Here is a 44,114-nt window from a genome sequence, read left to right on the forward strand (position 1 = left end):
ACTCGACCGCTCAGTACGCTACCAACGTCTCACCAACCAGAAACCGTTCACGAAGTCCTGAAACACATCTGTTCACGAAGTCCTGAAACAGGACATCGCGCGGTAAAGCGAGCTGCCACTCACGATCCGGTTCAGCTCACCGCCTGCTTCACCAGGGCCGCGACGCGCTCCTCCACTTCGGCGGTGACCTCGGTCAGGGCGAAGGCTGTCGCCCACATCTCGCCGTCGTCCAACCGGGCCTCTTCGTTGAAGCCGAGCGTCGCGTAACGCGTCTTGAACTTGGACGCTCCCTGGAAGAAACAGACGATCTTGCCGTCCAGCGCGTAAGCGGGCTGGCCGTACCAGAGCTTCGGCGCGAGCATCGGGGCGTTGGCCTTCACGATGGCGTGGACCCGCTCGGCCAGCACGCGGTCTTCGTCGGGCATCTCGGCGATCTTCGCGACCACGTCCTGCTCCGCCGCCGCCGCTTTGTCGGCGCTCGAACCGCGACGCGCGGCCTTCTTCATGTCCTGGGCGTGTTCCTTCATCGCGGCCTTTTCTTCGGCCGTGAATCCTTCGTACGTGGTGCTCATGGTGTTTTCTCCCTGGTAGGCGGCGAGCGGGGGCATCCGGTAGTGGCACATCAGGACTGGGCGGCGAGCGTGGAGGTCTCCCAGGCGAACCCGTCCAGGTCGGTGAACGGGGCGGCGCCGCAGATCGCGATACGGTGCGAGCCGGTGCCCTCGGGCGGCACGCCCGCGTCCTTGGCCAGGGCCTTGCGCCGGTACAGCGCCAGCTTGACCGGGCTCGACCCGGATTCGAACTCGACGTACACGCGGCCGAAGCTCTTCCCGACGGTGAAGCCGTTCTCGGCGTAGAACTTCTTGCTCGCGGCCACGTCGCCGACGCCCAGCAGCAGCACGATGCTGTCGATCTCACGGGTGGCCGGACCGGTGTTCTTCTTCGCGGAGGTGGCGATCTTCCAGATCGCGCCGTCCGGGGCCTGGACGACGCCTCCGTAGCCCCACATCGACTTCTTGGCGGGCTTGAGGACGGTCGCCCCGGCCGCGACGGCGGCGTCGATGAGAGCGTCGGCGTTGGCGGGCTGGGAAACCACGAGGGAAAGGGTGTAGCCGCGGAAGCCGGTGGTCGGCTCTTGCGCGGCCCGCAGGCGCAGCTGGGTTTCGAGCCCGAAAGCGGCGGTGTAGAAGCGTTCGGCGGCCTCGGTGTCGGCCACTTCGAGGGTCACGGCGTCGATGAAGTTCATGCCGGTAACGCTATTTCTCAGTGGGCGTCCGGTGCTTCTCGATTCCTGATCGGTCGTATCGACGCAGGTCAGAGCTTCCGCGAACAGCAAAACACCGGCCGGTGGGCAACGGGCCCACTCGGCCGGTGAGCAGCTCAAGTCTTGGGTGATTCAGGTGCTGGGTGATTCAGTCGAGGGCGGCGTCGTCCAGGAATGCCGCTTCGGCGCCGAACTCGCGGAGTTCGTCACGGATCACGGTGTAGGCCAGCCCCTGGGGATAGCCCTTGCGGGCGAGGAAGCCCAGCAGGCGGCGGATCGCCGTCTGCTCGTCGACGTTGCCCAAGGAGCGCATGCGCTTCCGTACCAGCTCTCGGGCGCGCTGCTCCTCTGCCTCTCGGTCCACCTCGTCGGCGGCCTGGACGGCGATATCCCCATCGATTCCTTTGCGTTTGAGTTCGGTCACGAGGGCGTTCCGCGAAAGGCCCATGTTGGCATGCCGGGAACGAACCCACATTTCGGCGAACTCGGCGTCGTTGATGAGCCCTGCCTGGTCCAGCTTACCGAGCAGGGTCTCCGTCGTCTCCTCGTCGAAGCCCTTGCGCTTCAACGCCTGACGAAGTTCGTCCGTGGAACGCGGGCGCGCGGCCAGGAGATCGAAGCAGATCTCCTTGGCCTTCTTCCTCCGCTCGTCCGGCGGCAGCTCCGCCGGATCCACCTTGGGCGCACGCATTCAGCTCTCACTCCAGTCGCAAGTCATCCGCCCGGCACGACCACGGCCGGGGGTCCGGGGGCTCCTAGAAGTCGACCGGCGCGGGAGCGGCTTCGGCGTCGACGACGGCGCCGATACCGAGCTTCTCCTTGATGCGCTTCTCGACCTCGTTGGCGATGTCCGGGTTCTCGAGCAGGAACTTGCGCGCGTTTTCCTTGCCCTGTCCCAGCTGGTCGCCCTCGTAGGTGTACCAGGCGCCGGACTTGCGCAGGATGCCCTGGTCGACACCCATGTCGATCAGCGAGCCCTCACGCGAAATGCCCTTGCCGTACAGGATGTCGAACTCGGCCTGCTTGAAGGGCGGCGCGACCTTGTTCTTCACGACCTTGACGCGGGTGCGGTTACCGACGGGCTCGCCGCCGTCCTTCAGCGTCTCGATGCGGCGGACGTCCAGCCGGACCGACGCGTAGAACTTCAGCGCCTTACCACCGGTGGTGGTCTCCGGGGAGCCGAACATGACGCCGATCTTCTCGCGCAGCTGGTTGATGAAGATCGCGGTGGTGCCGGAGTTGCTCATCGCACCGGTCATCTTCCGCAGCGCCTGGCTCATCAGCCGGGCCTGGAGACCGACGTGGCTGTCACCCATCTCGCCCTCGATCTCGGCGCGCGGCACGAGCGCGGCGACCGAGTCGATGACCAGGATGTCGAGCGCGCCGGAGCGGATCAGCATGTCCGCGATCTCGAGCGCCTGCTCACCGGTGTCCGGCTGGGAGACCAGCAACGCGTCGGTGTCGACGCCGAGCTTCTGGGCGTAATCCGGGTCCAGCGCGTGCTCCGCGTCGATGAACGCGGCGATGCCGCCGTTCCGCTGCGCGTTGGCGACCGCGTGCAGCGCGACGGTGGTCTTACCGGAGGACTCAGGACCATAGATCTCGATGACCCGGCCACGGGGCAGGCCGCCGATCCCGAGCGCGACGTCGAGGGCGATGGCACCGGTGGGGATGACCTCGATCGGCACACGGCCCTCTTCGCCGAGGCGCATGACCGAGCCCTTGCCGTACTGCTTGTCGATCTGGGCGAGGGCCAGTTCGAGCGCCTTGTCCTTGTCGGGTGCTGCTGGTGCCATGGAGTCCACCTCGTTGGTTGAGCCGGTAAGGCTTGTTTCAGTTCTGAGCTGTCGGGTCCGACGCTACGGGCGACCACCGACAATTCCAGGCCTCGCGCCCAAGCTGTGGATCGCTGACCCCGTTGTGGACAACACCCTAGACGAACGTGTGTTCGACCCCGTGGCCGACACGCCGTCGCGCTAGAGTTCTTGCCCTTTCACCGAGGTCAGCGCCGTTCCTGCGGGACCTCGAAGGCGTCGCAGACCGCCCGCCAGACGTCCTTGGCCGAGGTTCCCGCGGCGAGGGCCTGTTCGACGGTCCGGCCCCCGAGTTCACCGAAGACGTGATCCCTGGAAAGGGTTTCCGCACGTCCGGGACCGAATTCGTCGGCCATCAGCCGCCGGAAGACCGTGATACGCATCGGGCGAAGTCTAGCCCGGGCTCCGGCGCGAAACGCGTGAAGGCCTCCTTGAGGGACCCTGGGTCCCTCAAGGAGCCCTTCACGGACTTCCGCCCGAAACGCCGGCTACCTCTACTCGCCCGGCTGGACGCTCTTCTCGAAGTAATCGGCCAGTTCGCCCGGCGTCGGGGTCTGCCCTTCGGCCGGGACCTGGTAGATGAAGCCGACCAGCGGCCGGTCGGTCACGGTGAACACCAGGACGGCCGCGTTCCGCCCGGCGGCCGAGGAGTACTGGCCTTCGAGGGCGTTGCCCGCCCACTTGGCCTCGGTGCGGTCGCCGCCCGCCGACTTGAGCAGTCCGTCGGTGTAGGCCTTGAGCTTCTCCGCGGAGTCGCTCTGCAGGTAGGTCACCTGGGTCCCGGCGCGGCCCGGCGCGGAACAGGTCGAGGTCATGCCGAGGTTCTCCGCCGGTTTCGCCGGTCCGTTGCCCATCCCGGGCTTGCAGTCGCCGGTGTCGGCGATCTTCCCGGCGAGCTGGCGCAGGCAGCCGGTGAGGCCCTTGTCGTCGGCCGTGCCGGCCGTCTTGCACTCGTCGGCGGTGTAGGTCGTCGCCGACGAGGCCGTCAGGAAGTACACGAGCCCGGCGGCGATCAGCACGACGACCGCCGCGATGGCGCCGATGACGAGCGGTTTCTTCTTGCTCGCGGGCGCCTTGTCGGCGGGGGTCTGCCCGGCAAGGGAGTACGTCGGGAAGTTGGTCGGCGCGGGCTGCTGCACCTGCTGCGGGCCGCTGTTCGGGTAGCCCGACTGCGGGAAACCGCCGGACTGGCCGGGTCCGTTCTGGTAGCCGGGGATCGACGCGACCTGCTGCGGCGGCGCGTACGGGCCCGAAACGCCGGGGCCGACCTGGTGCGCGCCGGTTCCCGCCGCGACCTGCCCTTCGACGCCCTGCGTACGCGTGCTGATCCCGTCGGAAGCGACGTGCTGCGCGCCGAGCGCGACAGCGGTCTCGGGCTGGTCGAGGCTGCCGGGGACGACGCCGAGCTTCTCCGCGATCAGGCTGCCGACCAGCGGAAGCCTGCTCGAACCACCGACGAGGTAGATGCCGGCGAGCCGGTCCGGGGTCATCCCGGCGGAACGGACCACCCGCGCCATCAGTTCGACACTGCGCAGCATCGACGGCCGCACCAGCGCTTCGAGTTCGCCTCGCGTCACGAGGACGTCCTCGAACGGCTCCGGCATCGGGACCTCGGTCTGCGGGTGCCGTGAGAGGGCCTCCTTCGCCGCCTTCACGTCCTCCTGCAACGCGCGTCGCGTACGACGGTCCGGAGTGGACTCGGGCCGCAGGACCCGCTGCCAGCGCTGAGGATCCTTGTGCGAGACCTCGCGGCCGACGTGCACCAAGAGCGCCTGGTCGACGTCGAGGCCGCCGAGGTCGGGAAGACCGTCTTCAGCGACGACGGTGAAGCCGCCGTTGGGGGTCGCGCCGACGATGGCGACGTCGAAGGTGCCGGCGCCGAGGTCGTACACGGCGAGCGCCTGCCCCGGCGCGAGCGTCTTGCCGGGGAACGACGCGAAGTGCGCGGCCGCGGCGACGGGCTCGGGGACGAGCACCAGGTTGCCGCCCATCCCGGCGAGCCGGGCGGCGGACAGGAGCACGTTGCGGCGGGTCTGACCCCACTGCGCGGGGTGGGTGAGCCGGACCTCGTCGGGCAGTTCGCCGCCGAGCTGGCGGGTGGTCTCGTCGAGGACGCGGCGCAGGATCGCGGCCAGCACCTCGGTGACGGGGATGACGTCGGTGCCCAGCAGGAGCGTCTGCTCGTCGATGCGGCGCTTGGGGTTGGGCTCGAAGCGGGTCGGGTCGAGGCGGGCGCGGCGTTCGGCGTCGCGGCCGACCATGATCGTGCCGTCTTCGGTGGCGAACACCGCGGACGGCATGTTGGCCGAGCCGTCGACCTCGACCACCCGCGGCGGCCTCCCGTGCGCCGAAAGCACGGCCACGGTGTTGGACGTCCCGAGGTCCACCGACAGGATCCGCACAGCTCATACCCCTTCAACAGACGAACGGCGGCCGCCCCAGTACCGATCCGGCCGCGCTGGCCGTGATGCTCCCATGAGCGAGGTCACCGTACGTGCGGAACCCGCCGAACTCGTCCCCGTCCGGGTGCCGTGTCACAGCCCTCGGAGCGAAACTGTCGGTGGTCCGGCGCACTATGGAGGGCGTGGCAGACGTACTCGACCTCTTCTCCCCCGCGACCAGGGACTGGTTCACCGGGGCCTTCGCCGCGCCCACCCGCGCGCAGGAGGGGGCGTGGCGGGCCGCGCACGCGAGGGAACACGCGCTGGTCGTGGCCCCGACAGGGTCCGGTAAGACACTGTCCGCGTTCCTCTGGGCGCTGGACAGGCTGTCGGTCGAGCCGCCGCCGTCCGAGCCGCGGAAACGCTGCCGTGTCCTCTACGTCTCGCCGTTGAAGGCGCTGGCGGTCGACGTCCAGCGCAACCTGCGGGCGCCACTGGCCGGTATCTCGCAGGCGTCGCGGCGGCTGGGGCTGCCGGTGCCGGACATCGGCGTCGGCATGCGCACCGGCGACACCACCGCGGCCGAGCGGCGTTCCTTCGGCAAAACTCCGCCGGACGTGTTGGTCACCACGCCGGAGTCGCTGTTCCTCATCCTCACCTCGTCCGCGCGAGACTCGCTGCGCGGCGTGGAGACGGTGATCATCGACGAGGTGCACGCGGTCGCGGGCGGCAAACGCGGCGCGCATCTGGCCTTGTCACTGGAGCGGCTCGACGCGCTCTTGGAGAAGCCCGCGCAGCGGATCGGGCTGTCGGCGACGGTCCGGCCGATCGACGAGGTCGCTTCGTTCCTGGCGGGCGGCAGGCCGGTCACCGTCGTCCAGCCGAAGCTCGCGAAGACGATCGAGGTCCGCGTCGAGGTCCCGGTCGAGGACATGTCCACTCTCGACAGTCCACAGGGGCCGAAGCAGAACGAAGACCTCGATGCCGGTCTCGCTCAGCTCCCCGGCGCGCTGGAGGAGATCGACGGCACCCCGCGGCGGCCGTCGATCTGGCCCGCGGTGGAGGAACGGGTCCTCGAACTGATCCAGGCGCACCGGTCGACGATCGTGTTCGCCAACTCGCGGCGGCTCACCGAGCGGATGACGGCCCGGCTCAACGAGCTCGTCGCGGAACAGACGGAACTGGAGCCCGACCAGCGGTATCCGGCCGAGGCGATCGGCCAGTCCGGGCTCACCACCGGTGCGGCGCCGGTGATCGCGCGGGCGCACCACGGTTCGATGTCGCGGGAGCAGCGCACCCACGTCGAAGAGGAGCTGAAGACGGGCCGCCTCGCCTGTGTCGTGGCGACGTCCTCCTTGGAGCTGGGCATCGACATGGGCGCGGTGGATCTCGTCGTGCAGATCGAGGCGCCGCCGACGGTCGCTTCGGGGCTGCAGCGGGTCGGCCGGGCCGGGCACCAGGTCGGCGCGGTGTCGAGCGGGGTGATGTTCCCGAAGTTCCGGGGTGACCTCGTCTCCTGCGCGGTGGTCGCGGAACGGATGGCGTCCGGCGCGATCGAGGCGGTGCGGTATCCGCGAAACCCGCTGGACGTGCTCGCGCAGCAGATCGTGGCGATGGTGGCGCTCGAATCGTGGACGGTCGACGAGCTGGCCGCCCTCGCCCGCCGCGCGGCGCCCTTCGCCTCCCTGCCGGACGACGCGCTGTCCGCGGTGCTCGACATGCTCGCCGGGCGGTATCCCAGCGAGGAGTTCGGTGAACTGCGGGCGCGGATCACCTGGGACAGGGTCAGCGGTGAACTGCACGGCCGCCCGGGTTCGCAACGGCTGGCGGTGACCTCGGGCGGCACGATCCCCGACCGCGGCCTGTTCACCGTGATGACGCCGGGCGGGGACGGCAAAGCCGGGTCGCGCGTGGGTGAGCTCGACGAGGAGATGGTCTACGAGTCCCGCGTCGGGGACACGATCCTGCTGGGCACCTCCTCCTGGCGGGTCACCGACATCACCCACGACCGGGTGATCGTGGTGCCCGCGCCGGGTGAGCCGGCACGGATGCCGTTCTGGAAGGGCGACGCTCCCGGCCGTCCGTTGGAACTGGGGCGCGCGCTCGGCGCGTTCGTCCGCGAACTGTCCACTTCGGAGCCTTCGGTGGCCAGGGAACGCGCCGCCGTCGCCGGGCTGGACGAGTACGCGTGCGACAACCTGCTGGGGTATCTCGAAGAGCAGAAGGCCGCCACACGGCATGTGCCGAACGACAAGACGGTGCTGCTGGAACGCTTCCGCGACGAACTCGGGGACTGGCGGGTCATCCTGCACTCCCCGTTCGGCGCCCAGGTCAACGCGCCGTGGGCGCTCGCGATCGCGGCCAGGCTGAGGGAGAACCGCGGGGTCGACGCGCAGGTGGCGCATTCCGACGACGGCATCGTGCTGCGGCTGCCGGAGGCTTTGGACTCCGAGGGCTCGGAGATCACCATCGGCGTCGAAGACGTGCTGCTCGATCCGGAGGAGGTCGAGCAGCTGATCGTCGCCGAGGTCGGCGGTTCGGCGGTGTTCGCCGCGCGGTTCCGGGAATGCGCGGCGCGGTCGCTGCTGCTCCCCCGCCGGGATCCGCGCCGTCGCACGCCGCTGTGGCAGCAGCGGCAGCGCGCGTCGCAGTTGCTTTCGGTCGCGGCCAAGTACGAGCGGTTCCCCGTGGTGCTGGAAGCGATGCGGGAAGTCCTGCAGGACGTGTACGACGTCGGCGGGCTGCGTGAGCTGATGGCCGACGTCCGGTCGCGGAAGGTCAAGCTGGTCGAGGTCGAGACACCGTCGGCGTCGCCGTTCGCGCGAAGCCTGCTCTTCGGCTACGTCGGGATGTTCCTGTACGAGACCGACGCCCCGCTCGCGGAACGGCGCGCGGCGGCGCTGGCACTGGATTCGACGCTGCTGGCCGAACTGCTCGGCACCGAAGCGATCCGGGAACTGCTGGACGCCGAGGTCGTCGCCGAAGTCGAGCGCTCCCTGCAGCGGCTCGATCCCGACAGGCACGCCCGCAACGCCGAAGAAACCGCGGATCTGTTGCGCTTCCTCGGAGATCTCTCGATCGAGGAGGCCGCCGCACGGGGTATCCAGCGGGAATGGCTGGAGGAACTGGAATCCGCGCGGCGGGTGATCCGGGTCCGCATCGGCGGCGGCGAACGCTTCATCGCCATCGAGGACGCGGGCCGGGTGCGGGACGCGCTGGGCACCGCGTTGCCGGTCGGCGTGCCGGAGGCGTTCACCGAACCGGTCGAAGATCCCGTCGGCGACCTGCTGTCGCGTTACTCCCGTAGCCGTGGCCCGTTCAGCGCCCGGCAAGCCGCCGAGCGGTTCGGGCTGGGGACGGCCGTGGTCACCGGCGTGCTGGACAGGCTGACCGCGCAGGGCAGGCTGGTCCGGGGTGAGCTGAGCCCGGTCGGACATCCGGAGACCCACGGCGTCGGCATGGAATTCTGCGACTCGTCGGTGCTGCGCAGGCTCCGGCGGGCGTCGCTGGCTCGGCTGCGAGCCGAGGTGGAGCCGGTCGAACCGGCGGCGCTGGGCCGGTTCCTGCCGTCGTGGCACGGCATCGGCGCGCGAGTGCGTTCGGCGCCGACGGCGGACGACGTGCTGTCCGTGGTCGAGCAACTGGCAGGCGCCCCGCTCCCGGCGAGCGCGGTCGAGTCGCTGATCCTGCCGAGCAGGCTCCCCGGCTACACCCCCTCGCTGCTCGACGAACTCACCACGGCGGGCGAGGTCACCTGGTGTGGCTGCGGTTCCCTGTCCGGCGGGGACGGCTGGCTCGCGCTCGCGCCGACGGACGTCGCCGATCTGTTGCTGCCCGACCTCGACGACGATCTGCCCTCCAGTCCGCTCCACACGGCGATCCTGTCCACTTTGGAGGGTGGGGCGCAGTTCTTCCGCCAGCTCGTGGACCGGGCGTCGCCGTTGGTCGAAACCCCGCCGAACGACGGCGAAGTCGTCGACGCGCTGTGGGATCTGGTGTGGGCCGGGATGGTCACCGGGGACACGCTGGGCCCGCTGCGGGCGCGCGTCTCCGGTTCCGGCGCGGCCCACAAACCCCGGCGCCAGGCACCACGAGGCCGCTACGCGCGGCTTCGCGCCGGGCGACCGGCGATGCCGTCGCGTTCCGGGCCGCCGATGGTGGCCGGCCGCTGGGCGCTGACCCCGGAACGCGAACCGGATCCGACCAGGCGTGCCCACGCGCGGACCGAGGCCTTCCTGGAACGGCACGGCGTGCTCACCAGGGGCGCGCTCGACACCGAGCGGGTGACGGGCGGTTTTTCCGGGATTTACAAGGTTTTGCGCGGGATGGAGGACTCGGGTCAGGTCGTCCGGGGTTACGTGGTCGAAGGACTCGGCGCCGCGCAGTTCGCGGCGAAGGGCGCCGTCGACAGGCTGCGCGCGCAGTCCGGGAACCAGCGCACCACCCAGGAAGGGGCGGTCGTGCTCGCCGCCGCCGACCCGGCGCAGCCCTACGGCGCCGCGTTGTCGTGGCCCGCCGCGACGGGCGACACGAAGCACCGTCCGGCAAGGAAAGCGGGTGCCTTGGCGGTGCTCGTGGACGGCGTCCCGGTTATGTACGTCGAGCGCGGCGGCCGGTCGCTGCTGAGTTTCACCGAGGATCAGGAGTCCTTGCGTTCGGCCGCGCGGGCCCTGTCCACGGCGGTCCGGGAAGGCTGGCTGGGGCAGCTCGCGGTGCAGAAGGCCGACGGCGAGGTGGCGCTCACCTCCGAGCTTTCGGCCGTCCTTCAGGAGGCGGGATTCCGGGCGACTCCCAAGGGGCTGCGCCTGCGGGCCTAGACTTGCCGCCCAGACCTGCGGAGAAGGACGTTCGAACATGGTGATGCGCGACCTGCGCTACTTCGGGGATCCCGTGCTCAAGACCGTATGCGATCCGGTCACGACATTCGACAAGAAGATCGAGTCGCTGGTGACCGATCTGATGGACGGCGTGAAACCGGCGGGGCGCGCGGGTCTCGCGGCACCTCAGATCGGGGTCGGCCTGCGGGTGTTCAGCTACGACGTCGGCGGGCTGACCGGCTACGTGATCAACCCGGAGATCGCCGAACTCTCCGAGGAGACCCACGAAATCGGCGAAGGCTGCCTTTCCGTGCCGGAACTGTGGTTCCCGGTCGTCCGCGCGAAACGGGCCGTCGTGCGCGGTGTCAACCTGCGCAACGAACCGATCGAGGTCGAAGGCTTCGACGTCCTCGCGCAGTGCCTGCAGCACGAGACCGATCACCTCGACGGCAAGCTCTACCTGGACCGGCTCACCGCCGAGCGCAAGAAGCGTGCGCTGGGCGAGGCCCGCGGCAAAGACTGGTTCTGGAACCGCAAGTAGTCCTCTAGTTGCGGTCGTTCGCGTTCCGAACTACCGCAACTAGAGGACTAAACGCGGGGGTCTAGGGCGCGGGGATCTGGGACGCGCGGGTCGGGGAGGCGGAAGCGCAGGGTGCCGGAGTCCCCGGGGGTGCGTTCGGGGCGCAGGCCGATCCGGGCGGCGGTGCGGTAGAGGGAGTCGTCGCCGGGCAGGCAGACGGCGGCGAGTTCGCGTTCTCCCGTGGCCTTGGCGAGGACGGCGAGCCTGCTCAGCAGGGCCGTGCCGATGCCCTGGCGCTGCCAGGAATCCTCGACCAGGAGCGAGACTTCGGCCGCGCCGCCGTCGGCCGACGGAATCAGCTGGCCGAGACCGATCACGTCACGACCGCAGACCGCGAGCAGGCTGCTTCCGCGCGGCGGCATCAGCAGCCGGTGCAGCCAGCGGCGCGGCACCGCGCGCATCCCGGTGTGATAGCGGTGGAAAAGCGTGGTCATCGAGCATCTCTGGTGCAGCGCGGACACCGCCTCCGCGTCGCCGGGGACGCCCTTCCGCAGGACTATCGCGGCGCCATCGGGCCGGTCGAGCACGATCGGCCCGGTCACGTTGTCGCGGACGGCGGTCATCAGGCCGGTCAGCGCGACGGCCCGGCTCAGCTCCAGTTCGACGAACGGTGACCACCGGCGGCGCGCGACGAACGCGGTGCCGTCCCCCGCCGCGAACACCGCCCGGTGCCCGCCCTCCGTGCGGGCCGGGTTCGCCTCGATCGACGGGACCTTCGTGACGACGTCGGCCGCGAGAACGCCGCGAAGCACCTCCGCGAGGCCACCGGGCTCCTCGACGGCCCTCTTGGCCGCGGTGAGCGTCGCGGTGGCCGGATCGACCAGTTCGGCCAGATCCGCGTCGATGACGGCGGAGCATTCGCACCCTTCGTCACGGATCGCGTCGACGAGAAGTTGCCGGGGCAGGCCGGTGGCCGGCCGCAGCACGATCTCGTCGAGCACGCCGCCGGGCACCGGGAGCACCGACAGCCCGAGGATGTTGCACTCGAGGTCGGCGAGGCGGATCGCGATCCTGGCCAGGGTGCCCGGCCGGTCGTCCACGCGGATCCGGACCCGCCAAGCGGACGCGGCCGTGGTCTCTTCGCCGGGGTGGACCTGGGCCGGCAGGACTCGATAGGTCTCCATGACCTCAACGTTCCCGGCCGGTTGTTGCCTGCCCACGGCGCGGGTGTTTCGCTCAGGTCAGCGTTCGGCCCCGCCACGCAACTCCGACGAAACAACCGGGCTGAACACCTCAGCGCCGCGTGAGCACGCTGAATTCGTTGCCCTCCGGGTCCACCATCGCCTGACCGATCTGCCCTGTCGCGCCGAGCTCCCGCAGGCGCCGGACTTCGGACACGCGGCTGCTGCCTCGCCGTGGCGCGATCTCGAACCGCAGCCGGTTCCGGTGCCGTTTCCGTTCGTCCGTGGCGAGGAACTCGATCCACGGGCCGCGGCCGTCCGGCGGCCGCAGACCCACGATCGACTCTTCGCGGACACCGATCCGCCAGCCCAGCGCGGCCGACCAGAACCGCGCGAGCCGCTCCGGATCGAGGGCGTCGGTGACGACCGACGCGAGCGCGCCGGTGCCCGCGTACTGCTCGCGGGGTTCGAGGACGCAGAACTCGTTGCCCTCGGGATCCGCCAGCACCACCCACGGCACCCGTTTCTCCTCCGGCGGACCCTGGCCGATGTCGATGTGCCGTGCGCCGAGGGACAGCGCGCGGTCCACCACTTCGGCCTGGTGCTCCGGAGAACGGCTCGCCAGATCCAGATGCAGCCGGTTCTTGCCCCGTTTGGGCCCCGCCTCGGAGCGGAAGGCCGGTTGGAACGGGGCGTCCCAGCTGAACAGCCCTTCCCAGAAACCCGCCAGATCTCTGGGAAGGGCCGAGTCGAAGACCAGATTCACCAGCTGTACCGCCACACCGGTGAATCTAGACGGCACCACCGACACTTTCGAGTGCTCCGCTGACTGTCGCTGACCGGTTTGGCTTCCCCACCGACCGGTCATCGGGTCGCGAGCCGCAAAAGGGCCCAGAGTTGTCCCGCCATGTCCTGGTCTCCGCTGACCGTCACCGCCGTCGGACCCGCCCGGCCCCAGAGCCAGCGGTAGATCTTGTCCGGCTGCCCGGTGACCAGATCGTCCGCGCGCTGGGCCTCCTCGGCCGAGCAACGCCAGGCGATCGTTTCCGCGGGCCCGGCCCTGGCGATCCAGTGGTGGCCCGCGGTGCGCACGCCGACCGATCCGGTCTTGGTGCCCGACAGTCCCAGCAACGGCAACCGCTGGCCGAACCAGAGCGTCAGCGCCTCGTCGATCCCGTCGAGTGCCACGTCTTCGGGGATCTCCGACACGTCCCGTCCGGCCGCGCTCTCCGCGTCGATCCGGTGGATCGTCGCCTCGTGCGCCATCCGCCGCCGCCAGAACCCGTAGCTGCGGTCCGCCGGCCACCAGGTCGGCGCCAGTTCGTCCGCGTCGTGCGCGGACAGTTCGGCGACGAGTTCGTCCCGGCCCTCGCGGAAGTACTCCTCCAGGGTCTGTCCCGGCCCCGGTTTCCGCTGCCAGTGCTCGGGACGCCGCCCGTCGGTGATCCAGCGGCGGGTGACCCGGTACACGCTGCCCACGTGCCGGAGCACCTCACCGAGTGTCCATCCGGGGCAGGTCGGGACCGGCGCGTCCGCGGACGCGGTGTGCGCCACCTGAGCCATCAGCTCGGTCTCGGCGCCGATCACCTCCAGGAACCTGCCCTGGTCGATCATGGCCTGCCCGGCCATCGGGCACCCCCTCTCCGCGGTGGCCTAGGCCACATGCGCCGAATCACCCATCGGCAGCCCGTGCACCACCCGTCGTACCAATTCCAGGAACACGGTGGCGGCACGCACCAGCTCGTCCGCCATGTCGACGGTGACCTTCCCGGTGATGCCCGCCTGCGCCGCCGCCCGCGTCGCGGAGTTGGCCGCGAAGAACGCCGCCCACTCCTTCAGCTCGGGCGCGACGGAGTCGAGCAGCACCCAGCCGCTCGCGGGGCGGGCCCGGCCCCGGTGCGGACGGCCGCGTGCCTCCAGCACCGCCGCGGCGCCCCGCAGCGCGGCGAGGTACGCCACGATGAACCGCTCCGCGGGATCGGTCTCCCGCTCTGCTTCGCCAAGGCCACGCCTTGCCTGCGCGTACAAGGAGACCGCCGCGGGTGGTGCCGGCGGGCGCAACGACATCGGCAGGGCGGGCTGCGCGGTGCCCCCCGGCCTCTCGGCTTCGTCGGGGGACACGACCGAAACGGACATGACGACCCTCCTCCTGTACGTGAGCGCCGGCCGGTGCCCGGTGCCGAGGCGCTTCCCCCGCCCCCGCTCCGGGCACCTACCGGTGCGCGCTCACCGAATGTCGAACGTCTGTTCGAACAAGACCAATGTAACCCTGACGTGCCCCTTTCTTCAACCCCGTAGCGGGGTGATCGCCGCATGTGGCGCGGGACACGGGATCGGCCACGTGATCTCATAGGCTCATGAGCACCATCGACCAGTCCGGCCACCCCTCGGTGGCCAAGGTCGCGGCCGCGCTCGCCGAGGCGGGTCAGCAGGCCGCCGCGGACGGGATCCGGATCCTCCCCGCCGAAGTCCGCACGGCCGCGCAAGCGGCCGAAGCGCTCGGTGTCGAGGTCGGCGCGATCGCGAACAGCCTCGTGTTCCGCAGCCGCACCGGTGACGCGGAGACGGCCCTGCTCGCGCTGACGTCGGGCGCGCACCGCGCCGACACCGGAATCCTCGCCGCGTCGACCGGCGCCGACGAGATCGGCAAGGCGGACGCGGATTTCGTCCGTGCGCACACCGGGCAGCCCATCGGCGGCGTCGCCCCGGTCGGTCACCCGAAGGCGTTGACCACTCTCGTCGACACCGCGTTACGCGCTCACGACGTCGTCTGGGCCGCCGCCGGGCATCCGAAGTCGGTGTACCCCACGACGTTCGACGGGCTCGTCGCGCTGACCGGGGGTACTCCCGCGGACGTCGCGGGCGCCGGGCAGGATGGGCGCCCGTGACCGCGATGTCCTCGGAATGCACCCGCTACGTCCAGCTGTCCGCGGACGAGTTCCGCGCCCGGCTCCCCGAGGCGCTGACCATCTACGTCGACGCCATGCGCTATCCCGAAGGCACGGCGGAACAACGCGCGCCGATGTGGCTCACGCACGCGCTGCGCGAAGGATGGCGCTGTATGGCCGCGCTCGACGCGAACGGCGTCCTGCTCGGCCTCGCCTACGGCTACAAGGGCCGCGGCGGCCAGTGGTGGCACGAACAGGTCCGCCACGGCCTGACCCGCCGTGAGGGCCAGGCCGCCGCCGAGCAGTGGATGTCCGACTACTTCGAGCTCACCGAGATCCACGTCAGCCCGGCGAGCCAGGGGAAGCGGATCGGCGAGGACCTCCTGCGACGACTGCTCGACGGCGTGCCCAGCGCCCACGTTCTCCTTTCCACGCCGGAAGGCACCAGCCGGGCCTGGAACCTTTACCGGCGCGTCGGTTTCGTCGACGTGCTGCGGGACTACCACTTCGCCGGGGATCCGCGGGCGTTCGCGATCCTCGGCCGGACGCTGCCGCTCTAAGGCTTCGAGTAGGCGACGGCGAGCGCGGCGATCAGCACCGCCGCGCCGCACCAGCCGACGGCGCCGAGCCGTTCCCCGAGGACGACCATGGACAGCAGCGCGGCCGTGAGCGGTTCGAGCAGGGCGGACAACGCGGCCAGGACGGGGTGCGCGCCCTCGAGGCCGCGGAAGTACGCGGCGTAGGCCAGCGCCGTGGGCACGACGCCGAAGTAGACGACGAGCGCGAGCACGCCGGCCTGCGGCGGCACGGCCATCCCGAACCACAACGCGGCGGGAGTGAGCGCGGCACCGCCGATCAGGCAGCCGAAAGCCGTGGTGGGCAAGGGATCCAGGCCGTCGACGCGGGTCGCGGTCACCAGGGTCAGCGCGGCGAACCCGGCCGCGGCGAGCAAGGCGAACAGCACTCCGGCGACGTCGGCTTCTTGCCCGGGCGTCCACTGCAGCAGCGCGAGCCCGATCAGGGACCCGGCGAGGGACACCGTCGTCCATGCCGAGGGAAGCCTTCGGGACTTGACGGCCGTCGCGACGGCGAGCAGCACGGGCGCGCTGCCGATGGTGGTCATGGTCGCGACGCTCACCGAACTCAGCGAGACCGCGACGAAATAGCTGGTCTGGAAGAGGGCGAACAGGCCACCGACCGCCAGGAGGCGACGGCGGGCCTCCGGTGTGCGGGGAAGGCCGCGGAGGCCGCCGGTGAGCCAGAGGTAGCCGGTGGCGATCACGCCGCCGATGAGCAGCCGGTACGCGGCGACGCTCAGCGGATGGAGTCCCGCGCGGGAGGCGAGCAGGGATCCGGCGAGGCCGCCGGTCCCCCAGAGGACGCCGGCGAGGACGAGCGCGGCCGACGATCGGGCGCGCGTGGGTACGGCAACGGACATGGGGAAACGCTCCTGCGTCTGGTGTCGGTGTCTGAGGACGGCGACGACGCGGGGTGCTTCTTCAGCGCATCAGGAAGAGGCCGGGCGGCTGGAACGCCGCGCGGCCGCACACACCCCGCTCAGGAGGCGGGAGGTGGGGTGACGAGAAAGATCCGGTGCACGGGGGGAACGTAGCAAGGCTGCGGCCGGTGCCGCACGTGAATTGCGCGCGGCCGGTGCCCCTCCGGATGCTATGAAAGGCCCGTTACTGGCAAATTTTGCAAGTAACGGGCCTTTCATAGCGCGCTCTTGGACCACGAAAAGGCGCGAGAGGGCGGCTCAGTCCAGCGCGGCCAGCATCTCCCGCAACGTGTCCAGCCCCATCCCGCCGAGCGCCAGCGCCCGCGTGTGGAACTGCCTGATGTCGAAAGCGTCGCCCTGCCGGGCACGGGCCTCGTCGCGCGCGGCGAGCCAGAGGCGTTCGCCGAGCTTGTACGACGGCGCCTGTCCCGGCCAGCCCAGGTAGCGGTCGATCTCGTCATGCACGTGGGCCGGGTCGGTGACGGTCCGGGTGAGCATGAACTCCAGGCCCAGCTCGGGCGTCCAGCGCTCGCCCTCGTGGAAGCCGGTGCCCGCCGGGATCTCCAGTTCCAGGTGCATGCCGATGTCGACGATCACGCGCGCGGCGCGGAACAGCTGCTCGGACAGCATGCCGAGCAGTTCGCCGTCGTCGGCGAGGAACCCGAGGTCCTCCATCAGCCGCTCGGAGTACAGCGCCCAGCCCTCGGCGTGCCCGGAGGTGAACGCCAGCAACCGCTGGTACTTGTTCAACGACTCCGACTGGTCGACGGCGGTCGCGATCTGCAGGTGGTGACCCGGCGCGCCCTCGTGGTAGACGGTGCTGACCTCACGCCAGGTGATGAACTCCTCCCGGCCCTGCGGCAGCGACCACCACATGCGGCCGGGGCGGGAGAAGTCCTCGCTCGGGCCGGTGTAGTACGCGCCGACGGTGCCGCCGGGCGGGGCGATCTTGCACTCCAGCTCCATGACCTGGTCGGAGATGTCGAAGTGCTTGCCGCGCAACGACTTCAGCGCGTTGTCGGACAGGTTCTGCATCCAGGCCTGGAATTCCGACCGGCCACGCACGACGTACTTCGGATCGGCGTCGAGGACGGCGGCCGCCTCGGCGAGGGTGGCACCCGGTTTGATCCGGTTCGCGACCTCGCGCATCTCCGTTTCGATGCGGGTGAACTCGGCCCAGCCCCAGGCGTAGGCCTCGTCCAGGTCGAGGGTGGCTCCGGTGAACAGCCGGGACCACAGCCGGTAAACCTCGGCGCCGACGGCGTCCTTGACCGGGGCCCGCGGGGCGAGCTCGGCGCGGAGGAATCCGGCGAACTCCGCGTACGCCTCCTGCGCGGCGCGGGCGGCGTGCTCGAGTTCGGTGCGAAGGTCCGCGCTCACGCCCTTCGCGCCGGAGATCAGCGTGGTGAAGAACCCGGTCTCTTCCTTGAGCCCCGCCCAGGTCTCGGCCTGCTCGGCGACCTTGCTGACCTGGCGGAGCGCCGAGACGCGGCCCGCGTCGGCGGCGGCGAGCAGTGACGCGCGGTACTGGTCGAGCGCCTCGGGAACCTTGGCCATGCGGGCGGCGATGTTCGCCCAGTCCCGCTCGGTCTCGGCGGGCATGAGGTCGAAGACCATCCGCAGGTTCTGCGCGGGGCTCTCGATCACGTTCAGCTCGGCGATGTCGAGACCCGCCTCGTGGATCTCCAGGATCAGCCCGGTCCGCTCGGTGAAGACCGCCTTGGCCGCGCGTTCGCCGTCGTCGCGCGGCTCGGCCGCTTCGATGTCGGCCAGTGCCCGGGAGGCGATCGCGGCCCGCGCCGCGTACCCGGCGGGCGAGTAGTCGGTCAGCTGGTCGTCGTATCCGGAGATGCCGTACGTCGTCGCGGTGACCGGGTCGGCCGCCGCGTACTCGTCGACGTACCGGTCACAGATCTGGTGCACACTTTGCGCGGTCGAAGCCATGCCAGGCACGCTACCGGGACGAAGGGCGACTTCGGTACGGAGTTACGCGCGGGCCGGGACCAGCCCGAGCCTGCTGACCACCTCACGCGTGGCCTTGGACCGGTTGAACGTGTAGAAGTGCAGGTCGGGGACGCCTTCGGCGATGAGCCGCTCGCACAGTTCGGTCACCGCGTCGATCCCCGCCGCCCGGAACGACTTCGGGTCGTCGGCCAGCGGTTCGAGCCGGTCGAGCAGCCGCCGCGGCGCGGGCGCGCCGGACAGCTTGATCGACGTGTGCAGCGTCCGCAGCGTGGTCAGCGGCATGATGCCGGGGATGACCAGCGCCTCGCAGCCGGTCGCCGCCACCCGGTCCCGCAGGCGGAGGAAGTCCTCGGGTTCGAAGAACAGCTGCGCGATCGCGAAATCCGCGCCCGCGCGCAGCTTGCGCACCAGGTATTCGGTGTCGGCCTCGAGGTTCGCCGACCTCGGGTGGCCGTACGGGAAGGCCGAGACGCCGACGCAGAAGTCGCCGAGCGAACGCACCAGTTCGACGAGTTCCTCGGCGTAGTTGAGCCCGTCCGGATGCGGCACCCAGTCGCCGTAGACGTCGCCCGGAGGGTCGCCCCGCAGCGCGAGGATGTTCCGCACGCCGACGGCGGCGTACCAGCCGATGACGTTGCGCAGTTCCGCGACCGAGTGGTTCACGGCGGTGAGGTGCGCCATCGGCACCAGCGTGGTCTCGGTGGCGACGCGGGCGATGCTGCGGATGGTGCCGTCGCGGCTGGAGCCGCCGGCGCCGTAGGTGATCGACATGTACGCCGGGTCCAGTGGCTCGAGTTCCCGGATCGATTTCCACAGCACGGCCTCGTCCGCCGTGTCCCTCGGCGGGAAGAACTCGATGGAGAAAACGGGTCCATCACCCTGCAACCGCTCGACCACCGACGTCATACCGTCATGTTAGGGGGGAAAGTCCGCTGGCTGGGAGCCCCCTCTCAGGCATTGGACTTGCGACTTCAGCCACTCGCCAACGGTTGCCGAGCGGCGTCCACCTGGGGAGACTCTGGAGCCATGAGTGCCGAAGACGACACCAGCTGGGACGAAGACGTCCGCGTCGCGGTCTACCGGGCGTTCGCCGAGCACGGGAGGCGGCCGACCGCGCCGGAGCTGGCCGACGCCGCCCACGGGTCGCTGGCGGTGGCGAAACAGGCGTTGCACCGGCTCGCGGAGCAACGCCACGTGGTGCTCGACGCCCGCGAGCACGTCGTGATGGCGCATCCGTTCGCGGCGATCCCGCTGGGATTCTCCGTGATGGGCGAACGGACGCTGTGGTGGGGCGGCTGCGCGTGGGACGCGTTCGCGATCCCGCATCTGGTCAAGGGCGAGCCCGAGGTGCTGGTGTCCACCCGCTGCCGCGGCTGCGGCGAGCCGCAGGCCCTGATGGTGAACGACCGGACCCCGCCGAAGGGTGAACTCGTCGCGCACTTCCTGGTCCCGGCGGCGCGGATGTGGGACGACGTCGTGCACACCTGCGGCAACCAGCGGCTGTTCTGTAGCGAGTCCTGCGTGGACGGATGGCTGACGGAAACGGGTCAGGACAAGGGTTACGTCCTGGACCTGGCGACGTTGTGGCGGCTCGCGGCGGGCTGGTACGAAGGCAGGCTCGACCACGGTTACACCCGCCGCGAGCCGAAGGACGCGGCCGCGTATTTCGCCAAGGCCGGGCTCTCCGGGCCGTTCTGGAGCTAGATCAGGAACCGCAGCGCGGCGGTGACGACGACGCCGCACAGGATCGCGGCGAGCACCGGCACGCGCAGCACGTAGGTGACGGCGATCGCGGCCAGGCCCGCGCAGAGCGTCCAGTCGACGCCGGACCAGGCCGGGCCGGTCACGTCGGTGAGCACCAGCCCGGCCAGCAGGGCGGGCGCGAGCAGCGCGATCACCCCGCCCAGGCGCGGCGGCAGGTCCCGGTCGCCGAGCAGGACCGGGCCCACCGCCTTGAACCCGATGCTGACCAGCGCCACGGCGACGATGGCGATCCAGAGCGTCATCGCCGCACCCCCAGGCCCACCAGCGCGGCGGCCGAGGCCCCGATCAGCGCGAGCCCGACCGGGACGAACAGCACCAGGACCCCGGCGAGGCAGGCGGCGAGGGCCGCGGTCAGGACGCCCTCGCGTGAGCGGCGCAGCTCGTCGATGAGCAGGACCAGGAAGAAGCCGGGGAAGACGACGTCGAGCCCGAAGCGCGCGACGACGTCCGGAGAGGGCGCGGCCACGACACCGAGCACCGTGCCCAGCACCCACGCGGGCAGCTGGACGAGCGTGCAGCCGATGAGTTTCTCGCGGTCGAAGCGCCCGCCGCCGAGGTGGGCGGCCACCCACGAACCGTCGACGACGGCCTGGCCCTCCCATGCCCGGCGCAGGCGCCCGCCACGCAGGTCCTTGGCGACGGCGGCGCCCATCGGCAGGAAACGCGCGTTGATCAGGGCCGCGGCGCCGACCGCGACGGCGAGGTTGCCGCCACCCGCGAGCGCGGTGGCCATCGCGAACTGGGCAGAGCCGGAGAACACGACGATCGACGCGACGATCGGGGCCGCGATCCCCCAGTTCAGAGTCTGGCTGTAGGCGCCGAAGGTGACACCGAGGACGAAGGTCGCGACACCCAGCCCGAGGCCGACGCGGGCGCCGGCCAGATAGTGCTGCCGGAGCGTTGTCATACGACCGACTCTAACAAGCTAAACTGAGTTTGACCATTAGGAGGACGCGTGGACGGCCACTGGGACGGGTACGACAGCATCGGCGGGAGCGTGCCGTTGGACCTGGTCAACACCGTTTCCTGGCGGCATGATCCGGCCAGGCGGGACGATCGGCTTTCGGATCCCGCGCGGCTGTCCGAGTGGGTCGTCCTGGTCGGCGCGGGCACCGAACGGCTGGAGATCTCCGAGGCCGTCTTCGACACGGTGAAGTCGTTCCGCGAGACGCTCTACCGGGTGCTCGTGTCGGACCCTCCGGACGCCACGGCGTTGCGGAAGCCCCTGGTCGCGGCGTACCGGCACGCCGAACTCGCGCCGTCCTTGCCGCTGCGGTGGACGGTGCCGTTGACCGGCGACGTCGCGCTGCCGCACTTCCTCGCACTGTCGGCCGAGGAGCTGCTGCGGTCCGGCGAACTCGCGCGGATCCGGGAGTGCGAGGGGCCGGGGTGCGGCTGGATCTTCACCGACCAGACGCGCAACCGGTCGCGGCGATGGTGCAGTTCGTCGGACTGCGGGAACCGGGCGCGCGCGAAGCGGCATTACGACAAGGGCCGCGGCTGACATCCCCCGCGTTTCGTCCTCTGGTTGCGGTCCATGCGCGTGCAACTACCGCAACCAGACGACCAAACGCGGGGAAGGGTGCGTCTGTTTCGCCACATTCCGCGGCACCCGACTGGGTCACGGCGGTGTCCTTCCCGGAGGATGTGCTCATGGACACGTCCGCCTACGACGCCGATCTGCCCGCCCACGTCGAGCGGGCGCTGGCCGGGTTCCTCGAGCGCGCCGGTGCCGAAATCCGCCGCACCGAACCGACCGTCGGAGCCGGGATCGACGCGCTGGCCGGATTCGTGCTGGGCGGCGGCAAACGCCTGCGCCCGACGTTCGCCTGGTGGGGCTGGCGCGGCGCGGGCGGCGACCCGGCGGGGCCGGACGTCGAAGGCGTGCTGCAGGCTGTCGCGAGCCTGGAGCTGATCCAGGCGTGCGCGCTGATCCACGACGACCTCATCGATTCCTCCGATTCGCGCCGCGGTTCGCCGACGGTGCACATCGCGGGCGCGAAACTGCACGCCGACAGCGGCTGGATGGGTTCGCCGAGCACGTTCGGGCTCGCGACCGCCGTCCTGGTCGGCGACCTCGCGCTGGCCTGGGCCGACGACATGTTCGGCGAGGCCCCGCTTCCGCCCGCCGCACTGGCCGCCGCGCGACCCGCGTGGCGCGCGATGCGCACCGAGGTGCTCGCCGGGCAGTACCTCGACGTCCGCACGCAGGCCACCGGGGACGCCTCCCCCGAGGCGGCGCTGCACATCTGCAAGCTCAAGACGGCCGCGTACACCGTCATGCGCCCGCTTCACCTCGGTGCCGCGCTCGGCGGCGCCGACGACGCCCTGATCGCGACGCTGCGCGAGTTCGGCGACGAGGTCGGCGTGGCGTTCCAGTTGCGCGACGACCTGCTCGGCGTCTTCGGCGACCCGTCGGTCACCGGGAAGCCCGCGGGCGACGACCTGCGCGAGGGCAAGCGGACGCTGCTGGTCGCGCTGGGCCTCCAGCGCGCGGCCGAGCAGGGCAAGGACGCCGCGGCGCGGGTCATCTCCGACGCCATCGGCGACGCGCACCTGTCCGAAGACGCCGTCGAGACCGTGCGCGAGGCGCTGCAGGACGTCGGCGCCGTCGACGCGGTGGAACGCCGTATCGACGAGCTCACCGAGTCCGCGATGGCGGCGCTGGACCGCGCCCATCTGGCCGAGCCCGCTCCCGCCGCGCTGACCGGGCTGGTCGTCAAGGCGACCCAGCGGACGTACTGATGCGCACCGTCACCGGTCCGAGTGACCACGTGGTGGTGATCGGTGGCGGGCTCGCCGGCTTGTCGGCGACGCTGCACCTGCTCGGCGCCGGACGCCGGGTGACCCTGCTGGAGCAGGACAAGAGCCCCGGCGGACGAGCCGGGCAGGCGGATTTCGGCGGGAACACCGTCGACACCGGCGCCAGCGTGCTGACCATGCCGGAGCTGCTCGACGAGGCTTTCTCCGCGGTCGGCGAATCGCTGGCGGGCAACCTGACGCTGACCCGGCTCGACCCGGCCTACCGCGCGCGGTTCGCCGACGGCAGCACCATCGCCGTGCACACCGAAGCGGCGGCGATGGAGGCCGAGATCCGCGCGGCCGCCGGTCCGGCCGAAGCCGAGGGCTACCGTCGTCTGCGGCGCTGGCTGACCGAGTTGTACGCGGTCCAGAAGGACCACTTCATCGGCGCGAACTTCGATTCCCCGCTCGATCTCGTCCGCCCGGAGCTGGCGAAACTGGCCGCGCTGGGCGGTTTCGGACGACTCGGCCCGAAGATCGGCGGCTTCCTGCGCGACGACCGGGTGCGCCGCCTGTTCTCCTTCCAGGCGCTCTACGCGGGACTCGATCCGGCCCGCGCGATCGGCGCGTACGGCGTCATCTCCTTCATGGACACCGTCGGCGGGGTCTACTACCCGTCGGGCGGGATGGGCGAGATCGCGCGGACGATGGCGAACGCGGCCGAACGGGCCGGCGCCGAAGTGCGCTTCGGCACCGAAGCCGCTTGGCTGGAACGGGTTTCCTCGCGGGTGCGCGCGGTGCGGACCCGCTCGGGCGAGCGGATCCCTTGCGACACCGTGGTTCTCGCGACCGAACTCGGCACCGCGTACCGGCTGCTCGGCGCCCGCCCGCGTCGCCCGCTGCCGCTGCGGTACTCGCCGTCGGCCGTCGTCCTGCACGGCCACGCGCCGAAATCGTGGCCGGATTTGGGCCACCACACCATCTACTTCGGTCACGCCTGGGAAAAGACGTTCTCGGAGATCATCCGCGAGGGCAAACTGATGAGCGACCCGTCGCTGCTGGTGACCCGGCCGACCGCCACCGAACCGGGGCTCGCCCCCGGCGGCGACCAGGTGATCTCGGTGCTGGCCCCGGCGCCGAACCTGCGCCGCGGCAAGATCGACTGGGGCCGGGTCGGTCCCGCCTATCGCACGGAACTCCTGCGGACACTGGAAAACCGCGGCCTCACCGGCTTCGCGGACGACTTCGCCGTCGACGAGACGATCACCCCGGCGGGCTGGGCGGAGCGCGGGCTCACCGCGGGCACCCCGTTCTCCCTCGCGCACACTTTCGCCCAGACCGGCCCGTTCCGGCCGGGAAACCTGGTGCGGGCGGCGGAAAACGTCGTACTGGCGGGCTGTGGGACCACCCCGGGCGTCGGCATCCCACCGGTGGTGATCTCCGGCAGGCTCGCGGCGGGAAGGGTCACCGGCCGATGAACGAACTCGACGCCGCGGGCATCACCGGACCGGCGTTGCGGGCGGCGTACACCGAATGCCGCCGCATCAACGCGCACTACGGCCGCACGTTCTTCCTCGCGACCCGGCTGCTGCCGTCGCGGACGCGGCCGTTCGCGCACGCGCTGTACGGCTTCGCGCGGATGGCGGACGAGCTGGTCGACAATCCCGCGCCCGGTACCGATCCCGCGGTCGCGCTGGACGAGGTCGCCGTCTTGGTCGCGCGGGTCTTCGACGGCGCCACGCCCGGCGATCCGGTGCTGGCCGCGCTCGCCGACACCGTGCGGCGCCACGATCTGGACCGCGAACTGTTCGACGCCTTCCTGCGGTCGATGGCGATGGACCTCAAGATCACCGAGTACGCGACCTACGCCGACCTCAAGGAGTACGTCCACGGTTCGGCCGAGGTGATCGGCCTGCAGATGCTGCCGGTCTTCGGCACCGTCGTCCCGGTCGCGGAGGCGGCCGCCGGCGCGGCCGCGCTGGGCGAGGCGTTCCAGCTGACCAATTTCCTGCGTGACGTCGGCGAGGACCTCGACCGGGGGAGGCTGTACCTGCCCACCGAGGAACTGGCCGCGTTCGGCGTCGACCGCGAACTGCTCGCATGGTGCCGCGCCCGCGGGCTGCCGGACCGGCGGGTACGGCGCGCGCTCGCCGTGACGGTGGCGCGCAACCGGGCGGTGTACCGCCGCGCCGAAGCGGGAATCCCGTTGCTGCGCGAGGAATCCCGGGACTGCGTGCGGACGGCGCTCGCACTCTACGAAGGCATCCTCGACGAAATCGTGGCCCTCGGTTACGACGTGCTGAACACCCGCGCCGTCGTTCCCCGCCGTCGTCGCGCGGCCGTCGCCCTGCCGAGGTTACTGGCGAGCGCGTGGAGCAACTCCAGGCTTAAGGTGCGATCATGACCTCTGCTGCGAACAGGAAGATCCGGATCGGCGTGCAGCTGCAGCCGCAGCACGCCGAGTACAAGGCGATCCGCCGGGCGGCTTCGGAAGCCGAAGACCTCGGTGTGGACATCGTGTTCAACTGGGACCACTTCTATCCGCTGTACGGCGAGCCCGAGGGCCTGCACTACGAGTGCTGGACCATGCTGGGCGCCTGGGCGGAGTCCACGTCACGGGTCGAGATCGGCGCGCTGGTGACGTGCAACAGCTACCGCAATCCCGAACTGCTGGCCGACATGGCCCGCACCGTCGACAACATCTCCGACGGGCGGCTGATCCTCGGCATCGGCTCCGGCTGGTTCGAGAAGGACTACGACGAGTACGGCTACGAGTTCGGCACCGCGGGCGGGCGGCTCGACAACCTCGCCGAGGCACTCCCCCGGATCGAGAGCAGGCTCGGGAAGCTGAACCCGCAGCCGGTCCGCAAGATCCCGGTGCTGATCGGTGGCGGCGGCGAGAAGAAGACGCTGCGCCTGGTCGCGAAGCACGCCGACATCTGGCACGGCTTCGGCGACCCGGAGGTCGTCGAGCGCAAGGTGAAGATCCTCGACCAGCACTGCGCCGACGTCGGCCGGGACCCGAAGGAGATCGAGCGTTCGGTCGCCGTCGAGGGCGAGCCCGAGGAACTGGGCCCGAAGCTGCTGGAGCAGGGCGTCTCGCTGTTCACCGTGGCGACCGGCGGACCGGACTACAACCTCGACAAGCTCCGGTCCTGGATCGCTTGGCGCGACAAGCAGGGCTGATCTTCTCCCCCCATGTCATGAAAGGGGCTTTCAGGACATTTTTTGTCCTGAAAGCCCCTTTCATGACATCCGCTGACGGTGGGCCGCGACCCGCTCCCGGGTCGCGCACCGCGTCGAGCAGTACCGGCGCGGACTCCCCCCACCCAAGTGCGCGAAGGGCTTCCCGCAGCCCGAAGCGGCGCACAGCCCGCCCGGCGGCGCCTGACGGTCCGCCAGCAGGACCGCCAGCGCCAGCGCGGACGACGTCACCAGCCACGCACCCCACGGGCCGTCGTCGTCGGCGTCCACATGCAGGTGCCAGCCGAAGCCGTCGGAGTGATCGGTCAGCCGGGGCGGATGCGCGTAGCGGGCCAGCAGGCGGTTGAGCACGTCGGCCGCCTCCACGGCATCTCGCGCCGCGAAGACCTCCCGCAGTTCGAGGGCCGCTTCACGCAGCGAAGCCACATCCGAAGGTCCCAGCGCGACGGAAGCCTCACCGTGCGCCTCCAGGACAGCCTGGACACCCGAAACCGTAGGCACCCCGAGCAAGACCTCCAGCAAATCCACCGCACGCTGCGCCGCCGCCCGCGCGGACCGGCCGGGCAGGAAATCCCGCTGCGTCGAAGCCATACCCCACTGTAACGTCTTTCCTATGAGAGGCCGTTACAGACTCGCCGTCTATCTCATCGGCGCGACGGTCGCCAGGACCGGCGACGAACTCTCCGGGCCGGCGTTGCTCCTGCTGGGCCTCAGTGTCGACGGCTCGGCGGCGACCGGTTCCGCCCTGCTCGCGGGCCTGACGATTTCCGCGGCGGCGGGCGGGCCGCTGCTCGGCGCCCTGCTCGACCGCAGTCCCCGCCCGGGCCGGCTGCTGGCGTGGGCGCTGCTCGCCTACGCGGGCGGGCTCGGCGCGGTGCTCGCGCTCGTCGAAGTCCCGGCGGCGATCGCGGTGGCCGTCGCGGCCGGGCTGCTCAATCCGGCGCTGGCCGGAGGCTGGACGGCCCAGTTGCCGAACGTCGCCGGGGCGACGCCACTCCAGAGGGCGAGCACGCTCGACGCGATGACGTTCACCGCCGCGAGCCTCGCCGGGCCGGGGATCGCCGGGCTCGTCGCCGCTTACGCCGGCGCCCCGGCAGCCGTGGCCGTCGCGATCACGCTGGTCGCGGTGGCCTTCCCCGCGGCCTGGTCGCTTCCCGCCGTCGAGGCGAAGCCCGCGAAACCGATCCGGCGACGGCTCGCCGACGGGTTCGCGGTCCTCTTCCGCAACCGCGCGCTGCTCCGGGCCACCGCGACGTCGACGGTGTCCTTCGCCGGAATCGGGATCGCCGTCGTCTGTTATCCACTGCTCGGCGCCCAGCGGCTGGGAAACCCGGGGTTCGGCGCGCTCCTGCTCACCGTGTTGGCCGCCGCGTCACTGGTCGCGAACGCCGTGCTGGCCCGCAGGCCGCCGCCACCGGACCGCACCGTGCTCGTCACCACCGGTTTGCTGGGCGCGAGCTTCCTGCTCGCGGCGGCGGGCCACGACGTGGTGACCCTGCTGGCCGCGGCCGTCCTCGCCGGACTCGCCGAAGGACCGCAACTTTCGGCTCTTTTCGCCATCCGGCATCGCGAGGCACCCCCGGAGGTGCGAGCTCAGGTTTTCACGACGGCGGCGAGCGTGAAGATCACCGGACTCGCAGTGGGCGCCGCGGCCGCGGGGCCGTTGAGCGCACTCTCCGTAACCGCCGCGCTGGGCTTCGCGGCGGGCTGTCAGCTGCTCGCCGCCGCGACGTATGTCCTGGTCAGAACGCCTAGAACGCCATCGCCTGCGCGCGCCGCTTGACCTCGGTGCCGTGGCTGGTGCGGAGCGCGTTGACCGGGGTGGCGCCCGGCAGGGTCTCGTCTTCGGCGAAGAGCCAGCGCAGCATCTCCGTCCGGCTGAACCCGGAGTCCGCGAGCACGGTGATGGTGCCCGCCAGGCCCTTGACCACGCCGTCCTTCACCAGGAAAGCGCCCGGCACGTACAGGTCGCCCTTGCGCCGGACGGCGATCAGATGACCGTCGCGCAGCATCTGACGGACCTTGTTGGCCGAAACGTTCAGCGCGGTCGCGACCTCCGGAATCGGGAGAACGGCCACATCTGCATCGAGAACGTCTTCGGCGACGGGAATACCACTCACAGGTGACACTGTGCCACATTCCGTCTCCGGCTCCGTTAGTACGCATGGGTGATGGCCTGGACATAACGGAGAGTGCCGGAGTGATCACGCATACCGCCGATTCGACGAAATGACGGAAATCGTGATCCTCGGCGAGCCAGGTCCCGTACACCAGAACATGGGTACTTCCGTACGATCCATAGCCGTGACACGCACGGACCCCACTCTGGTGGGCACTCTGCTCGAGGGCCGCTACCGGGTGGACAAGCTGCTCGCACGCGGTGGGATGTCGTCGGTGTACCGCGGCGTCGACACCCGCTTGGACCGCCAGGTCGCCATCAAGATCATGGACCCGCGGTTCGCCGACGACCGGTCCTTCGTCGAGCGCTTCGAACGGGAAGCCCGTTCGGCGGCCCGGCTGCACCATCCCCACGTGGTCGCGGTGCACGACCAGGGCTTCGACACCCCCGGCGGGGAGGAGTCCGGCCGGGCGTTCCTGGTGATGGAACTCGTCGACGGCGGGACCCTGCGCGAACTGCTGTCCGAACGCGGCCCGCTGGACGTCGCGCTCGCGCTGAGCATCACCGAACCGGTGCTGTCCGCGCTGGCCGCGGCGCACGCCGCCGGGCTGGTGCACCGCGACGTCAAACCGGAGAACGTGCTCATCGGCCGCGGCGGCACGGCGCTTTCGGGCGGCGTGGTCAAGGTGGGCGACTTCGGCCTGGTCCGCGCGATCGCGAGCGCGGGCACCACGAGTTCGAGCGTCATCCTCGGCACCGTCGCCTACGTCTCGCCCGAGCAGGTCGCCACCGGCGAGACCACCTCGAGCGGCGACGTCTACTCGGCCGGGATCCTGCTGTACGAGATGCTCACCGGGCGCGCGCCGTACACCGGCGACACCGCGATCTCAGTGGCGTACCGGCACGTCAACAACGACGTCCCGCGCCCGAGCGAACTGCGCCCGGACATCCCGCCGATGCTGGACGAGCTGATCCTGCGCGCCACCCGGCGCGACCCCGCGCAGCGCCCGGCCGACGCCGCGGCGTTCCTCGCCGAGCTGAACCACCTGCGCACCGCCCTCGGTGTCCCGCCGGTCCCGGTCCCCGTGCCGCTGCCCGCGGACTCCGACCGGGAGACCGACGCCGAGCGCACAACCCCCGGCATCCCCGCCGTCCCCGCGGTGAACCCCGCCATGGCGACGACGGTGCTGACCCCGGTCGCCGAGGCGACCATGCCGGTCACCGGGCCGCGCGGAACGCAGGCGCTGCACCGGGAGCCGCAGTACCCCGCCGTCCAGCCGCCCCGGACGCCTCCCCCGCGGCCCAAGCCGCCCGCGGACGACGACGAACCGCAGTCGCGAAAACGCCTCTACCTGATGATCGCGGCCGCGGTGGTGATCCTCGGCGGCCTGATCGGCGCCTTCGCCTTCATCCTCAACGACTCCGGCCCGACCTCGTCGTCGGTGCCGAAGCTGGCCGGGATGAACCAGGCCGCGGCCGGTGACGCGCTCCGGTCGGCGAAGCTGACCCCGGCCTACACCGAGGAGTACAGCGACACCGCCGCGCAGCACACGGTGATCCGGTCCGACCCGGGAGCGGGCACGTCGCTCGCGCCGGGCGCCACGGTCAACGTCGTGCTGTCCAAGGGCCGCCCGATCGTGCCGGACATCCAGGCCGGGACGAGCCAGCAGGACGCGGAGACGGCGATCAAGGCCGCGCAGCTGACCCCAGTGCTGGGCGAGCAGGAGTACAGCGACGTCGCCAAGAGCAAGGTGATCCGCGTCGACCCGAGCGCCGGTTCCCAGCTGAACATCGGCGGGCAGGTCACGCTCATCCTGTCGAAGGGTCCCGAACCGCTGCCGCCGGTCCCGGACGTCACGGGCCAGGCCAAGGACGCCGCCTTCCAGATCCTGCAGCAGGCCGGCTTCCAGCCGTTCCAGGCCGGCGAGGAGTTCTCCGACCAGCTCGCCGCCGGCCAGGTGACCCGCACCGACCCCAAGGGCGGCGGCAAGGCGAGCAACCGCCGGATCGGCGTGTTCGTTTCGAACGCCGTCGAAGTACCCAACGTGACCTTCAAGCGGATGGAGGAGGCGATCCAGATCCTGCGCCAGGCGGGGCTGGACGCCGACCGTGAGGGTCGAGGAAACGGCAACGGTCACGGCGGCGGAAACGGTGGTTTCGACTTCGTCCTGCAGCAGGATCCGCAGCCGGGCACCAAGGTGCCGAAGGGTACAAAGGTGCGGCTCAGGGGCTTCGGGTGACGCGAAAGGTGCGTTGAAACCGTTCAGTACCGGCATGGTCATCGGATACCGTGAACCACATGGTGGTCATTGACTGCGTGAACGGCGTGTCAGCCAGGTTCGCCCCACCCGGTCCGCGATGAGCTTCTTCGCGGACGGACCGCGCAGCCGCCCCTTGTTCCCGGTGCCGGAGCAGGAACTCTTCGGCTACAACGGCCGCCCCTGGGTGGACTCGCCGCACGAGTACATCGTCCCGGCGATCCTGCCCTGGTCGATGCCGCTGGGCCGTGCCGAACGGACCATCGTGGCGCTGCGAGGCATCGAGGTGTGGCCGGAGGCGGTGACCTTCCAGCTGTCGGTGTACTCGCGGGATCTCCTGCTGGACGAGCCCGGCGAGGGCCTGATCGACCACCGCCGGGTCCCGGACTACAACGCGCTGCTGGTCGGGGTGCTCTTCCCCAACGGACGCCGGGCCAGTTCGGAGACCATCTCCGTGCCGTCCGCCACCAAGCCGGACCAGCCGGTGTTGCGCGCCCAAGGGCTGGGCGGTTCGGCGTTCCACGTCGACCACGAGATCTTCCTGTGGCCGCTGCCGCCCGCCGGGCCGCTGGAGTTCGTCGTCCAGTGGCTCGACCGCGACATCGAGGAGACGCGCACGTCGCTCGACGGCACCGCGATCCACGACGCCGCCAAGGAGGCGAGCGAGATCTGGCCCGGCCTGCCCGCCCGCGAGGCGCACGGGCTGCCGGTCCGCCGGGTCGGGGCGCAGGCGATGATCACCCCCGCCTGGCCCCGCGAATCGCAGGGCCCGCCCCCGCTGCCCCAGCCGAAACGGTCTTCCTCGCCGCCGCAGCAGCAGCCCGCTCAGGCGACAACGGAGCAGCCGCGACGAGGCGCGCCGTTGCCGACGCGCCTCCCCCGCCGGGCGCGCTGAGAGCCCACCGCCCGCGTTTCGTCCTCTAGTTGCGGTAGTTCGTGTCGCCAACTACCGCAACTAGAGGACGAAACGCGCCCTAACGTCAGCGGAACGCTTCGACGTTCGCCACGGCCCACTCCGCATAGGTGACACCGGGCCGTCCGGTGAGCTCTTGGACGACGCCGGTCGGCGTGTCGGGGTTCTCGGTGAAGTACGCGAAGCCGTCGAGCAGCCACTCCGCGATCTCCACCGGGATCCCGGCGGCCGCCCACTGCTTGTTCGCCTCGTCCCGGGTGAGCTCTTGGAAGACCACCTCTTCGCCGAGAGCGGCCGAAATGGCGGCGACCTGTTCGCGCTGGCTGATCGCCGTCGGCCCGCTCAGCGTGTGCTTCTTGCCGTCGTGCCCCTCGGTCAGGATGACGTGCGCCGCGACGGCGGCGATGTCCCCGAGGTCGATCGGCGTCATCCGCGCTTCGGCGTAGGCCTCGCGGACCACCCGCTCGGCCTTGATCGTCCCCGCCCAGCCGAGGGTGTTCATCATGAACGCGCCCGGCCGCAGGAACGTCCAGTCGAACCCTCCCTCCCGGACGGCCTTCTCGACGATCGCGTAGGCCACGCCACTCGAGCCCTCCGACGGGTCGTCGGCGTTGCTACCCGACAGAGCCACCACCCGACGCACCCCGGCCTCCTTCGCCAGCTTCACGAAGTCGTCCACCGTGTCCGCCAGCGGCGCCAGGTACACGGTGTCGATGCCCTTCAAGGCCTCGGGCAGCGTCTCCGGCTTGCCCAGGTAGCCCTTGGCGACCTCCACCTGTTCCGGCAGCGCCGCCTTCACCGGGTTGACGGTCAGCGCCCGTACCGGCGCCCCGGCCTTCACCAGTTCGTCGACCAGCAGCCTGCCGACGCTTCCGGTCGCACCGGTCACCAGGATCGTCACGATTCCCCACTCCTTTTCGTACGTCCTACGGTAATAGTTTAACCGTACCGCATACGAGAATGTAGAATCCAGCTTCACGGCCGAGTGGAGTGTGGATGGACGTCGAGCGCAGCCTCGATCTGTTGTGGCGTGACCGCGGCGACGCCCGGCAGCCGACCAGGGGGCGGAAGCCGAAACTGACCCTCGACCAGGTGATCTCCACCGCCGTCGCGCTCGCCGACGGCGCGGGCGAGGCGACCGTGTCGATGAGCCAGATCGCCAAGGAACTCGACGTCGGCACGATGACGCTCTACACCTACGTCCCCGGCAAGGCCGAACTGCTCGACCTCATGGTGGATTCGGTGTTCGCCGGACGGGACCTCCCCGGTCCCGGCGAGCCCCGGCCGGACGGCTGGCGCGAGCAGGTGCGGCTCTACGCGGAGCGCACCCTGGCCGTGTTCCGGGCGCATCCGTGGCTGCGCTCGACGTCGATGGTGCGGCCGGTGCTCGGACCCGGGTTGATGGCGGGCCAGGAGTACCTGATCGCGGCGGTGTCGGACATCGGGCTGCCGCCGCGCAAGGCCGCGGCCGCGGCGAACAGCATCGAGATCTACGTCCAGGCGAACGCGGCGCTGTCGGCCGAGACCGCGCAGGTCGAGCAGGAGACCGGGCAATCGACCGATGCCTGGTGGGGGCAGCGGTCGGTGTTCTGGGAGAAGTACTTCGACGTCGAGCGGCATCCGGCGATGACGCGGATGTGGGAGAGCGGCGGGTACGACGCGGAGACCTGCGAAGCCGCCGACGAGAGCTTCACGTTCGGCCTGGATCGCATGCTGGACGGCATCGAAGCCCTGGTCACCCCCTGACCCACCCCGCGTTTCGTCCTCTAGTTGCGGTAGTTGGCACAACGAACTACCGCAACTAGAGGACGAAACGCGTCAGGAGACGGTGGGCAGGTCCGGCGCCGAGACGTCGAAGACCTTCCCCTCGCGCGTGAGCAGCGCGGCGAGGACCTTCGCCTTGCGTTCGGTGTCGGCCGGGGTCCCCCACCGCACGGTCTTCCCGTCGGCCAGCGCGAACTCGACGCTGCCGGGAGTCTTCGCCGTCGCGGTGGTGACCTGCTTGAGCAGCTGCAGCGGGATCACGCCGAGGACGCCGGTCACCGCGCGGGTCACCGGGTCGTCGGCCGAAACCGACGGCAGCTTGAGCTCGGGCAGCCCCGCGGGCCGTTCCTTGACGGTCTTGAACACCACTCCCCCGCCGTCGACGAGGTGCACCCCGTCGCCGCCGGGCCCGCTGTCGAAGAACGCGATCGCGGCACGTTCGGTCACGGTGATCTCGAGGGTGCTCGGCCAGGACCGGGAGACGTCGACGGTGGCGATGCCGGGCATCTGCGCCACCCGGTCGCGGATCTCGTCGGTGTCCAGGCGCAGCATCGGCTTCTGGTCCGGCACCGCCGCCGCGCCGCGGATCTGGTCCGCGGGCACGGAACTCGCGCCGACGACGTCCACCTGCTGCACGCCCAGCATCGAGCTGAACCACAGCAGGTAGACGAGCGCGACGACGGTCAGCACCGAAAGCAGCGCGACCCAGCGCCGCCGGATCTCCCTGCGCTTGACCGGCCAGGTGGTGCGGCGGCGGTCCTGGACGGACCGCTTGCCGCGCCGGGCCTTCGCGCGTTGAGCCCGGTCGGCCCCGGCCCGGTCTCTGCTCGGACGCCGACCGGGTTCGGCCGGGCGGCGGCGTTCCCCGGTCTGTGTCATGGCTGCCCGCCGGCCGATGTCATGGCTAGCCCGCCCGCCGGTCCAGCTCGGCCAGGATCTCGGGGCCGAGCTGCGTGACGTCGCCGGCGCCCATGGTCACCAGCAGGTCGCCGGGTTCGACCAGGTCCGCCGCGAGCTTCGCCGCGACGTCGAACGCGGGCTGGTAGTGCACGGGGGTGCCGGAGATCTGGTCGGCGATGAGCGCGCCGCTCACCCCGGGTTCCGGCTTCTCGCGTGCGCCGAAGACGTCCAGCACGACGACCTCGTCGGCCAGCGACAGCGCGGCCGCGAACTCCTTCGAGAACGTCTTCGTGCGCGAGTACAGATGCGGCTGGAAGACCACGATGACCCGGCCCGTGCCCGCGGCCGTCCGCACCGCGCGCAGCTGCGCGTCGACCTCGGTCGGGTGGTGCGCGTAGTCGTCGTACACCCGGACGTCGCCCGAGCGGCCCTTGAACTCGAACCGCCGCCGGACGCCGCCGAACGCGGCGAGCCCTTCGGCCAGTCCTTCGACGGGCGCGCCCAGCTCGATCCCGGCCAGCAGGGCCGCGATCGCGTTCAGCGCCATGTGCTCGCCCGGCACCGCGACCCGGAGGGCGATTTCCTGGCCCTGCAAGGAAATCCGGACGACGCCACCGTCCGGTGCGGGCGCGAAGTCCAGGATCCGAGCGTCGTCCGCGCCGGTGACCGAACGTCCGTAGCGGCGGACGCGGATGCCCTGCGCCGAGGCCCGCGCACCCAGCGCGTCGGCCCCCTCGTCGTCACCGCAGACGATGAGCAGCCCGCCCGGCGCGATCCGGCCGAGGAAGTCGGTGAACACCGAGACGTACGCCTCGGCGGTGCCGTGGTGGTCCAGGTGGTCCGGCTCGACGTTGGTCACCACGGCGACCGACGGCGAGTAGGCCAGGAACGACCCGTCGCTCTCGTCGGCCTCGGCGACGAAGACGCCGCCCTCGCCGTGGTGCGCGTTCGCGCCCGACTCGTTGAGGTCGCCGCCAATGGCGAACGACGGGTCGAGGTGGCAGTGCATCAGCGCGACGGTCAGCATCGACGTCGTCGACGTCTTGCCGTGCGTCCCGGCGATGCACGCGACGCGGTGGCCCTCCATCAGCCCGGCCAGCGCCTGCGCGCGGTGCAGCACGGTGATCCCGCGTTCCCGCGCGGCCACCAGTTCGGGGTTGGTCTCCTTGATCGCGGTCGACACGATCACCGAGGACGGACCTTCGGGGAACGCGTCGAGGTTCTCGGGGGCCTGGCCGACGGCGATCTCGGCGCCCTGGGCCCGCAGCGACAGGAACGCGCGCGACTCCTTGGCGTCGGAACCGGAGACCTGGGCACCGCGGGCCAGCAGGATGCGGGCGATACCGCTCATCCCGGCGCCGCCGATCCCGATCAGGTGGGCACGCGTCAGCGTGTCGGGCAGCTCTTGATCAAACCCAGTGTCAGGCACCGGCGGCCTCCAGCACGATCTTGGCAAGGGTCTCGTCGGCTTCACGGTGGCCGAGGCCGACCGCGGCCGCACTCATTTTCGCGACCCTGTCGGCGTCGGTCACCAGGGGGATCACCAGCTCCGCGACCTTGGCGGGGCTGAGGTCGGCGTCGTCGAGCATCAGCCCGGCACCCGCGTCGACCGCGGGACGGGCGTTGCCCGCCTGTTCGCCGTTGCCGTAGGGCAGCGGGACGAACACCGCGGGCAGGCCGACGGCGGAGACCTCGGCGACGGTCATCGCACCGGAGCGGCACAGCACCGCGTCGGCGGCGGCGTAGGCCAGGTCCATGCGCTCCAGGTACGGCACCGGGACGTAGGCGGGCCTGCCGGGGAACTCCTGGACGACCAGCGTGTTCTTCGGCCCGTGGGCGTGCAGGACGCCGACACCGGCGTCCGCGAACTCCTTGGCCGCGCCGGAGACGGCACCGTTGATCGACACCGCGCCCTGCGAGCCGCCGAAGACCAGCAGCGTGGGGGCGTCGGGGTCGAGCCCGAAGAACTCACGGGCTTCGGCGCGCAGCGCGGCTCGGTCGAGTGAGGTGATGGAGCGGCGCAGCGGGATGCCGATGACCTCGGCCTTCGCCAGCGGCGTCCCCGGGACGGCGACGGCGACGCGGACGGCGAACCGCGCGCCGACCTTGTTCGCCAGGCCCGGCTTCTCGTTGGCCTCGTGCACCACGATCGGCGTGCGCCCGCGCGCGGCGAGATACGCCGGGAGCGCGACGTAACCACCGAAGCCGACGACGACGTCCGCGCCGACCCGCTCCAGGATCTCCCGGGTGCGCTTGACCGAGTCGCGGACCTTCATCGGCATCTTCAGCAGCTCGGGAGTCGGCTTGCGCGGCATCGGCACCGGGGGGATCAGCTCGAGCGGGTAGCCGCGTGCCGGGACCAGCTTGTTCTCCAGCCCGCGCTCGGTCCCCAGCGCGATCACCTTCGCGTCGGGACGCAGGCGCATCACCGCGTCGGCCAGGGCGAGAGCTGGTTCGATGTGTCCTGCGGTGCCGCCGCCGGCGACCACGACCACCGGCGCCTTGCCCGCGGCGGATCTCTCGGCGCCCTTAACGGGGTTGTTCACCTATGACCTCTCCGGTTTGCGGTACCCCGTTTCGCGGTACCGCGGTTCACTGCCGTTCGCGCGGCCGTCCGCCTGCCGGGTTCCCGCACCGAACGGCGCCGCTCCTGGGCGGGCGAAGGCCTAGCCGTCCTCGGCGCGGGCCTCGCCGCCTTGGCGGCGACGCTCCTGGCCGCGCTGCCCTTGCGCTTGGCGGGCGGGCGGTACGGCTCGGGCGCGGGAAGCCTCAGCAGGCGTCCGAATTTACCCGGCCCCTGCGAGCGCAGTGCGGCCACCGCCTCCGGTTCGTGCCGGGCGGCGTTGGCGAGGATCCCCATGATGAGCATGGTGATCACCAGCGACGTCCCGCCGTAGGAGATCAACGGCAGCGTGACCCCGGTGACCGGCAGCAGGCCGACGACGTAGCCGATGTTGATTCCCGCCTGCGCGACCAGGAAGACGGTCAGCGTGCCGGCGACGATGCGGATCCACGGGTCGAGGTTGCGGGTGGCGATCCGCAGGCCCACGACGGCGACCCCGGCGAACAGTCCGAGCACGACCACGCAGCCGACGAAGCCGAGTTCCTCACCGATCAGGGCGAAGATGAAGTCGTTCTGCACGTTCGGCAGGTAGCCCCAGTTGGACTGGCCCTGGCCGAGGCCCTTGCCGAGGAACCCGCCATCCGCGAGCGCGAGTTTCGCCTGGTTGGCCTGGAAGCCGTCCGCGCTGGTGTCCGGGTCGCCGGAGACGAAGGACATGACCCGCGCGAGCCGGTACGGCGCGATGATGGCCAGCACCAGGATCCCGGCGAGACCACCCGCGAGGATGACGCCGAACAGCCGTTTCGGCGCGCCCGCGAACCACAGCAGGGCCAGCAGCACCACCGCGAGGGTGATCGTGCCGCCGAGGTCGGGCTGCATCATGACCAGCGCGAACATCAGCAGCGCGATCGGCACGACCGGGACGAGCAGATGCCGCCACTGGTTGATGATGTTGTACTTGATCACCAGGATGTGCGCGCCCCAGAAGGCGAGCGCGACCTTGGCCGCCTCGACCGGCTGGAAGGCGAATCCACCGAGCCGGAACCAGCCCTGCGAGCCGTTGACCTCGGACCCGAGCGGGGTCAGCACCAGCACGAGCAGGCCGAGACAGACCACGGTCGCCGTCGCCGACAGCCGCCGGACGCGTTCCAGCGGGACCCGCAGCCCGACCCAGAACACCACCGCGCCGATCGCGACGAACATGATGTGCTTGCTGAACTGGGCGTACACGCCGGTGCCGGTCTTCGGGTTGTACGAAGCGACCGAGGACGCGGACAGCACCATCACGGCGCCGATCACGGTCAGCACGCCGGTGAGCGCCAGTACCAGGTGGAACGAGGCGAGCGGCCGCGAAAGCCACGCCGTCAGCGCGGTGCGGAAGGCGACGAACGGGCTTTCCTTGCGCTCGCGCCTCTCACGAGATTTGCGCTGCCGTGGCGCGGGCTCGCGCTTTCTTCTTTCCTCAACCGCCGTCACTGGTCTCCCCCGCACCGTCGCGCAGGACACGGACCGCGCTCGCGAACGCGTCGCCGCGCGCGCCGTAGCTCGAGTACATGTCCAACGACGCCGCGGCGGGGGCCAGCAGCACCACATCTCCAGGGCGCGCCAGGGCGCGGGCCGCCTTCACCGCCGCAGTCATGGTGTCATCGTCACCCGAAGGGAGGCTGTTGACCGGGACATCCGGCGCGTGTCGCGCAACAGCGGCGGCGATCACGGGTGAATCCACGCCGAACAGCACGACCCCGCGGAGCCTGCCGGCGATCGAGCCGACGAGCGCGTCCACGGAAGCGCCCTTGAGCTGGCCACCGGCGATCCAGACGACGTTCAGATGCGCGCGCAGTGATCCACTCGCCGCGTGCGGGTTGGTCGCCTTGGAGTCGTTGATGTACCGGACGCCGTCGATCTCGCCGATCTCCTCGGCGCGGTGCGGGGCGGGCCGGTACTCGCGCAAGCCCTTGGCGACGTCCTCGCCGCTGACGCCGTACGCGCGGGCCAGCGCGGCCGCGGCGAGCGCGTTGGAGACGTTGTGCGGACCGGCGGGACGAACGTCGGCCAGGGTGCCGAGTTCGTCGGCGCTGGTCGCCGGTTCGGCGACGAAAGCACGGTCCACCAGCAGGTCTTCCACGATCCCGAGTTCACCCGGCCGCGGGGTGTCCATGCCGAAGGCGACCCGGCGGGCGTCCGCGGGCGCGTGCTCGTCGGCTAGCCGGATGGACCAGTCTTCGTGGAGGTTGTGCACCACGTTCCGGGAGTGGGTGTGGACCCGCCCCTTCGCGGCCGCGTACTCCTCCATCGAGCCGTGCCAGTCGAGGTGGTCCTCGGCCAGGTTCAGCACCACCGACGCGAGCGGGGCCAACGTGGACGACCAGTGCAGCTGGAAGCTCGACAGCTCCACGGCGAGCACCTCGTGCCCGGCGCGCACCGCGTCGAGGACCGCGAAGCCGACGTTCCCGCAGGCCACGGCGTCGACCCCGGCGGAACGCAGGATCGACTCCAGCATCCCGACCGTGGTGGTCTTGCCGTTGGTGCCGGTGATCGCGAGCCACACCGGCGGCTTGTCGCGCAGTTGCCCGACACGCCACGCCAGCTCGACGTCGCCGATCACCTCGATCCCCGCCGCGGCCGCCGCCACCAGCAACGGCGACGTCGGCTTCCAGCCGGGGCTGGTCACGACCAGCTCGACACCTTCGGGTGGCTCCGACAGACCCGGCACCAGTTCGGCGCCGAGCCCTTCGAGCTCCGCCAGCCGTTCGGCGTTGCCGTCGGTGACGGTGATCCGGACGCCCAGGTCCCGCAGGACGGGGACGATGGACTTGCCGGTGACCCCGGCTCCGGCGACTAGGACGTGACGCCCGGCTAGCTCCACTTCTTAACCCCCGAAGCTGAGCTGTTCGCTGTAGAACAGGCCGAGGCCGAACATGCAGCAGATGGCCGAGAGCAGCCAGAACCGGATGATGACCGTGGTCTCCGCCCAGCCGGCGAGTTCGAAGTGGTGATGGAACGGGGCCATCCGGAACAGCCGTCGCCTGGTCGTGCGGAACACCGCGATCTGCGCGACCACCGAGATCATCTCGACCATGAACAGCCCGCCGATGACGATGGCGAGCAGTTCGGTGCGGGTGGTCATCGACAGACCGGCGACGAGGCCACCGAGGGCCAGCGAGCCGGTGTCACCCATGAAGATCTTCGCCGGGGCCGCGTTCCACCAGAGGAACCCGACGCAGGCACCGGTCGCCGCGGCGGCCACCACGGCCAGGTCCAGCGGGTCGCGGACGTCGTAGCAGGCGGTCTGCGGGGAGACCGCGCAAGAGAGGCGGGTCTGCCAGAAGGCGATGACGACGTAGGTCGCCAGGACCATCGCCGCGGTGCCGCCGGCGAGACCGTCGAGGCCGTCGGTGAAGTTCACCGCGTTCGACCAGCCCGAGATGACGATGTAGCAGAAGATCACGAAGAACACCGACGGGAAGGTGATCAGCGCGAGGTCCCGCACATAGGACAGGCTCTCCGACGCCGGGGTCAGCCCCTTCTCGTTGGCGAACTGCAGCGCCAGGATGGCGAAGGCGATCGTCACCACCAGCTGGCCGACCAGTTTCGCGGTCTTGTTCAGCCCGAGGTTGCGCTGCTTGCGGATCTTGATGAAGTCGTCGAGGAACCCGACGATCCCGAGGCCCACAGCCAGTGCCAGGACCAGCAGGCCCGAAGCGGACGGGCCGCCGGTGCCGTTGCCGCCGCTGAGGGCGCTGATCAGATGTGCCACGAAATACCCGACGACCATCGCGACGATGATCGCGACACCACCCATCGTCGGGGTACCGCGCTTGGATTTGTGTCCCTGCGGTCCTTCCTCCCGGATCTCCTGGCCGAAGCCCTGCCGGGAGAAGACCCGGATCAGATAGGGAGTGAGGAGGATGGAGACCAGCAGGCCCGCCGCGGCCGCGATCAGGATGCTGATCACGCGTCACCACCGTTCGAGCGTTCTTGAGAGGGGGAAGGGGCTACTTCAGGGGTTTCAACGATCGTTGCGGGAGAGGCGAGCACGGCGTCGGCCACCCTCCACAGCGCGGCGGCCTTGGACGCCTTCACCAGCACCACGTCGCCCGCGCGGAGCTGATCATGCAGCAGGGCGATGGCGGCCTCGACGTCGGGTACCAGTACCGACTCCTCGCCCCAGGAACCCTCTTGCTGCGCGCCCTGGTGCGTGGCCGCGGCGGCCTGTCCGATGACCACGAGCTTGTCGATGTTGAGCCGGACGACGAGCCTGCCGATGCCGTCGTGCGCCGCGACCGAGTCCTCGCCGAGGTCGCCCATCACGCCGAGCACCGCCCAGGAACGGCGCTGCTCGCTCATCGACGCGAGTGCCTTGAGGGCGGCCCGCATCGACTCGGGGCTGGCGTTGAACGAGTCGTTGAGCACCGTGACGCCGTCGGCCCGGGTGCTGACCTCCATGCGGCGGTCTGAGCGCCGCTCGAGGCCCGACAGCCGCGCCGCGATCTCCTCGGTCGTCGAGCCCATTTCCAGCGCCACGGCGGCGGCGCTGAGCGCGTTGCCGACGTGGTGCTCGCCGTAGAGCGGGAGCTTCACCGGCGCCTCGCCCTCCGGGGTGACCAGGCGGAACGACGGGCGCGCTTCGCCGTCGAGGGTGATGTCCAAGGCACGGACCTGCGCGGACTCGCTCTCGCCGACGAACACCACCCGCGCGCTCGTGCGGCTCGCCATCGCCGCGACGTACGGGTCATCGAGATTCAGGACGGCGACACCGCCGTCCTTCGCGCTCGGCAGCGCCTCCACGAGCTCGCCCTTGCCCTTGGCGATGCCCTCGCGCGAGCCGAACTCGCCGACGTGCGCGGTGCCGACGTTGAGCACGACCCCGATCCGCGGCGGCGCGATGGCCGCCAGCTCGGCGATGTGGCCGGGCCCGCGGGCGGACAGCTCCAGCACCAGCTGCCGGGTCGAGGCGTCGGCCCGCAGCGCCGTCCAGGGGTGGCCCAGCTCGTTGTTGAACGATCCCGGCGGCGCGACCGTCGGGCCGAGCGGCTCCAGCAGCTGGGCGATGATGTCCTTGGTGGAGGTCTTGCCCGACGAGCCGGTGACACCGACGACGGTCAGGTGGTCGCCGGAGAGCTTCTCGACCACGTGGCGGGCGAGCTTGGCCAGCGCGGCCAGCACCGCGGCGCCCGCCCCGTCCTTGTCGGAGACCAGCGCGAACGCCCGGTCGTGCGCGACACCGGCGTCCAGCGGGGGCACGATCACGGCCGGGGCGTCGACCTCGCGGGCCGCGAGCACCGCGACGGCGCCGGACTCGACGGCCCTCGCGGCGAAGTCATGGCCGTCGACCTTGGCACCGGGCAGCGCGACGAACAGGCCACCGGGCGTGATCTCACGGGTGTCGAATTCGACGCTTCCGGTGACCTCGGCGGTGCCGTCGGTCCGATGCAGCCTGCCGCCGACGATGCCGGCGATCTCGGCGAGGCTGAGCACGATCACACTGTCTCCAGACGTCTGCGGATGGCGGAGGCGAGCTCGTCCCGGTCGGAGAACGGGTGCACGACACCCTGGACCTCCTGGCCGGTCTCGTGGCCCTTGCCCGCGATGAGCACGATGTCCCCGGGGCGGGCGAGCTCGACCGCGTGGACGATGGCTTCCCGGCGGTCGGCGATCTCGAGGATCTCGCCGCCCAGCGCCGGTCCGGCGTTGCGGGCACCGGCCAGCATGGCCGCCCGGATCGCGGCCGGATCCTCCGAACGCGGGTTGTCGTCGGTCACGATCAGCACCTCGCTGCGCCGGACCGCCGCCTCGCCCATCACCGGGCGCTTCGCGGTGTCACGGTCGCCGCCACAGCCGAGGACGGTGATGATCCGGCCCTCGGTGCGGGCGCGCAGCGCGTCGAGCCCCTGCGCGACCGCGGCGGGCTTGTGCGCGTAGTCGACCACCGCGGTGAACGGCTGGCCGAGGTAGACCCGCTCCATCCGGCCCGGCACCTCGACCGAGGCGAGCCCGGCGACGATGGCTTCGAGCGGAACTCCGGCGGTGTTGAGGATCGCGGCCGCGAGGACGGCGTTCGCCACGTTGAACTCACCCGGCAGCGGGATCTTCGCCGAGGCGGCGAGGCCGTCGGGGCCGTGGAGGGTGAAGGTCTGCTCCCCCGCCGGGGTCGGCGTCAGGTCGGTGGCGCGCCACAGCGCGTCCGTTCCCGGCTCGGTGGAGACGGTCACCGTGTGCGGGGTGAGGAGTGCGTGGCCCCAAGCGCTGTCGACGACGACCACCTCGGCGGTGGAGCGGCCGTCGAACAGCAGCGACTTGGCGGCGAAGTACTCCTCCATGTCCTTGTGGAAGTCCAGGTGGTCCTGGGAGAGGTTGGTGAAGGCACCGACCGCGAAGCGCGTGCCGTTGACCCGGCCCAGCGACAGCGCATGGCTGGAGACCTCCATCGGGACGTGCGTGACCCCGCGCTCCACCATCACCGCCAGGAGCGCCTGCAGATCCGGCGCCTCGGGAGTGGTGAACCCGCTGGCCAGCCGCTCGCCCGCGATCCGGGTCTCGACCGTGCCGATCAGCCCGGTGGTGAGCCCGGCCGCCTTGAGCCCGGCGTCGACCAGGTACGAGGTCGTGGTCTTGCCGGACGTCCCGGTGATACCGAGGACCGACAGCTCCAGCGACGGCTCGCCGTAGATCCAGGCGGCGATCTCGCCGAGCGCGGCCCGCGGGTCCGGGTGCACCAGGATCGGCACACCTGCGTCACGGAGTACCGGACGCTCGGCGCCCGCCTCGTCGGTGAGCACCGCGGCCGCGCCGGAGGCGATGGCCTGGTCGCTGAAGTCCGCGCCGTGGGCGCGGGCACCCGGAAGCGCGGCGAAGAGGTCGCCGGGGAGGACGTGCTGCGCGCGAAGCGTGCTTCCCGTGACCGTCAGCTCGGCCGCGGACGGGTAGTCGTCACCGCCCACCACGAGCCGCGCGCCCGCCCTGGCGAGCAGCGTGCCCAGCGGCATCGGCTCGATCCTGGCCGGACGAGGGGGTGCGGCGACGGCCTTGACCGGGCTGTCCGGGACCTGGGCAGCCGTCGCGCCGGACCCGCTTTCGACGGCGGGACCGCTGCGGGGATCTGAAGTAGGCACCGACACAGCAAAGGAGGTTACCGGCGCGGCATTCGGGTGACGGAAGCGGTGCGGGGTGTGAGCGCGGTGATCATGCTCGTGGTAATGGGTTTCATGAGCTCTCCTTGGCACGCAACGGCTTCCGACTGTCGCTTGAGGACTTCGGCGGTGAGTGGCGCCGTCGTTTCGGGCGGTGCTCGGTGCGGGGAACCGTTCACGGACAGCTACGAGCCACGGTGCTGGGCCGATGTTGGGCCGGTGCGCCGCGTGAAGGCGCCGGTGCGTCGCGTGAAGGTCCCCTTCCCTCGGCTCAGCCGGAGAAACGCACCCTTCACGTACTTCAGGCGACCAAGGGTGCCGGAGCGGGGTGGGTTGGGTTGGTCGTGAGTGGCGTTTCGGGTTAGAACCCGAAAAACCCCCCCCACAACAGAGACACCCGCTCCCAGGCGCCCCCAAGACACACCAAAC

General features: G+C 70.8%; 40 protein-coding genes. 14 read left to right on the forward strand and 26 right to left on the reverse strand.

The genetic code is table 11. The features are described from left to right. Positions 1 to 131 precede the first annotated feature (131 nt). From ACZ5IK_RS31345 to ACZ5IK_RS31370, 6 genes are all read right to left on the reverse strand, one after another. A complete protein-coding gene (locus ACZ5IK_RS31345; protein ID WP_101613036.1) occupies positions 132 to 572 on the reverse strand; it encodes an iron chaperone in 441 nt (146 codons plus the stop codon). Positions 573 to 622: 50 nt separating this feature from the next. Next, complete coding sequence (locus ACZ5IK_RS31350; protein WP_465491015.1) at positions 623 to 1,246, reverse strand: glyoxalase; 624 nt, start codon at positions 1,244 to 1,246, stop codon at positions 623 to 625. Between the two features lie 166 nt (positions 1,247 to 1,412). After that, positions 1,413 to 1,940 carry a regulatory protein RecX gene (locus ACZ5IK_RS31355; protein ID WP_465491152.1) on the reverse strand — a complete coding sequence of 176 codons (528 nt, stop codon included), beginning with the start codon at positions 1,938 to 1,940 and terminating at the stop codon, positions 1,413 to 1,415. 79 nt (positions 1,941 to 2,019) lie between these two features. Continuing rightward, positions 2,020 to 3,060, reverse strand: a complete 1,041-nt coding sequence (recA, locus tag ACZ5IK_RS31360; RefSeq protein WP_101606377.1) for a recombinase RecA — start codon at positions 3,058 to 3,060, stop codon at positions 2,020 to 2,022. Positions 3,061 to 3,266: 206 nt separating this feature from the next. Then, positions 3,267 to 3,461: a DUF3046 domain-containing protein gene (locus tag ACZ5IK_RS31365; protein ID WP_410602261.1), complete on the reverse strand. Its 195-nt coding sequence runs from the start codon at positions 3,459 to 3,461 to the stop codon at positions 3,267 to 3,269. Between the two features lie 111 nt (positions 3,462 to 3,572). Then, on the reverse strand, positions 3,573 to 5,480 hold the full coding sequence (locus ACZ5IK_RS31370) for an Hsp70 family protein (RefSeq protein WP_410665411.1): 1,908 nt from the start codon (positions 5,478 to 5,480) through the stop codon (positions 3,573 to 3,575). A gap of 173 nt (positions 5,481 to 5,653) precedes the next feature. On the opposite strand from ACZ5IK_RS31370, the gene ACZ5IK_RS31375 reads away from it, so the two are divergent. Continuing rightward, entirely contained in the window at positions 5,654 to 10,276 is a 4,623-nt protein-coding gene (locus tag ACZ5IK_RS31375; protein ID WP_465491153.1) for an ATP-dependent helicase, read from the forward strand. A gap of 37 nt (positions 10,277 to 10,313) precedes the next feature. Further along, positions 10,314 to 10,817: a peptide deformylase gene (def, locus tag ACZ5IK_RS31380; RefSeq protein WP_101606374.1), complete on the forward strand. Its 504-nt coding sequence runs from the start codon at positions 10,314 to 10,316 to the stop codon at positions 10,815 to 10,817. Between the two features lie 47 nt (positions 10,818 to 10,864). On the opposite strand, the gene ACZ5IK_RS31385 is transcribed toward def, so the two are convergent. The 4 genes from ACZ5IK_RS31385 to ACZ5IK_RS31400 all read right to left on the reverse strand — a co-directional run bounded on the left by ACZ5IK_RS31385 (position 10,865) and on the right by ACZ5IK_RS31400 (position 14,113). Continuing rightward, positions 10,865 to 11,980 carry a GNAT family N-acetyltransferase gene (locus ACZ5IK_RS31385; RefSeq protein ID WP_465491016.1) on the reverse strand — a complete coding sequence of 372 codons (1,116 nt, stop codon included), beginning with the start codon at positions 11,978 to 11,980 and terminating at the stop codon, positions 10,865 to 10,867. A gap of 109 nt (positions 11,981 to 12,089) precedes the next feature. Continuing rightward, on the reverse strand, positions 12,090 to 12,758 hold the full coding sequence (locus ACZ5IK_RS31390) for a VOC family protein (RefSeq protein ID WP_465491017.1): 669 nt from the start codon (positions 12,756 to 12,758) through the stop codon (positions 12,090 to 12,092). Positions 12,759 to 12,841: 83 nt separating this feature from the next. Continuing rightward, on the reverse strand, positions 12,842 to 13,606 hold the full coding sequence (locus ACZ5IK_RS31395) for a maleylpyruvate isomerase family mycothiol-dependent enzyme (RefSeq protein ID WP_465491018.1): 765 nt from the start codon (positions 13,604 to 13,606) through the stop codon (positions 12,842 to 12,844). Positions 13,607 to 13,630: 24 nt separating this feature from the next. Beyond that, the gene (locus ACZ5IK_RS31400) at positions 13,631 to 14,113 is read right to left on the reverse strand and encodes an SAV_6107 family HEPN domain-containing protein (protein WP_410665414.1); all 483 of its coding nucleotides are present in this window, start codon (positions 14,111 to 14,113) and stop codon (positions 13,631 to 13,633) included. A 221-nt stretch (positions 14,114 to 14,334) separates the two neighbouring features. Here ACZ5IK_RS31400 and ACZ5IK_RS31405 point away from each other — a divergent pair, with 221 nt between their 5' ends. Both ACZ5IK_RS31405 and ACZ5IK_RS31410 read left to right on the forward strand, forming a co-directional pair. Next, positions 14,335 to 14,865 carry a YbaK/EbsC family protein gene (locus ACZ5IK_RS31405; RefSeq protein ID WP_465491019.1) on the forward strand — a complete coding sequence of 177 codons (531 nt, stop codon included), beginning with the start codon at positions 14,335 to 14,337 and terminating at the stop codon, positions 14,863 to 14,865. Then, complete coding sequence (locus tag ACZ5IK_RS31410; RefSeq protein WP_101606368.1) at positions 14,862 to 15,425, forward strand: GNAT family N-acetyltransferase; 564 nt, start codon at positions 14,862 to 14,864, stop codon at positions 15,423 to 15,425. The genes ACZ5IK_RS31405 and ACZ5IK_RS31410 overlap by 4 nt, the downstream gene beginning before the upstream one ends. Here the strand turns inward: ACZ5IK_RS31410 and ACZ5IK_RS31415 are convergent. From ACZ5IK_RS31415 to metF, 3 genes are all read right to left on the reverse strand, one after another. Further along, positions 15,422 to 16,303, reverse strand: a complete 882-nt coding sequence (locus tag ACZ5IK_RS31415) for a DMT family transporter (protein WP_465491020.1) — start codon at positions 16,301 to 16,303, stop codon at positions 15,422 to 15,424. The two genes, ACZ5IK_RS31410 and ACZ5IK_RS31415, sit on opposite strands and share 4 nt — an antisense overlap. A 318-nt stretch (positions 16,304 to 16,621) precedes the next feature. After that, positions 16,622 to 18,307, reverse strand: a complete 1,686-nt coding sequence (locus ACZ5IK_RS31420) for a DUF885 domain-containing protein (RefSeq protein WP_465491021.1) — start codon at positions 18,305 to 18,307, stop codon at positions 16,622 to 16,624. A gap of 42 nt (positions 18,308 to 18,349) precedes the next feature. Further along, positions 18,350 to 19,234 carry a methylenetetrahydrofolate reductase [NAD(P)H] gene (gene metF / locus ACZ5IK_RS31425; RefSeq protein WP_410665417.1) on the reverse strand — a complete coding sequence of 295 codons (885 nt, stop codon included), beginning with the start codon at positions 19,232 to 19,234 and terminating at the stop codon, positions 18,350 to 18,352. 120 nt (positions 19,235 to 19,354) lie between these two features. On the opposite strand from metF, the gene merB reads away from it, so the two are divergent. Further along, a complete protein-coding gene (merB, locus tag ACZ5IK_RS31430; RefSeq protein WP_465491022.1) occupies positions 19,355 to 20,032 on the forward strand; it encodes an organomercurial lyase in 678 nt (225 codons plus the stop codon). Here the strand turns inward: merB and ACZ5IK_RS31435 are convergent. Next, positions 20,029 to 20,334: an AzlD domain-containing protein gene (locus ACZ5IK_RS31435; RefSeq protein WP_465491023.1), complete on the reverse strand. Its 306-nt coding sequence runs from the start codon at positions 20,332 to 20,334 to the stop codon at positions 20,029 to 20,031. The genes merB and ACZ5IK_RS31435 overlap by 4 nt on opposite strands. Then, positions 20,331 to 20,999 (reverse strand): AzlC family ABC transporter permease, encoded by a 669-nt coding sequence (locus ACZ5IK_RS31440; protein ID WP_465491024.1) that lies wholly within the window; start codon positions 20,997 to 20,999, stop codon positions 20,331 to 20,333. The genes ACZ5IK_RS31435 and ACZ5IK_RS31440 overlap by 4 nt, the downstream gene beginning before the upstream one ends. 48 nt (positions 21,000 to 21,047) lie before the next feature. Here ACZ5IK_RS31440 and ACZ5IK_RS31445 point away from each other — a divergent pair, with 48 nt between their 5' ends. The 5 genes from ACZ5IK_RS31445 (at position 21,048) to ACZ5IK_RS31465 (ending at position 26,020) form a co-directional block, all read left to right on the forward strand. Beyond that, positions 21,048 to 21,596 (forward strand): CGNR zinc finger domain-containing protein, encoded by a 549-nt coding sequence (locus tag ACZ5IK_RS31445; RefSeq protein WP_465491025.1) that lies wholly within the window; start codon positions 21,048 to 21,050, stop codon positions 21,594 to 21,596. 149 nt (positions 21,597 to 21,745) lie between these two features. Further along, positions 21,746 to 22,837, forward strand: a complete 1,092-nt coding sequence (locus tag ACZ5IK_RS31450; protein ID WP_101606360.1) for a polyprenyl synthetase family protein — start codon at positions 21,746 to 21,748, stop codon at positions 22,835 to 22,837. Then, the gene (gene crtI, locus ACZ5IK_RS31455) at positions 22,837 to 24,312 is read left to right on the forward strand and encodes a phytoene desaturase family protein (RefSeq protein WP_465491026.1); all 1,476 of its coding nucleotides are present in this window, start codon (positions 22,837 to 22,839) and stop codon (positions 24,310 to 24,312) included. The genes ACZ5IK_RS31450 and crtI overlap by 1 nt, the downstream gene beginning before the upstream one ends. Then, positions 24,309 to 25,238 (forward strand): phytoene/squalene synthase family protein, encoded by a 930-nt coding sequence (locus ACZ5IK_RS31460; RefSeq protein WP_465491027.1) that lies wholly within the window; start codon positions 24,309 to 24,311, stop codon positions 25,236 to 25,238. The genes crtI and ACZ5IK_RS31460 overlap by 4 nt, the downstream gene beginning before the upstream one ends. Continuing rightward, positions 25,235 to 26,020 carry an LLM class F420-dependent oxidoreductase gene (locus ACZ5IK_RS31465; RefSeq protein ID WP_465491028.1) on the forward strand — a complete coding sequence of 262 codons (786 nt, stop codon included), beginning with the start codon at positions 25,235 to 25,237 and terminating at the stop codon, positions 26,018 to 26,020. The genes ACZ5IK_RS31460 and ACZ5IK_RS31465 overlap by 4 nt, the downstream gene beginning before the upstream one ends. Before the next feature lie 60 nt (positions 26,021 to 26,080). Here ACZ5IK_RS31465 and ACZ5IK_RS31470 read toward each other — a convergent pair whose 3' ends face one another. Beyond that, on the reverse strand, positions 26,081 to 26,629 hold the full coding sequence (locus ACZ5IK_RS31470; protein ID WP_465491029.1) for a CGNR zinc finger domain-containing protein: 549 nt from the start codon (positions 26,627 to 26,629) through the stop codon (positions 26,081 to 26,083). A gap of 22 nt (positions 26,630 to 26,651) precedes the next feature. On the opposite strand from ACZ5IK_RS31470, the gene ACZ5IK_RS31475 reads away from it, so the two are divergent. Further along, a complete protein-coding gene (locus ACZ5IK_RS31475; RefSeq protein ID WP_465491030.1) occupies positions 26,652 to 27,821 on the forward strand; it encodes an MFS transporter in 1,170 nt (389 codons plus the stop codon). Here ACZ5IK_RS31475 and ACZ5IK_RS31480 read toward each other — a convergent pair. Continuing rightward, positions 27,790 to 28,158, reverse strand: a complete 369-nt coding sequence (locus ACZ5IK_RS31480) for an Rv2175c family DNA-binding protein (protein WP_465491031.1) — start codon at positions 28,156 to 28,158, stop codon at positions 27,790 to 27,792. The genes ACZ5IK_RS31475 and ACZ5IK_RS31480 overlap by 32 nt on opposite strands. 184 nt (positions 28,159 to 28,342) lie before the next feature. Here ACZ5IK_RS31480 and ACZ5IK_RS31485 point away from each other — a divergent pair, with 184 nt between their 5' ends. Beyond that, the gene (locus ACZ5IK_RS31485) at positions 28,343 to 30,397 is read left to right on the forward strand and encodes a PASTA domain-containing protein (protein ID WP_465491032.1); all 2,055 of its coding nucleotides are present in this window, start codon (positions 28,343 to 28,345) and stop codon (positions 30,395 to 30,397) included. 118 nt (positions 30,398 to 30,515) lie between these two features. Next, positions 30,516 to 31,310 (forward strand): hypothetical protein, encoded by a 795-nt coding sequence (locus ACZ5IK_RS31490; RefSeq protein WP_465491033.1) that lies wholly within the window; start codon positions 30,516 to 30,518, stop codon positions 31,308 to 31,310. A gap of 85 nt (positions 31,311 to 31,395) precedes the next feature. Here the strand turns inward: ACZ5IK_RS31490 and ACZ5IK_RS31495 are convergent, their stop codons facing one another. Further along, positions 31,396 to 32,229, reverse strand: coding sequence for an NAD(P)H-binding protein (locus ACZ5IK_RS31495; RefSeq protein ID WP_465491034.1), 834 nt, complete (start codon positions 32,227 to 32,229; stop codon positions 31,396 to 31,398). Positions 32,230 to 32,324: 95 nt separating this feature from the next. Between ACZ5IK_RS31495 and ACZ5IK_RS31500 the strand changes: the two genes are divergently transcribed. Further along, positions 32,325 to 33,074, forward strand: coding sequence for a TetR/AcrR family transcriptional regulator (locus ACZ5IK_RS31500; RefSeq protein ID WP_465491035.1), 750 nt, complete (start codon positions 32,325 to 32,327; stop codon positions 33,072 to 33,074). A 72-nt stretch (positions 33,075 to 33,146) separates the two neighbouring features. Here the strand turns inward: ACZ5IK_RS31500 and ACZ5IK_RS31505 are convergent, their stop codons facing one another. Genes ACZ5IK_RS31505 through ACZ5IK_RS31540 form a run of 8 tightly spaced genes read right to left on the reverse strand, consistent with a single transcriptional unit; the run spans position 33,147 to position 43,541 of the window. Further along, positions 33,147 to 33,971, reverse strand: a complete 825-nt coding sequence (locus ACZ5IK_RS31505; RefSeq protein WP_465491036.1) for a cell division protein FtsQ/DivIB — start codon at positions 33,969 to 33,971, stop codon at positions 33,147 to 33,149. Positions 33,972 to 33,996: 25 nt separating this feature from the next. Next, positions 33,997 to 35,421 (reverse strand): UDP-N-acetylmuramate--L-alanine ligase, encoded by a 1,425-nt coding sequence (murC, locus tag ACZ5IK_RS31510; RefSeq protein WP_465491037.1) that lies wholly within the window; start codon positions 35,419 to 35,421, stop codon positions 33,997 to 33,999. Beyond that, on the reverse strand, positions 35,414 to 36,538 hold the full coding sequence (murG, locus tag ACZ5IK_RS31515; RefSeq protein ID WP_465491038.1) for an undecaprenyldiphospho-muramoylpentapeptide beta-N-acetylglucosaminyltransferase: 1,125 nt from the start codon (positions 36,536 to 36,538) through the stop codon (positions 35,414 to 35,416). Before murG ends, murC begins: the two co-directional genes overlap by 8 nt. After that, positions 36,535 to 38,031 (reverse strand): putative lipid II flippase FtsW, encoded by a 1,497-nt coding sequence (ftsW, locus tag ACZ5IK_RS31520; protein ID WP_465491039.1) that lies wholly within the window; start codon positions 38,029 to 38,031, stop codon positions 36,535 to 36,537. The genes murG and ftsW overlap by 4 nt, the downstream gene beginning before the upstream one ends. Continuing rightward, on the reverse strand, positions 38,018 to 39,421 hold the full coding sequence (gene murD, locus ACZ5IK_RS31525; protein WP_465491040.1) for a UDP-N-acetylmuramoyl-L-alanine--D-glutamate ligase: 1,404 nt from the start codon (positions 39,419 to 39,421) through the stop codon (positions 38,018 to 38,020). Before murD ends, ftsW begins: the two co-directional genes overlap by 14 nt. Positions 39,422 to 39,424: 3 nt before the next feature. After that, complete coding sequence (gene mraY / locus ACZ5IK_RS31530; RefSeq protein ID WP_465491041.1) at positions 39,425 to 40,510, reverse strand: phospho-N-acetylmuramoyl-pentapeptide-transferase; 1,086 nt, start codon at positions 40,508 to 40,510, stop codon at positions 39,425 to 39,427. After that, positions 40,507 to 42,039 carry a UDP-N-acetylmuramoyl-tripeptide--D-alanyl-D-alanine ligase gene (locus ACZ5IK_RS31535; RefSeq protein WP_465491042.1) on the reverse strand — a complete coding sequence of 511 codons (1,533 nt, stop codon included), beginning with the start codon at positions 42,037 to 42,039 and terminating at the stop codon, positions 40,507 to 40,509. The genes mraY and ACZ5IK_RS31535 overlap by 4 nt, the downstream gene beginning before the upstream one ends. Beyond that, the gene (locus ACZ5IK_RS31540; RefSeq protein WP_465491154.1) at positions 42,036 to 43,541 is read right to left on the reverse strand and encodes a UDP-N-acetylmuramoyl-L-alanyl-D-glutamate--2,6-diaminopimelate ligase; all 1,506 of its coding nucleotides are present in this window, start codon (positions 43,539 to 43,541) and stop codon (positions 42,036 to 42,038) included. Before ACZ5IK_RS31540 ends, ACZ5IK_RS31535 begins: the two co-directional genes overlap by 4 nt. Between the last annotated feature and the right edge of the window lie 573 nt (positions 43,542 to 44,114).

This window comes from Amycolatopsis sp. NPDC031561, assembly GCF_055580625.1.

Excerpts from the sequence above, each read along its gene's own strand:
- ACZ5IK_RS31350 (WP_465491015.1), bottom strand. The coding sequence starts at position 1,246 with ATGAACTTCATCGACGCCGTGACCCTCGAAGTGGCCGACACCGAGGCC.
- ACZ5IK_RS31540 (WP_465491154.1), bottom strand. The coding sequence starts at position 43,541 with ATGCCGCTGGGCACGCTGCTCGCCAGGGCGGGCGCGCGGCTCGTGGTG.
- ACZ5IK_RS31505 (WP_465491036.1), bottom strand. The coding sequence starts at position 33,971 with ATGACACAGACCGGGGAACGCCGCCGCCCGGCCGAACCCGGTCGGCGT.
- ACZ5IK_RS31345 (WP_101613036.1), bottom strand. The coding sequence starts at position 572 with ATGAGCACCACGTACGAAGGATTCACGGCCGAAGAAAAGGCCGCGATG.
- ACZ5IK_RS31435 (WP_465491023.1), bottom strand. The coding sequence starts at position 20,334 with ATGACGCTCTGGATCGCCATCGTCGCCGTGGCGCTGGTCAGCATCGGG.
- ACZ5IK_RS31450 (WP_101606360.1), top strand. The coding sequence starts at position 21,746 with ATGGACACGTCCGCCTACGACGCCGATCTGCCCGCCCACGTCGAGCGG.
- ACZ5IK_RS31420 (WP_465491021.1), bottom strand. The coding sequence starts at position 18,307 with ATGGCTTCGACCGCGCAAAGTGTGCACCAGATCTGTGACCGGTACGTC.
- metF (WP_410665417.1), bottom strand. The coding sequence starts at position 19,234 with ATGACGTCGGTGGTCGAGCGGTTGCAGGGTGATGGACCCGTTTTCTCC.
- ACZ5IK_RS31500 (WP_465491035.1), top strand. The coding sequence starts at position 32,325 with ATGGACGTCGAGCGCAGCCTCGATCTGTTGTGGCGTGACCGCGGCGAC.
- merB (WP_465491022.1), top strand. The coding sequence starts at position 19,355 with ATGAGTGCCGAAGACGACACCAGCTGGGACGAAGACGTCCGCGTCGCG.
- ACZ5IK_RS31490 (WP_465491033.1), top strand. The coding sequence starts at position 30,516 with ATGAGCTTCTTCGCGGACGGACCGCGCAGCCGCCCCTTGTTCCCGGTG.
- ACZ5IK_RS31465 (WP_465491028.1), top strand. The coding sequence starts at position 25,235 with ATGACCTCTGCTGCGAACAGGAAGATCCGGATCGGCGTGCAGCTGCAG.
- ACZ5IK_RS31405 (WP_465491019.1), top strand. The coding sequence starts at position 14,335 with ATGAGCACCATCGACCAGTCCGGCCACCCCTCGGTGGCCAAGGTCGCG.
- def (WP_101606374.1), top strand. The coding sequence starts at position 10,314 with ATGGTGATGCGCGACCTGCGCTACTTCGGGGATCCCGTGCTCAAGACC.
- ACZ5IK_RS31395 (WP_465491018.1), bottom strand. The coding sequence starts at position 13,606 with ATGGCCGGGCAGGCCATGATCGACCAGGGCAGGTTCCTGGAGGTGATC.
- ACZ5IK_RS31475 (WP_465491030.1), top strand. The coding sequence starts at position 26,652 with ATGAGAGGCCGTTACAGACTCGCCGTCTATCTCATCGGCGCGACGGTC.
- ACZ5IK_RS31385 (WP_465491016.1), bottom strand. The coding sequence starts at position 11,980 with ATGGAGACCTATCGAGTCCTGCCGGCCCAGGTCCACCCCGGCGAAGAG.
- ACZ5IK_RS31440 (WP_465491024.1), bottom strand. The coding sequence starts at position 20,999 with ATGACAACGCTCCGGCAGCACTATCTGGCCGGCGCCCGCGTCGGCCTC.
- ACZ5IK_RS31415 (WP_465491020.1), bottom strand. The coding sequence starts at position 16,303 with ATGTCCGTTGCCGTACCCACGCGCGCCCGATCGTCGGCCGCGCTCGTC.
- ACZ5IK_RS31375 (WP_465491153.1), top strand. The coding sequence starts at position 5,654 with ATGGAGGGCGTGGCAGACGTACTCGACCTCTTCTCCCCCGCGACCAGG.
- ACZ5IK_RS31460 (WP_465491027.1), top strand. The coding sequence starts at position 24,309 with ATGAACGAACTCGACGCCGCGGGCATCACCGGACCGGCGTTGCGGGCG.
- crtI (WP_465491026.1), top strand. The coding sequence starts at position 22,837 with ATGCGCACCGTCACCGGTCCGAGTGACCACGTGGTGGTGATCGGTGGC.
- ACZ5IK_RS31400 (WP_410665414.1), bottom strand. The coding sequence starts at position 14,113 with ATGTCCGTTTCGGTCGTGTCCCCCGACGAAGCCGAGAGGCCGGGGGGC.
- recA (WP_101606377.1), bottom strand. The coding sequence starts at position 3,060 with ATGGCACCAGCAGCACCCGACAAGGACAAGGCGCTCGAACTGGCCCTC.
- ACZ5IK_RS31470 (WP_465491029.1), bottom strand. The coding sequence starts at position 26,629 with ATGGCTTCGACGCAGCGGGATTTCCTGCCCGGCCGGTCCGCGCGGGCG.
- ACZ5IK_RS31365 (WP_410602261.1), bottom strand. The coding sequence starts at position 3,461 with ATGCGTATCACGGTCTTCCGGCGGCTGATGGCCGACGAATTCGGTCCC.